We start from the raw sequence: 57,671 nt of genomic DNA on the forward strand, positions 1-57,671 counted from the left end.
CAGCAAGTGGCGGACCTGATCTTCTGGTGCGCGCTTGGCGTCGTATTGGGCGGGCGTGTTGGCTATGTCATATTTTATAACTTTGAACAGTTTCTGGATGATCCCATCTGGTTGTTTGAAGTCTGGACCGGCGGCATGTCATTCCACGGTGGACTGATTGGCGTGATTATCGCCATGTGGGCTTACGGTCGTTCACTGGGACTGTCTTTCTTTCAAGTGGCGGATTTTGTAGCGCCGCTGGTGCCAATCGGCTTGGGCGCAGGGCGCCTGGGCAACTTTATTGGCGGCGAACTCTGGGGCAGGGCGTCTGATGTTCCCTGGGCCATGGTGTTTCCGCGCGACCCGACGCATCTGGCGCGCCATCCCTCGCAGCTCTATCAATTCGCCCTGGAAGGCGTCGCCCTGTTTTTGATTCTATGGTTCTATTCCGCCAAACCCCGCCCGCGCATGACCGTCTCCGGCTTGTTCCTGCTGTGCTACGGCTGCTTCCGCTTCCTGGTGGAGTTCGTGCGTGAGCCAGATGCTCAGCTGGGTTACCTTGCATGGGGCTGGCTGACCATGGGTCAGGTATTATCAACCCCGATGATTGTGATTGGGGTGGCTTTCATTATTTATGGCCGCACCGTTTATGGGGCGGAAGCAAAAGCGGCGCGGAGTTAGTAGACGTCATATGAAACAGTATCTCGACATGATGCGCCATGTGCGCGAGCAAGGGGCCGTAAAAACTGACCGCACTGGCACCGGCACCCGTAGCGTATTCGGTTATCAGATGCGCTTCGATTTGCAGCAGGGGTTTCCCCTGGTGACCACCAAGAAGCTGCATTTGCGTTCGATCATTTATGAATTGCTGTGGTTTCTGAACGGCGACACTAATGTCAAGTACCTGAAAGACAATGGCGTCAGCATCTGGGACGAGTGGGCGGATGAAAGCGGCGACTTAGGGCCTGTTTATGGCTATCAGTGGCGCAGCTGGCCGGCGCCGAATGGTGAGCATATCGATCAGATTTCCAATGTGCTGGCGCAGATCAAAAACAATCCGGACTCCCGTCGTCATATGGTGGTGGCGTATAACCCTGCGTTTGTGGACCAAATGGCGCTGCCTCCCTGTCACGCCATGTTCCAGTTCTATGTGGCGGAAGGGCGTTTGTCCTGTCAGTTGTACCAGCGTAGCGCCGATATTTTCCTGGGCGTGCCTTTCAATATCGCCAGCTATGCATTGTTGACGCATATGTTTGCGCAGCAGTGCGACCTTGAGGTGGGAGATTTCATCTGGACCGGCGGCGATGTTCACCTGTACAACAATCATCTAAATCAGGCGGATGAGCAGTTAAACCGCGAACCGCGTCCGCTGCCGCAATTGCAGATTCGTCGCAAGCCGGCGTCGCTGTTTGAATATGAATTTGAAGACTTTGAGATTACGGGATACGACCCGCACCCTCATATTAAAGCGCCGGTAGCAGTGTAAGGAGCGAAGATATGAGCGCAGTTTTATCAATCGTTGTCGCCCGCGCCGAGAATGGCGCTATTGGCGTGGAAAATACGCTGCCCTGGCGTTTATCCAATGACCTGCAGTATTTCAAGCGGGTCACCATGGGTAAGCCCATTATTATGGGGCGCAAGACCTTTGATTCGATCGGGCGCCCCTTGCCGGGCCGAACCAATATCGTGGTGACGCGCAATAAAGACTGGCGTCATGATGGCGTCAGCGTGGCGCATTCTCTGGAAGAGGCCGTATCTCTGGCGGGGCGGGAGCCCGTGGAGGAAGTCATGCTGATTGGCGGCGCCGAATTGTACCGGCAGGGACTGGCGGCGGCTCAGCGTGTTTACTTGACGGAGGTGAAGACCTCCGTGCAGGGCGATGCGTTCTTTCCAGAGCTTGATCCCGCTGACTGGCGTGAAACTTCTCGCGAGTCGCACCCGTCGGATGAGAAAAATCAATATCCCCATGACTTTGTCGTCTTTGAGCGGTCATAACGCCTCAGTCTCCATGCTCCCCATCGATCACATTATCCCTGAGCTTCTAACCACTCTGGAAGCTCACTCCACGGTACTGTTGCAGGCCCCGCCAGGGGCCGGTAAGACCACTCGGGTTCCTTTGGCCCTATTGGATTCGCCCTGGCGCGACGACCGCAAAATTCTGATGCTGGAGCCGCGCCGGTTAGCGGCGCGCTCCGCCGCTCGCTTTATGGCGAAGCAACTGGGAGAGCCGGTTGGACGCCGAGTCGGTTATCGTACTCGACAGGACACCAAAGTTTCCGCCGATACGCGTATCGAAGTGGTGACCGAAGGCATTTTGACCCGCCTGATTCAATCTGATCCCGCCCTGGAAGACTATGCAGCGGTGCTGTTCGACGAATTTCACGAACGTTCTCTGCAGGCGGACCTGGGCTTGGCTTTGGTGCGTGAGAGCCAACAGGCTCTGCGGGAAGATTTGCGGGTGCTGGTTATGTCCGCGACCCTGGATACCGCGCCACTGGCCAAGCTGCTGGGAAATGCGCCAGTGCTGACCAGCGAAGGGCGCGCCTATCCCGTGGAGGTGCGCTATCGCCCCTTGCAGCGGGAGCAGCGACCGGTAGAGAAAACGGTTGCGGTGGTGCGAGAGGCGCTGGCGGAAGAAAGCGGCTCGTTGCTGGTGTTTTTGCCCGGTGTAGGCGAGATTCGACGGGTCCATGACGCCTTGGCGGAGCACTTGCCAAACGGGGTGCGTTTAGCGCCTTTGTACGGCAACCTCAAAGCGGAAGAGCAGGATCAGGCGATTCTGCCTTGCGTGGAGGGCGAACGAAAAGTGGTTCTCGCCACGGCTATTGCGGAAACCAGTTTGACCATTGAGGGCGTGCGCGTGGTGATTGACGCGGGCCTGCAGCGTCGCGCGATCTTTGACGCCAATAGCGGCATGACCCGCCTCACGACGGGCAGAGTGTCAAAAGCGTCGGCGAAGCAGCGCAAAGGCCGCGCCGGCAGGTTGGAGCCCGGCGTATGCTATCGCCTTTGGTCGGAGACGGAGCAGCAGGGATTGAGCCCTTTTACCCCGGCGGAAATACTGGAAGCGGATTTGGCTCCCTTGGTGCTGGAGCTGGCTCAATGGGGCGCGCGTCAGCCGCAGGACTTAGTTTGGCTGGACCCACCGCCGATGGCGCATTGGCGACAGGCGGTCGATACGTTGCGCTGGTTGGATGCGCTGGATGAGGCTGGCGCAATTACCTCTCACGGGGAAAGTCTGCGTGAGTTCGGCGTCCACCCCCGTTTGGCGCATATGGTGGTGATGGGGAGAGCGATCGGCGCGCCGGTGCTTGCGGCGGAAGTCGCTGCGCTCCTGGGCGAGCGGGATCTGCTGGGACGGGATGCCGGCGCAGATCTGCAGCAGCGTGTGCGAGCCCTGCGCGGTGAATACAAAGGCGCCGGGCTGGATCGCCGACGCCTGGAAAGCGTACGTCAGGATGCGCGCAAGCTTATAGACGGCAAAACCTCTGACGAGCTTGGGATGGATGCGGTCGGCCGGCTACTCGCGTTGGCCTACCCAGACCGCATCGCCCGACGGCGCACTGGCTCAAGTCCCCGTTACCAGCTCAGTAATGGACGCGGCGCGGCGCTGGCGGAAGAAGACTCGCTGGGGCGAGAGACTTGGCTGGTGGCGGCCGACCTTGATGGTCAGGCGCGGGAGTCCCGAATATACCTGGCGGCGGCCTTGAGTCCTGGCGATTTTGAGCTGGATTTGAGCGCCCATATCGTCACTGAAGACCAAGCGGATTGGGATGAGCAGCGAGGCACGGTGGTGGCGCGTCGAGTCAGACGGCTGGGCGCATTGATTCTGGAAGAGCGGCCCGTTGCGGTGAGTCCGGAGCTGGTCCGGGAGGCGCTGTTGACCGCTGTACGGCGCAAAGGCCTGGACAGCCTGCCATGGAGCGATGCCGCGCGGCAATGGCGCGCCCGCGTGACTTTAATGCGCAGGCAACAACCTGACGCATGGCCGGAGTTGAGTGATGACGCCTTATTGGCGGACCTGGAAAACTGGCTCGGTCCTTTCCTCAATGGCGTCTCCAACTGGGCGGGACTGCAAAAACTGGACTTGCTGTCGGCGCTGAAAACATTGATTGACTACACCGCACAGCAGGCTCTCGACGCTCAGGCGCCGGTGGCATTGACGATTCCAACCGGGCAAAAAGTGACGCTGGATTATCTGGCGGAGAGCGGCCCAGTGCTGGCGGCTAAACTACAGGCGCTGTTCGGTTGGACGGAAACGCCGCGAGTGGCCGGGGGGCGAGTACCTGTAGTGATTCACTTGTTATCCCCTTCGCAAAGACCGCTGGCGGTGACCAGTGATCTAGCCAGTTTCTGGCGCAATAGCTATCCGGAGGTGCGCAAAGACATGCGCGGCCGTTACCCCAAACATCCCTGGCCGGAAGACCCTCTGACGGCGGAAGCCAAGCAGGGAACCAAGAAGCAACAGTTCTGACAGGGTGAACAACGAAGGAAGCGTTGGTGAGGGGGAGGCAGAGTTGCTTTAGACGCGGGTCAATGTGAAGCCCGTGCGGAGACTGGCTCCGCACGGGTGGGGCGATATCAGATCTGAACTTCTACAGATTACTTCAGTAGCTCTTTATCACGCACGGCGCCTTTATCGGCGGATGTCGCCAACAGCGCGTAGGCTTTCAATGCCGTTGTTACTTTACGCGGACGCGGTTGCGCAGGCTTCCAGGCGTCGGCGCCTTTGGCTTCCATCGCCTGACGGCGCTCATTGAGCTGCTCTGGCGTCAGACTGACGTTGATGCCGCGGTTGGGAATATCAATGATGATTTCATCGCCTTCCTCAATCAGTCCAATAGCGCCGCCCGCCGCAGCTTCAGGAGAGCAGTGGCCGATGGACAGACCGGAGGTGCCGCCGGAGAAACGTCCATCGGTGAGCAGGGCGCAGGCTTTGCCAAGTCCTTTCGACTTCAGGTAGCTGGTCGGATACAGCATTTCCTGCATGCCCGGACCGCCTTTAGGGCCTTCGTAGCGAATGATCACCACGTCGCCTTCTTTTACCTGATCGTTCAGAATGCCTTTTACGGCGTCATCCTGGCTCTCGAAGATTCTGGCTTTGCCTTTGAACAGCAGAATGCTCTCATCGACGCCCGCGGTTTTTACGATACAGCCGTCTTCGGCGATGTTGCCGTACAGCACCGCAAGACCGCCTTGTTGACTAAACGCGTGCTCTGCGCTGCGGATACAGCCGTTTTCGCGATCCAGATCCAGCGATGACCAGCGCGTGGACTGGCTAAAGGCCTGCTGGGTCGGGATGCCCGCCGGACCGGCTTTGAAGAACTTGTGCAGTTCCGGATCGTTGTTGCGCATGACATCCCATTTGTCCAGGGCGTCTTTCATCGTGTCGCTGTGCACTGTGGGAAGGTCGGTATGCAGCAGTCCCGCGCGATCCAGCTCACCCAGAATCGCCATGATGCCGCCGGCGCGATGCACGTCTTCGATATGATACTTAGGCGTGTTGGGGGCGACCTTACAGAACTGGCCGACTTTCCGCGACAGTTGGTCGATGTGGGTCATGCTGAAATCCACTTCGGCTTCCTGAGCCGCCGCCAGCAGATGCAGAATGGTATTGGTGGAGCCGCCCATGGCGATGTCCAGGGTCATAGCGTTTTCAAAAGCCTTGAAGCTGGCGATGGAGCGCGGCAATACAGAAGTGTCTTCGTCTTGATAGTAACGCTTGGTCAAGTCGACGATGCGGCGCGCCGCGTTCAGGAACAGTTGTTCACGATCAGAGTGAGTCGCCAGCGTGGTGCCGTTGCCAGGCAGGGACAGGCCGATGGCTTCAGTCAGACAGTTCATGGAGTTCGCCGTGAACATCCCGGAACAGGAGCCGCAAGTCGGGCAGGCGGAGCGTTCGTACTCTTCGGTCAGTTCGTCGGAGGCGCTGGAGTCCGCCGCGATGACCATGGCGTCCACCAGGTCCAGCTTGTGCTCGGAAAGCTTGGTTTTACCCGCTTCCATCGGTCCGCCGGAAACGAAAATAGTGGGGATGTTCAGGCGCAACGCCGCCATCAGCATTCCCGGAGTGATCTTGTCGCAGTTGGAGATGCACACCAGCGCGTCAGCGCAATGGGCGTTGGCCATGTATTCCACAGAGTCGGCGATGATTTCCCGGGAGGGCAGGCTATACAGCATGCCGTCATGCCCCATGGCGATGCCATCGTCCACCGCAATGGTGTTGAATTCTTTTGCGACGCCGCCGGCGGCTTCAATTTCCCTGCACACCAGCTGGCCCAGGTCTTTCAAATGAACATGCCCGGGGACGAACTGGGTAAAAGAGTTCACAACGGCGATAATGGGTTTGGAAAAGTCTTCGGTCTTCATACCGGTGGCGCGCCAAAGAGCGCGAGCCCCAGCCATATTACGGCCTTTGGTAGTGGTACTGGAGCGGTATTCGGGCATGGTTATACTCCGTGGTTATTTAAAACAGCTAACGAAAAGCACTCATCGGCTACAGGATAGCAAACTTGCCTGACCCCATAAATTCTTTTGCCGATACAGGTCGCCCCAACTTGGATATAGGTCTAGACTTGCTACTGTAGAGTGTGAGCCAACCGGAATGCGCCTCCCATGTCATCAGAATCCCTTGATCAGGCAAGCTCTGACTTGTCGCGACTGAAGCACTTTTCTTTACTGGCCAAGCTGTCTGACCCGCAGTTGGTGGTTTTGTCCTCCCGAGCGGATTATCGGCGCTACTCCAAAGGCGCCAAGATTCTCGACTTGGGAAGTCAGGACAGCTATGACTATTTTCTGCTGGAAGGCGAAGTCGCGTTGACGGCGGAAGATGGACGTACGGCGTTGATCGCTGCTGCGTCGCAGGCGGCGCGTCAACCCATCGCGCATTTGCAGCCTCGCCGCTATGAAGTCAAAGCGAAGTCGCCCTGTGTGATGCTGGTGGTGGACCAGCCGACCCTGACCCGCATGCTGAAGGACGCGCCTTTGGACTACCAGATTGGCGAAGGCGTGTCGCAGGTGGACCGCACGGAGCATCCCGCCTATTCGTTGATCACCTCGTTTTACCAGGATTTAAATGCGCATCGGCTGACCTTGCCCAGTTTGCCTGATATGGCGATGCGTATTCGTCATGTCACAGAGCAGCCCAACTTTCACCTCAACGATATCTCCAAAGTGATCGTGCGCGATCCTGTACTGACGGCGAAATTGATTCGCTCCGCCAACAGCCCCTTATATAGAGGCTTCAAGGAAATCGAGTGCTGTGAGGACGCGGTGGTGCGCCTGGGGTTGGACACCACGCGGCAACTGATCACGATCTTCACGTTGCGGGAAATCTTCCGCAGCAAGAACGCCATGCTGCAAAAACGCATGACCAAGCTCTGGCGACACTCCTCCGATGTGGGGGCGATCTCATTTGTGCTGGCGCGCATGACGCCGGGCATCAAGCCGGAGCAGGCGTTGCTGGCGGGCATTCTCCATGACATCGGCGTGGTGCCGGTGATCATGTATGCGGAAGAACATCCGGCGCTGCGGACTCACGAGGACATGCTGGAGAGCCTGATTATGGAGCTTCGGCAGGAAATCGGTTGCGCTTTGCTGGAGAGCTGGGAGTTTCCTGACGCCTTCGTAGCGGCGGCGCGCCATGCCGAAGACTACATGTACGATTCCGGCCAGGAGACGCCCACCTATGCGGATCTGGTGATTGTGGCGCAGATCCATTCATATATTGGCAAACCGGAGCATGGCGTCATACCGCCCTTGGATCAGGTTCCCGCCTTCCATAAATTGGCCCTGGGTGAATTATCGCCGCAGCGTAGCCTGCAGGTGCTGCAAATGGCGGAAGAAGAAATCAACAGCGTGCGGCGTCTGTTGACGGACTAAACGTCCGGCGTTTCTTGCGGGTCCGGATCTTCCGCCGCATCGGAACGACCATTGTTTTTGATGTTAACTTCCTCCGCTAACACGGTGATATGGCGCTCCATCCGCTCCATCTTCATTTCCAGATCGTTCAGCTTGTTCAGAATTTCCAGATCGCGGCGTACTTGATCTTTTTCGTCCTGAGAAACGAAGAAGGCGGAAAATCCCGCTGTCAGTAATGAAAACAACGCCATGCCGAGAAGAATCAAAAAGGAGGCGAACAGTCTGCCGATAGTGCTGGTCGGCACAATATCGCCATAGCCGACCGTCGTCACCGTCACCCAGGCCCACCAGACCCCGTCCCAGGGCGTTTCAATGGCCGGGTCCAGTCCTGCGATGATAAACCCCGCCATAACAATCACGATAAAGCCGATAAACAGCGTGTTGCCCAGATTGTGACGGGATAGAAGGCGTCGCGCGGTGCCGGAAATTTGCAGCAACAGACTGAACATAACCAGCAACCGCAGGGTGCGTAACGCGCCGGCCAGCGGCGAGAACCACCAAATCAGCGGGCAGCCGAACAGAATGATGATCAGGTTGACCCAATTGTTGCGCAGGTAATAGGTTTTTTTGTCCACCAGGGCGGTGAGCAGGAGCGTCTCCACGATAAAGAACAGCCAGATCAGCCAGTCTGTGATCAGCAGGGCGTCGCCGGATAACTCATCGTTGGCCTGTAAATACCACTCGATAATGATCCAGATCGCCAGCAGCATCATTGGCCACTCCAAAATCTGCCCCCAGAATCGGGCGCGTGAATTCTCTGTGGCGGATACGCCGGCCAGGCCGGTGACGATAGGGAGGCGATCGGATAAAGACATGTTGGGCTTGGTTTAACTCTGCTTGGTGCGTTGTTTTCATGATTATGAAACAAATATAGCTAGCGTGGCGATGCAAGTCAGGGCCTTTTGTTTCAGTAACTTGCCATTTCACATAGGCGGTCTAATATCTGAGATTAGGCCGCTTTGACGCGTAAGGAGCGACGCAAGGCGAACAGACAGGCGCTGTTCCCCGGCTTAACGGGGTGGATGCTGCGATAATGACGAAAGAGTTCCCTATATTTCCGCTGAATTCCGTGTTGTGCCCAAAGGGGCGATTGCCGCTGCAGATTTTCGAACAACGTTATCTGTCCATGATCAGCCGTTGTCTGAAGTCCCACGAAGGGTTTGTCATTGTGCTGATCAAAGACGGCAAGGAGGCGAGCGGAGACTGTACTTTCTTTGACGTTGGCTCCTACGCAAGGGTTGTCGATTTCCAGCAGCTGCCTAACGGCTTCTTGGGAATCACCGCGGAAGGCGAGTGCAAGGTGAGCATCTCCCACGCACATAGGCAAAGCGACGGACTGTATGTGGCGAAGGTCGAAGCGTTAGGTCTGGAGACGCCGACGGAAATCCCTGAACAATACTCCGAGCTGGCGGACCTTTTGGGAGACCTCCTGCGCCATCCAGTGATACAGGCGCTGGGCATGAGCGTGGACTTTCAAGACGCCCGTGATGTGGGGTGGCGCCTGGTGGAGCTGTTGCCGCTGGCGATGGAGGATAAACAGTATCTGTTGACCCTTGACGATCCCATCTATCGGCTTGAGCAGATTCGCTACCTTATTCATGCCCTGGCGGAGTAGCCCAGGGTATCTTTTGTCTCTGCTTTATTTATGCTTTATCTCTGCATTTGAATACTGACAGCTTCCGGCATGGTCCAGCCAAGATAGGCGCACGCCGCCAGGACAAATCCGAATAACAACCCATAACGCCAGCCGCCCCGCCACATGGGGGTTCTGTCGAAATGACTCTGCGCCACCCGGGCGAAACCACAGACCGTCAGCCCCAGTAAGGCGCCGCCGACAACATCCGAAAACCAATGCACGCCCAGGTACAGACGGCTGAACGCCACCAGCAAGGCGGCCATCGCGCCGGAAATATAGATCGGCCAGCGTCGTGGTGGACTGAACTCCCGCGCCAGCATTGATGTCGCTAATCCGTAGACCAGTACTGCGCCGCTGGTATGGCCGCTTGGGTAGGCGAAAGACGCCGGCGCCAGTAGCGCCTCCGGCCGCGCGATCTGCAGCCAGTGTTTCAGCCCGGTGGTGGCGGCGTGAGTGACCAAACCTGCGCCGACGCAACACAGCATCAGGCGCAGGTTTTTCTGCAACAGTAATAAGAGGCCGAAGAATCCAAAGGCGATATATAAAAATGTGGGGTCGCCCAGTAGCGTCATGCCTATGAAGAGATAATCCAGAATAGGAGTGTGCAGGCGCTGCATATTCTCTGCGACCCAGGCGTTCAAGTGCGACACCGCGTCAGTGTTCATCACCAGCAAAGTCCACAGTATGAAAAGCAACAACGCGCAGGAACCCAGTAAAAAGGAGCTGATGGGATATTCTTTGACGCCGTCGCGAAGGCTGTAACTATTGGCCCATAAACGGCCGACTCCTGGACGCTTGGCGCCGAAACGGAGCAGGGAGCGGTAAAGTTTACCGCTGGGGCGCAGTTGATAATGAAACTGAGTGAACAAGCTGGCCAGGCTCACCAGGATGAGAACGACGACTGTTAATACCGGGTAGAAATGTGGAGGCAGTGGCGCGCGCGTATCGATAGCGGCCCCGACCAGAAAACCGGGTACGACATAAAAGGGCGCCCAGGCCAGAGCGGACAGCAGATTAAAGGTGAAAAAGCGGCGCGCGCTCATATTGAGCATCCCCGCCACCAGGGGAATGACGGGGCGGACAGGGCCTATGAAGCGCCCGATAATGACGCTTTTGCCGCCATGGCGTTGAAAGAAGCTTTCCCCCTGAGTCAGCAGGTCAGGGTATTTCGACAAAGGCCACAGCCCGCGAACGCGGACATCCAGGTATTTGCCCAAATAGAAACTCAAGCCATCGCCAAGGACTGCGCCGAGGAAAGCCGCCATGATTGTCCATTGCAACGCGAGCGCGCCGCCGCCGCAAATCGCCGCCAGTCCAAACAGCAATACGACGCCAGGAATAATAATGCCGGCGATAGCCAGGGACTCCAGAAACGCCACCAGGAATACGGCGATGGCTAACCAGTCAGGATGTTGTTGCACCCAAATAAGAAGAGAGTTCGGAGACACAGTGTTTCCTTTGCGACTGAATCTATTGGCGCATCATCCTGTGTAAGACTTTTCAGGAAAGCGCCTTTCGGCGGGCTATTTTAAGCCGCAGACGGCCGTTTTTCTAACTTTCCGCCCTGAAAGACTGGTAATGTTTGGCTTCAATGCAAGCGTATCCTGCAGGCGAGAATAAAAGGCGGCGATTTAATTACCAAGCGGCGGCAGGAGCCTGAGCGGCCCCTGTTATTTGGACTTGCTCAGCACCACGCGGTTATGGCCGGACTGCTGGGCCTGTTTCAAAGCGGTCAGCGCACGGTCCGTAAGCGCCTGATCATCCGTTTCTCCGGATTTACGCGTCAGGCAGCCTACGCTGACAGTGAGACTGTCGATGATTGGCCAGGTGCGCTCCTCCACGCTGCGGCGTAAACGCTCCGCAATCACCAGCAGCCCTTCTTCCGGCGTCATCGGCAGCATGATAAAAAAGCGGCCGTTATCGACGTAATAGATGCTGTCGCCAGCCCGGGTCATTTGCAGAAGCTGGGCGCCGAACTGAGAAAGCAGCTCGTTAATGAAATTCTGTCCTTGCACTTCCCGTTGCTGATCAAAAAAGTCGACCTCCAACACCACCAGAGACAAAGGGTGGGAGGTGGCTTCCGAGCGGGAAATTTCCTGTTTGAGCGAAAACTCCAAGTGCTTTTGGTTATAGGCGCCGGTGAGCGGGTCCTTGATGGAGGCATGCACCAGAAAGCGGGATTTATGGTGATACAAATAGGCGTAAACGCCGGCCAAGCCGACTAACAGGGCATAACTGGTGGCGAAACGCAGCGTGCTGTAAAAAGAGTCGCTGTAGGATAGAGCGACGCTGCTGATAAGCAGGGTGACAATGTTGAAGGTGAAGGCGGGGCGCAAGGGGAGAAGCAGAAAGCTGAACAGTCCGATGCCATAAAGCCAATGCACGATCGCTTTTTGGCCGCCGCTTAACTGCAGCGCGACCACTACAAGCATGACCGTCAACACTGCGAGATGGCCGCCGTAGGCGTTCAGGTCGCTGCGTCGCGCCCAGGCGTAAATAGCGCCGAACAGCATTGCCGGCGCCAGCAGAATGCTCATGTAAAACAGGTCGTATAAGCCGTAGCGCACATTTTGCACGGACATGAACAGCAGCAGGAATAACGTCGCCAGATATAAGGCGATACGCGTACGGGTGCGTAGATAGGACTCAGCCAGCAAGTGTCGCCCCTCCTTCGGATTCCATTTCCAGGAATTCAGTCTGTTGATTCGCGCCTTTGTTACGGGCGAATGTGAGCGCGCGGCGGGCGTTGGCGATCAGGGTTTCCGGAGTATCGCCCACATTCAGCGTCGCCAGCCCCAGGCTAACGGTGACCGTGATCTCGCGCGTGCTCAGCGCCTGCTTGGCTTTCACTCTCAGTTGTGACGCCTTCTTCGCCGCCTCTCTGGAATTGCAGTGAGGCAGCAGAATAATGAAGTCCACGTTTTCATAGCGGTAATAGCTGTCGAACAGACGTAGATTCTCGTGCAACATGCGCCCCAGCCTGTGCAGGATGTGGTCTTTATCGTCTGCGGAAGCGTGTTCCAGGGAGTTGCTGTCGATGCTCAACGCGAGAATGGACAAGTCGGTGCCCTCCCGCTCGCTGCGCTGGATTTCCTTGTCGAGATCCTGAGTCAGATATTCGCGAGTGGAGGCGAGGGTAAGGTTATCGGTACGGCGTAGTGGTTTGAGCTGCTGCTCTTTGATCTCACGCAGATACACAAAAGCCAGAGACATCGCCAGGCTTAATAGATAGATGAAGAAGATCTGCACTTTTTCCGGCCCTTGATAATAGCCGATAAGCGCGAGCGCCAGCGCGATGGAGTAAGCGGAAGTGACGATGGTCGCCACTTGAATCCGATAAATCAGAAAGGCGATCAACGGCACGATGTAGCACCATTGTTCGGCGGTGCCCGGGTAGCGCACCATAGCCGCCAGGGTGATGAGCACCAGAAATACCACTATCACATGGGACAACCATAACGGAGCTGGCTGCTCTCCATGGCGTTGATTGAGCTTGCCGTTGGCCAGCAGCAGGCCAGCGAATACGCCGGAGACGCCAGCCATCAACCACTCTGCGAAAAGTGCGGCGCCCAGCGCCAGAAGTGCGGCGACTACCGCCGCGAGAGAATAAGCTTTACTGCGCAGTTGGTTGTTCAGCTCAACGGGCGTCATGTTGTTTTATATTATGCATCGAGGATTTGAGTATAAGTTGTCAGTATTATTCAGCATTTGCTGATGTATAATAGCCAGTTTACATCATGTTTCGGAAATACCAAGCAGAGGTCTTAGACTGCATGGATATAAATGCCTACATGCACGAAGTGGGGAGCGAAGCCCGCTCGGCGTCCCGTTTGATTGCTAAAGCAGACACCGGCGTCAAGAACAAAGCGTTGATCGCTACTGCGGAAGCTATCGACGCCGCGCGAGAAGAACTGATGGCCGCTAACGGCAAGGATCTGGAATCCGGTCGGGCGAATGGCCTGGATGCAGCATTGCTGGATCGTCTGGAGCTGACGCCAGCCCGTATCGACGCCATGATCGAAGGTTTGCATCAGGTTGCTGCGCTGCCGGACCCGGTAGGCGAAATCACTGGCCTTAACTATCGCCCGAGCGGAATTCAGGTTGGCAAAATGCGCGTGCCGTTGGGCGTAGTGGGCATCATCTATGAGTCTCGCCCCAATGTGACCGTTGAAGCGGCCAGCCTGTGCTTGAAATCAGGCAACGCCACTATTCTGCGTGGGGGCTCCGAAGCTATTCATTCCAATCAGGCGATCGCCGCTTGTATCGAGAAAGGTCTGAAAGCCGCAGGCTTGCCGGCGTCGGTGGTGCAGGTGATCAAGACGACGGATCGGGCCGCTGTGGGCGAACTGATTACCATGCCAGACTATGTCGACGTTATCGTACCTCGTGGCGGCAAGGGATTGATCGAACGCATCAGTCGCGAAGCGCGGGTGCCCGTCATCAAGCATCTGGATGGCGTCTGCCATGTTTTTATTGACCGCGATGCGGATCTGAATAAAGCCCTGACTATTGCGGTTAACTCGAAAACCCAGCGTTATGGCACGTGTAATACCATGGAGACGCTATTGGTGGACGCGCCTGTCGCCGCAACCATTTTGCCGCAGTTGGCGCAAGCCTACGCCGAGAAAGGCGTTGAGTTGCGTGGCTGCGAGCGGACCCGGGAAATCCTGCCACAAGCGTTGAGCGCGGTAGAGGCGGACTGGTCTGAGGAATATCTGGCGCCGATACTGGCCATCAAAGTAGTGGAAGATCTGGACGACGCGATTGCTCATATCAATCACTATGGCTCGCAACATACTGATGCGATTGTGACGGAGAGCTACAGCAAAGGCCGTCGTTTTCTGACGGAGGTGGATTCCAGCTCCGTGATGATCAACGCTTCCACGCGATTCGCAGACGGTTTCGAGTATGGCCTGGGTGCGGAAATCGGCATTTCCACCGATAAAATTCACGCGCGCGGTCCCGTCGGTTTGGAAGGACTGACCTCACAAAAATACGTGGTGCTCGGGGATGGCCATATTCGGCAGTAACGGGCGCGAGGAAAGACTTCCTACCTGATCATGCAGGAACATTCTCCCATAGTGCTGCTTGGCGGCACTTTTGACCCTATACACTTCGGTCACTTGCGTACGGCGCTGGAATTACAGCAGCACTTCGGCGAGATGGCGGAAGTGCGCCTGATTCCCTGTGGCGACCCTCGTCATCGCGCCGCGCCCAAGGCCTCTGGCGAGCATCGTCTGGCGATGCTGCGACTGGCGTTAGAAGGTGAGCCAGGCCTGCGCATTGACGAAGTTGAGGTGCGCAGAACCGGCGCCAGCTATACGGTGGATACGCTGTTGGAGCTGCGTCAGGAGGTCGGTAATCAGCGGCCATTGATATTCGTTATGGGGACAGACGCCTTTGAGTCGCTGCCAAAATGGCGAAGATGGCTGGAAATTATTCAATTAGCCCATATAATGGTGGTTAACAGACCGGGTTGGTCATTTTGTGAGCAAGGTGAGTTGGGAGATTTTTTGCGTCAGCACTCCGCAGAGAGCAATAACGACCTGATACGCCAGCCTGCCGGAAAGGTTGGATTCATTACGCTTACCCAAATGGGAATTTCCAGTTCCAAGGTGCGTGAGCTAATCGGCTTGCGCCTATCCCCCCGTTTCTTACTACCGGATTCGGTGTGGCGATATATTCGCCAGCATCGTCTATATGGCGCTGTGAATGCCTAGGGCGCTTTTCCTTAATTATTGCAACGCGACAGTTATTGGAAACCGCTTGCGGGCGGCGGGCGCCGCATTATTTAAATATTCTTTAACCCCCCCTCTATGAGGCGTTATGGAGACTGAAAATCTGAAAGAGATAGTCATTAAGGCACTGGAAGATATCAAAGCAAAAGATATCTCAGTGCTGGATGTAAAAGACCGCACTAGCGTAACGGACTACATGGTCATCGCCAGCGGAACCTCGAATCGTCACGTTAAATCCATCGCGGATAACGTCATTGCTGAAGTCAAAGCCAACGGCGGCCGTCCGCTGGGCTCTGAAGGCGGCGCGGCGTCTGATTGGATCCTCGTGGATCTGGGCGATATCGTGGTCCATGTCATGCTGCCGTCGTCCCGGGAGTTTTATGATCTGGAGCGCTTCTGGCGCGATTCGCCAGTGGCGGAATCCATGTCGCATCACGTGTAATTCCGGCGATAAAGTATTTATTGACGATTAAAGAATTACAGTGCGGATAAAGCTAATCGCAGTGGGCGGTAAAATGCCTGGCTGGGTTGAGCAGGGTTATAACGAGTACGTTAAACGTATGCCTCGTGACATGCCCTTGCAGCTCATTGAAATCCCCATGCCCAGGCGTCAAAAGAACGCGGACCCGCAAAAGCTCAAGATCCAGGAAGGAGAGAGCATTTTGCATTCGCTGGGCTCCAGCGATCATGTCGTCGCATTGGAAGTCGAAGGCAAGCCCTGGTCCACCCCTCAATTGTCGCAACAAATGGAGCGCTGGCGTATGTCCGGGCAGGATGTCGTTTTGCTGGTGGGGGGGCCGGACGGGTTGAGCGATGCGTGCCGAGCGAGAGCGAATCAGCAATGGTCGCTGTCGCCGCTGACGCTGCCGCATCCGTTGGTTCGAGTGCTGCTCGCAGAGCAACTTTATCGAGCCTGGACCATATTGCAAGGACATCCTTACCACCGGGAGTAATCGCTATACTGGCGTCTAGCCTGATCGAGGGTGACAGCGGGCGGGTCGTATTGACGGCCCCGACCCTTGAGCTTGATTCTGGACTGAAGACTGAGCTGAGTCGCCTTTCAATTATGGGAAGCTTAGGAAAAGGGAAAATAAAAGGTAAGTATGGGAAAAATGGAAAGATAGTAAGTACCGTCCTCGGATAGATAGGACTAAGATAATAGCGCCTGCGTCCGCGATCAGAATAATATCTACCGGCGGAGCCTGACATAACCAGCAACTGACGGTATTGACCACATAGAACCATGGCTTCTCGAGAGCTAAAAGACCACTTCCGCGAGCAACGTATTTTTTTCCATCGGGCCATTTGGGCTGCTCTGGGAGTGATCGCCCTGAGTATCGCGCTGTTCGCCCGCTATTACTACCTGCAAATCAGTCAACACGAAGTCTATAAGACCCTCTCCGACCGTAACCGCATGCAATTGCAGTCCATCACGCCCACTCGTGGCCTGATCTATGATCGCAACGGCGTTTTGCTGGCGGATAACCAGCCCACATTTTCCCTCACGTTGGTGAAAGAGCGGACCAAAGATGTGGACGCCACCATCGCGGAACTGCAGGACATTCTTGAGATTACGGACGACGATGTGGAGTCGTTCCGAAAACGCATGGGGCAGCGCAGACGGCCTTATGAGTCAGTGACGCTGAAATCGCGTTTGACTGAGGAGGAAATTGCTCGCATCGCCGTGAACCGACACCTCCTCGCGGGCGTTGAAGTCGAGGCGGAGTTGATCCGCTATTATCCGTTGGGCGACACCCTGGCCCATGTGCTGGGATATGTCGGTCGCATCAGTGAGCGGGAACTGAAACAGGTTGATCCCGCCAATTACAGCGGCACCCAGTATTACGGCAAGCTTGGAGTGGAGCGCCATTATGAGAGCCTGCTGCATGGCTCTGTTGGCTATCAGACGGTAGAGACTGACGCGCGAGGGCGCGTGCTGAGAGTCCTGGACCGTGTTGCGCCAACCCCGGGCGCGGATATTTCAATTTATCTGGATGTCAATTTACAGCGCGCCGCCATTGAAGCACTGGATGGTCGACGGGGCGCGGTCGTGGCGATAGAGCCTTCCACCGGCGGGATTCTCGCGCTGGTCAGTACGCCCAGTTTTGATCCCAACCTGTTTGTTACCGGCATCGACTCCGCGACCTACAAAGCGCTGCAGGACTCGCCGGACATTCCTCTTTTTAACCGCGCGCTGCGTGGCCAGTATCCGCCTGGCTCCACCATCAAGCCATTTCTTGGTTTGGCGGGACTGGATACGGAAACCATCAACGTCAATTCCCGGGTATGGGACCCAGGCTGGTATCAACTTAAAAACGATGACCGCAAGTATCGCGACTGGAAGCGCTCCGGTCATGGTTGGGTGGACCTCAACGCGTCCATTGAGCAGTCTTGCGACGTTTTCTTCTATGACATGGCCTTCAAAATGGGGGTCGATAATATGTATGCCTACATGGCGCAGTTCGGTTTCGGCGAGCAGATGGTTTACGACATCGACGAAGCTCAGGATGGCATCTTGCCCTCGCGGGAGTGGAAGCGTGCGGCGCGGCGGCTTCCCTGGTTTCCTGGCGATTCGTTGAATATGGGAATTGGCCAGGGCTTTATGCTTTCCACGCCCATGCAGCTGGCCACGGCGACGGCGGTTCTGGCTAATCGAGGCAAGTGGGTGCGTCCCCGTTTGATCAAGACCATCAATGAAAGTGAAGTGGCGGATATTGAGTCGCCTCCTGACGTTACGCTCAAGCAGGAGTGGTATTGGAACTATGTGATCAAGGCGATGGAAGGCGTCATGCATGGGCGTCATGGCACAGCCCGTTCCAGCGGTAAGGACTCCTCCTACAAAATGGCGGGGAAAACCGGGACGGCGCAGGTGATCGGCATCAAACAGAACGCCGTGTACGACGCGGAAGCCATCGCTGAACGCCATCGCGACCATGCGCTTTTCGTTGGGTTTGCGCCAGTGGACAACCCCAAAATTGCGGTGGCGGTATTGGTCGAAAATGGCGGCGGCGGTAGCGGCGCCGCTGCGCCTGTGGCGCGCAAGATGTTTGACGCTTACCTGGTTGGGCCCAAGCTGGAGCCGGGGCAGATGCAGGCGGCTTCGCCCTGAACTAGATTTGTATTGATGCGCGGGCGGGTCCCGTTGCGACTATTACTATAAACATTCATCCCGGCTAAAGTCGGGTGACGCAGATCGATACTTGGGATATGAAAAGCAGCGATTTCGTAAGGCAGTTACCCGGCGGTGAGGCGCATTTCAGTCGACCTCGCACGCTTGCCAGCATTCTTCACATTGACGTTCCGCTATTCACTTTGCTGCTGACGCTCGTGCTTGGCGGTTTGTTCGTGCTGTATAGCGGCAGTGAAAAAAGCATGTCTGATGTGGCCAGGCAAGGCATTCACTTTGCTGTCGCCTCTTCTTTGATGCTGATTCTGGCTCGATTTGATCCACAAGTATTTCGCCGCTGGGCTCCTTGGGTATTTTTTCTTGGACTGGCCGGTTTGGTGGCGGTATTGGTGTTCGGCAGCGACGCCAAAGGCGCGCAGCGCTGGCTGAAAATTCCTGGCGTCAACGTACGGGTGCAGCCATCGGAATTTATGAAGCTGGCGGTGCCGATGATGGTGGCCTGGTACCTCTCGGATCGTATTTTACCCCCATCTTTCAAACATATTATCGGGGCGCTGATCATCATTTTTGTCCCCGCCGCCCTGATCGCCAAGCAGCCTGATCTGGGAACGGCGATCCTGATCGCCGCGTCAGGAGTTTTCGTGCTGTTATTCGCAGGACTTGGACTGCGTTGGATTCTCGGCTGTCTGGCGGGCGTTGCGGCGCTGGCGCCGGCGATGTGGTTTTTCGTTATGCATGATTACCAAAAGCAGCGGGTGCTGACATTCCTTGATCCCGAGTCGGACCCTTTACGCACAGGCTGGAATATCATTCAGTCCAAAACGGCGATTGGCTCCGGCGGCTTTGGCGGTAAAGGCTGGCTGGAAGGCACTCAGTCCCATCTGGACTTCCTGCCGGAGAGCCACACGGACTTTATTATCGCCGTACTGGCGGAGGAGTTCGGCTATATCGGCGTGGCCTGTATTCTTACGCTGTATATGATGATTATCGGTCGCGGGCTGTATATCGCGGCTAACGGTCAGGATACGTTTTCCCGTCTGCTGGCGGGATCGCTGATCATGACGTTCTTCGTTTATGTTTTCGTCAATATGGGCATGGTGAGCGGCATACTTCCGGTCGTTGGCGTGCCCTTGCCATTGGTCAGTTACGGCGGTACGTCCGTGCTTACCCTGATGGCGTCGTTCGGCATACTGATGTCGATTCATACTCATAAGAAAATGCTGTCCAGATAAACTCACGAGGCAGTCCTGCTGTAAGGTGGGGCCTCCTCCGAGACGAAGGGGATCTATGCAATCCTGGAACATTCCTCAAAGAATAAAAAAGTCCGCGCTGGCGATGCTTGTACTCAGCGCGTTGAGCGCAGGCGTGGCGAATGCGGCGGAAGAAAACGTCGCCTACAAGACTCACCCGGAAGCCAAAAAATTTATCGCCACCATGGCGACCAAGCATGGCTTTGATAAGGCGCAGCTGCAGCAGATTTTCTCGGGCGCTGAGAAAAAACAGGACATTATCGACGCGATGAAGCGGCCGGCGGAGAAAGTGCTGGAATGGAAGGACTATCGCCGGATATTTCTCACCGACCAGCGCGTTGCCGGCGGTAAGGAGTTTATGAAGGAGAACAAGGACGCGTTGCTTCGGGCTGAAGCGCAATATGGCGTCCCGGCGCAGGTCATCACGGCGATTATTGGCGTGGAAACTCTGTACGGTCGCCATAAGGGGCGCTACCGGGTTATTGACGCCTTATCTACGCTGGCGTTTGATTACCCGCCGCGTAGCAAGTTTTTCCGCAGCGAACTGGAGCAATACCTGTTGCTTGGTCGAGAGCAGGGCTTTGATGTCATGAGCCTGACCGGCTCTTATGCGGGCGCAATGGGGTATGGGCAGTTCATACCTAGCAGTTACCGCAGCTATGCCGTTGATTTTAATGACGATAAGATTGCTGATATTCTGACTGACAAAACGGATGCGATTGGCAGCGTGGCCAATTACCTGGCGCGACATGGCTGGCGTCAGGGCGAGGGCGTGGCGATGCAGGTCGAGATGCAAAAAGCGCCGCCTGCCTCGTTATTGCCGAAGAAACAGAAGCCGGCGCAAAGCGTCGGTAAATTGAAAAAGGCGGGTGTGCCCGTCCCTGAGTCATTGGATGATAAAACTCGCGCCAGACTGATGGCGTTGGAGGCGGAATCCGGCAAGGAATATTGGCTGGGACTACAGAATTTTTATGTGATAACCCGCTATAACCACAGCGATTTATACGCCATGGCGGTGTTCCAACTCAGTGAGGCGATAAGAAACGATGATTCGAGCAATACGGACGGGCCAGCGGACGCGACTGGGGCTTAACGCCCTGACGTTGCTGATGGTCCTGTTGGCGGCGGGGTGCTCCACGACGCCTTCCTCCCGCTATCATATTCAGAACGATCGGGGACCGGACGGCGATGTGGACCTGAGCCACCTGAAAGAGCCGACTCCCCGCAAAGAGCCGCGTAGCCGTGGCGGTAACAAAAGCCCTTATTCTGTTTGGGGTAAAACCTACTACGTGATGAACACCAGCGACGGCTATGTGGAAGAAGGCGTGGCTTCCTGGTATGGAACCAAGTTTCACGGCTATAAGACGTCTAACGGCGAAACATACAACATGTATGACTACACCGCCGCCCATAAAAGCCTGCCTTTGCCTACTTATGTGCGGGTGACCAATCTGGAGAATGGCCGCAGCGTGATCGTGCGGGTGAATGATCGCGGCCCGTTCCACGGCGGCAGATTGATTGATTTATCCTACGCGGCGGCGAAAAAGTTGGGTTATGACAAGAAGGGCACCGCCCGCGTAAGAGTGGAAGTGGTGACGGAAGCCACGACGCCCGCCCAGGTGGCGCACGCGGCGACTTCCAAGCCCGTTGTGACGTCGGCTCCGACACCAACACCAACACCAACACCAACACCTTCGGGTGCTGCGCAAGGATATTTTTTACAGGTTGGAGCGTTCAGCACGGAACTGGGGGCGATTAAAGTGCGCAACCACATCAGCTCACTGCTGGATGCGCCAGTCTTCGTCAGCAAACCGGAAACAGATTCGATCTACCGGGTGAGAGTTGGGCCTTTCGTGAAAGAGGAAGAAGCCGCTCGTTTTCTGGACATTCTGCAGCGCGCAGCCTATCCGGAAACCATGCTGATCAAGCGGGCGCTGAACAATCCCAGCATTTGAACGCCGGGTTACGGGTTACTGCAAGTTAATGCGACAGAGTTTCAGTTCGGGGTGAATTAACCCCGGCTTTCCGTTACTATTCAGCAGCAAAACCGCGACCTAATCACACACAAATCCAAGTAAAAGCCAGAGAACCAATCATGTCATTACCAAGGATGCGAGTTTATATTGCATTTTTCCTGTGCTGGGCCGTCAGCGCAGCCTGGGCGGACCAAGCTTCCCTGATTCCTTCGGCGCCGCAAATCGCAGCCTCTTCATACATCCTGATGGACGCTGAAAGCGGCGCCATTATCGTCGAGAAAAATTCTGAAGAACGCCTTCCTCCCGCCAGCTTGACCAAGATGATGACGTCTTACGTGCTGGATTACGAAGTTAATCAGGGCAACGTCAACTTCAATGACGAAGCGCCGATCAGCGTGAAAGCCTGGAAGACCGGCGGCTCTAAAATGTTCGTGCGTGAAGGCACCAGCGTTCGTCTGGGCGATCTGATCAAGGGCATTATCATTCAGTCCGGCAACGACGCCAGCGTCGCTGTTGCTGAGTTTCTCGCCGGTAGTGAAGACGCGTTTGCTTCCATGATGAACCAGCACGCGCAGCGTCTGGGCATGAACAACACCAATTTTGAAAACGCCACGGGCCTGCCTTCGGAGAACCATTACTCCTCCGCGCATGACTTGGCGAAATTAGCGAAAGCGATTATCAACGACTTTCCTAACCAGTATCCGATCTATTCTGAAAAATACTTTACTTACAACAACATCCGTCAGCCGAATCGAAACTTGCTGCTGTGGCGCGACAAGTCCGTGGATGGTCTGAAAACCGGTCATACGGAAGAAGCGGGATACTGCCTGGTGTCTTCCGCCGTGCGCGACGGCATGCGTCTGATCAGTGTGGTGATGGGCACCAAGAGCGAAGAAGCCCGCGCTCGCGAGACGCTGAAGCTGCTGAACTATGGTTTCCGTTATTTTGAAACTCATAAGCTGTACTCCGCCGGACAAAAACTGGTGGACAGCGACATCTGGGCCGGCTCCGCCGATACGGTTCCGCTTGGCCTGAGCAAGGAAATTGTGGTGACTATTCCACGCGGCAAGAAAGACGCGCTGGAAGCCACGGTCGATATCGACAAAGTCATCAAGGCGCCAATCGAAGTGGGCGCGGAGCTGGGTAAGCTAACTGTTAAGCTGAACGGCGAGTTGCTTCTGGAAAAGCCGGTGGTGGCCCTGGAAGCGGTTGAGGAAGCTGGCTTCTTCAAGCGTATCTGGCATGCTATCGTGCTGTTCTTTATGGGATTATTTGAATAAGCGCAAACGCCGGGACAAGGGCGAGCCAAAACGCCCTGTAAAAGCGTATAATAAGCAGACCTCTGGCCGCGTGGCGACCAGAGGTTTTGTTCATTTTTAACCCAGGCGGTTTGTCTTGGTTGCTGTTAAAGGTGCTCTCATGACCGATAGCCAAAAAGAGGCTCCCAAAATTGAATTTCCCTGCGACTATCCGTTGAAAGTCATCGGTGTGGCGGGGCCTGATTTTCAGGAAACCGTGGCGACAATTGTACGCGCCCATGCGCCTGAGTTTGACGCGTCTTCGATTGACGTGCTCGATAGCCGTAACGGTAAATATCTTTCCTTGCGTTTCAGTATTCAGGCTCAGAGCGAAGAGCATATTCGTCGTCTGTTTCTGGACCTGAAAGCGCACAGCGCTGTGCAAATGGTGCTGTAAGTCGTGACGCAGCAGGACTCTGTTGAGATGGAAGCTGTGGCGCTGACGCAAACGCTGATCGTGCGACGTTTTAGTCTGATGCCTTATGAGCCGGTGTGGCGGGCGATGCAGGACTTTACGCAACAGCGTGACGCTGAGACCACTGATGAAGTCTGGTTGTTGCAGCACGAATCTGTTTTCACCCAGGGACAGGCTGGCGAAGCTGAGCATGTGTTGTTTCCCGGCGATATTCCAGTCGTGCAGGTGGATCGCGGCGGTCAGGTGACCTATCACGGTCCCGGCCAACTAATGGTGTATTTACTTTTAGATCTGCGGCGTCTCAAAATGGGCGCCCGAGATCTGGTGACAATGATCGAAAACACGCTGGTGGATACGCTGGCGGGATACGGTATCGAAGCCCATGCCCGCAAAGATGCGCCTGGCGTGTATGTGGGCGACGCTAAAATAGCGTCCCTGGGGTTGAGAATTCGGCGCGGTTCCTCATTCCATGGTCTGGCCTTGAATGTGGATATGGATCTGGAGCCCTTTTTGCGCATTAATCCCTGCGGCTATCAGGGGTTGCGAATGACGCAGATAAAAGAATTCGTACCGGATGTGAGCTGGGCATCAGTCGCCGATGCGTGGCTGAGCCAATTTGTCCGCGCAGCGGGCTTCCAATCAGTTGTAGAGCAGAGAGGGTTACCCGGAGATGAGTGAAACCAACGTACAAGGTTCTCTGGCTGAGACGCCGAAAGCGGCGGTCAAGCGGGTGGAGCAGGGCGTTAAGCTGCGCGGTTACGACAAAGTATCCCGCAATCCCGTCAAGATTATCGCTACTGACGCTGTGCCCAGAAAACCGGACTGGATTCGGGTGCGCCTGTCCTCTTCCCCCAGTGTGGAAGCCATCAAGCAAAAGCTGCGTAAGCTGAACCTGCATTCTGTCTGCGAAGAGGCGTCCTGCCCTAACCTGAGCGAGTGCTTCAGCCATGGCACAGCAACCTTCATGATCATGGGCGACATCTGTACGCGCCGTTGTCCTTTCTGCGACGTGGCCCATGGCCGTCCTAACGCGCTTGACGAAAACGAGCCGACGCATCTGGCGCAAGCCATTGCTGAAATGAATCTTAAGTACGTGGTCATCACTTCGGTGGACCGCGACGATCTGCGCGACGGCGGCGCAGGGCACTTCGCCAAGTGCATTAGCGAATCCCGCAAATACAGCCCAAATCTGAAAATCGAAGTGCTGGTGCCTGACTTCCGTGGTCGCATGGACGTGGCGCTGGATATTCTGCGCGAGTCTCCGCCTGACGTTTTCAACCATAACCTGGAGACGGTGCCCCGCTTGTACAAGCAGGCGCGTCCAGGCGCTGATTACGCCTGGTCTCTGCTGTTGTTGAAACGTTTTAAAGAAGCGGCGCCGGACGTGCCGACCAAATCCGGCCTGATGCTGGGTATTGGCGAAGAAATTGAAGAAGTTAAGCAGGTCATGAGAGATCTGCGCGCGCACAATACCGATATGCTGACCCTGGGCCAGTATCTGGCTCCTTCCAAAGATCACCTGCCGGTCGTGCGTTTCGTGCATCCTGATGAGTTCAAGGAACTGGCGGATTACGGTTACGAAATCGGCTTTAAGCAGGTGGCGAGCGGCCCGTTGGTGAGATCTTCCTATCACGCGGACAAGCAGGCCGCCGGCGAGAGCATCTCCTGACGCGGAACTTTTAAAGGGAATATTGAATGCGGCATGAGTGATAAACCAAACGCCAAGAACAATGCCCGGGAGGTTGACCGTATCAAGACAGGAAGCTTTGAACGACGCCTCAGCCTGACGCGGGCGGGTTTGGTCGCGGGATCGCGGTTGGCGGGCAATATGGCCGCCAATCTGTTCAAGTCCCGTGAAAAACGTGAGGAAAGCCGTCGCGAAGCGCTGTCCCGTCAGGCTCAGTATCTGGTGGAGGAGCTGGGACAGCTCAAAGGCAGCGTTGTTAAAATCGGCCAGGTGATGGCGTTGTATGGGGAACACTTCCTGCCTGTAGAAGTGACCGAGGCCCTGCATACTCTGGAAGACCGCACTACCGCTCTGGGATGGAGCAAGATTCATCAAGTCCTGTTACAGGAGCTGGGCGCGGATAAACTCAAGGAGCTGGATATCCAGCATGAGCCCATCGGCGCCGCCTCGCTGGGGCAGGTGCATCGGGCGCGGCGCAAGTCCGACGGCCGAGAGCTATGTTTGAAGATTCAATACCCCGGTGTTGCGGAAGCGGTGGATTCGGATCTGGATTCCGTCGCCCGCTTGTTGAAAGTCGCCCGCATGGTCTCCTTCGGCCCTGACTTTGACGAGTGGCTGGAAGAAGTCCGCGTCATGATGCACCGGGAAGTGAATTACAGTCTTGAGTTGGAAACCACCCGCCGCTTCGGCGAGATGCTCAAAGATGACGACCGCTTTGTGGTTCCCGAGGTTTTCCCCGAATACTCCACGTCCCACGTCATGGCCACTTCCTATGAGCCGGGTCTGGGCGTCACTCATGCGCAGGTGCAGGAATTGTCCCTGGCGCGGCGCAATCATCTGGCGCAGGCGGCTTTGGAATTATTTTTCCGCGAGCTGTTTGTCTGGGGAGAGTTGCAGACCGATCCGAACTTTGGCAACTACCGCATTCGTCTCGGCGCCAACCCTGGCGAGCCGGACCGCATAGTGCTGTTGGATTTCGGCGCTGTGCAGAAATACCCCGATTCTTTTATCCGTCCCGTGTGCGACATGATCCGAGCCTCCTATGAGCGGGATCTTGAACGGGTGATCGAGGGCGCGGTGAAACTGCGTTTCATGCGTCGTGATTGGCCAGTCAGCGTGCTGGATGAATTCGGTAAAGTCTGCATGGCGGTGCTGGAGCCGCTGGCGGCGGAGGCGGAGGACGTACCTGAGTTCGCCCTGAACGCGGACAACGAATACTGCTGGCGACGCAGCGATCTGCCGACCCGTATCGCCAAACGCGCCGCCAAATCGGCGATTAATCGTTATTTCCAGATTCCGCCGAAGGAATTTGTCTTCCTCAATCGCAAGTTGGTGGGAGTTTACACCTTCGTCTCTGTGCTGGATGCGGAGTTCAACGGCAGCGCCATTCTCGAACGCTATCTCTATCCGCATACCGCCGCGCAAGGGGTATGAACCTCAACTCTATTCAGTTCAGAGCCAGGGCGTAAAAAAGGCCCCCGCGTCGTCCACCCTGAAAATAGAACGCGGGAGCCGGGAAGCGCTTTACGCCGTCAGGCGCAAATGTTTAATGAAGTATGAGTTAGCGGTGCTGACGAAGCCTTTGGAGCACAGCAAATCCGGGTGCACGATGGGAATGGATTGGCCGTCGTGGACAAAGCCGGAGATCAGCGCCTCCCGCCACAACGGGCGCTCGTTGGCGTCAAATGCTTCAAACTGGCCGTCGGTGATCTCCACTTTTACCGGCGCATTACGGGTTTCCAGCGCGATATAGCCATTTTCCTGGTTGGCGGCGGCGCGCAGCACCACTACATTGACGTGCTCGTTGCTATTGCCGGGACGCAGACGAAACACCGGCACCACATGCCCCATCCACTCCACCACATGCGAGCAGCTCGGCGCGGAAGTAGGCAAATCCTGCACTTCCACATCCTGCAGATATTCGCAAAGCGTATCGGCGACAAAGGCGATGCTTTGGCGCTCGCCGGCGTCAGCTAACCAAACGAACATTTTGAAACTGGAATTGGGGGAGTTCATAGCGTAATGCCTTCTCAAAGTATTCGATCAGTTGATGGGCGCTGGTGTAGCACTCCCAGCCGGTATTGTGGCGCAGGACGCCTTCGATCGGACTGGAGCCGACCATGAAGTCCGGCAGGCGACGCGGCCGGTGGTTGGCGCGCAGCTTATAAATAGCGCGGCAGGACAGCGCCAATGCCGGTTCGGTCCCGCTTTCGGGGCTGCATATCAACGCGGCGCGGGAATCGCCGCCCTGCAGCCCGGGCTGGGGAATGAACCCTTCGCGAAATCCGTAGACGGGATACAGCTCACCGTTAAAACGGATGCATGGAATGTGTTCTATATCCAGCACTTCTTCCTTTCCCGCCAGATAGAGAATGTCGCTGGCGGGCAGGTACAAGGTCCTGCCCGCGACGACCAATGAGTAATACGCGGTTAAGCTCGACTTTTCTCCAATCATGTCAGCAACTCCCTGATGGTATCCATTAGCTCGTTGTCGTTGTAGGGTTTCGTGGCGTAAGCCGTCACCCCGGCCTTGTGGGCCAGACTACGATGTTTTTCGTGGCTGCGTGAGGTCAGCATAACCACAGGCATGTTGGCCCAGTCCTGCTGCTGACGCAGGTGTCGGGTCAACTCCAGTCCGTCCATGCGCGGCATTTCCATATCCACCAACAGCAGGTTGGGGGTGATGTGCCGCAGTTTCTCGACTGCGTCGAGGCCATCGCTGGCGGTGACGACTTCAAATCCACAGTCCTGCAGCAGCTGCTTCAGGGTGCTGCGGACGCTGAGGGAGTCGTCCACCACTAGTATTTTCGGGGAATCCACCTGGCTCTCGGTGATGATATGAGCGGTTTGATAAGCCTGTTTGGATTGATTCTGCTGCAACAGATCCGACAGGTTCAGCACCGGCACCAGCGAGCCGTCGCCCAGGATGGTCAGGCCGAAGACGCCGCGCAGACCGGGAATCAGTTTGCCCGGCGTTCGCACGACCAGTTGCTCGCCGGTGAGCAGCATGTCCACGGCGATAGCCACGGTGCGCTCGTTGAGCTCGGCGATCACCACCGGCTTGCCGGCGCCCTGCGGCGCAGGCTGTCCGTACAGACGTTGCGCCAGATCGATATAAGGGTAAAGCTGGCCGTCATATTCCAGATAGGGCTTGCCGGCCACTTCTTCCAGTTCACCAGTGTGAGTCGGCAGAATTTGCTTCAGCACGGCAGTGGGCAGCGCGAAGCGTTGCGCGCCCACCAGCACCAGCAACATGTACTGGGTGATTTCTTTCACCGGCACCCGGATCAGCAGACGGCAGCCGCCTTCGCTATCGAAGCTGAAGCGAACTGTGCCGCCGAGCAGTTCAACCTGGCTGCGTACGGCGTCCATGCCAATGCCGCGGCCGGACAACTGAGTGGCTTTGTCTTTGGTGCTGAAGCCCGGAAGCCAGACCAACTGCGCCAGAGACTGATTGTCCGGGCGTCCGCCATCGGCGGGCAACAGGCCACGTTGCTTGGCCTTTTCATAGATGCTGTCGAAATTGAGACCGCGACCGTCGTCGCTCAGGCTGATTTCCAGGAAACGTCCGTCTTGGCGATAGTTCAGATTGATTGAACCCTGTCCGGATTTTCCGGCGTTGAGACGGCTTTGTTCGTCTTCGATGCCGTGGTCGACGGCGTTGCGCAGCAGGTGCATCAGTGGGTCGGCCAGTTTCTCCACCAACTCCCGGTCCACCTGAATGTCTTCGCCGACAATGGTCAGGTCGGCCAGTTTGCCGGCGGCGCGACAGGCTTGACGCACGCAGCGCTGCAGACGGCCGCTCAGTACTTGCGCGGCGACCCGTTGGCGCGACAGCAATTGGTGCTGCAAGGTATCGATATGACGGTGTTGCTGGCGCATCAACGCATCCATCATCGCCAATTGGTCCTGCAGCTTCTGGTTCAACTCGCGTACGTCAGCGATCGCTTCGAACAGCTGGTGGGAGCAGCGATGCATGTCATCGTAGCGGTCCATTTCCAGCGGGTCGAGATCCTGCGCATGTTCGCTGTCCGGGCGCAGTTTGCGCGCCATGCTGCGGCTGTCGATCAGGCCTTCCAGCTCCAGACGGGTTTCGTTCAAGCGGGTGTCGTGGCCTTTCAGATCAAAGCCGGTGAGCTGCACGCGCTTGTACAGTTCCTGCGCCTGTACGGTGTTGATGCTCATCTCTTCCGCCAACTGCAGCAACTGCTCCAGACCGGCGTTGTCCTGAGGCGCGGCAAACTGTTGCTGAGCGGGAGCGGCGGAGGCTTCTTCCTGTGCGGGGGCAGCCGGCGCGCGTTCCACAGCGTTGTCGCGGGAGGGCAGCGCCACCACTTTGTCGTCCGCCGGGGTGGCGTCGACGTCAGTGTCTGCATGATGCTCCTGCATCGCCGCCCAGGCGGCTTCGGCTTTCTCTGGGGAGCGCCAGTGCACCAGCGCGTTGAGCAGGGGAAGGGCGTCTTCCGGCGGTTGATCGCGCCCCAGCAGGTGGTCGATCATGCTGCTGACGCAATCCGCGGCGCTGAGCAGCATGTCTTTCATCTCTGTGCTCCACTCCGCCTTGCCGTCCGCCAGGGCTTCAAAGATCTCCTCCATGGCGTGGCTGATATTGGCGACGCCCTTGATGCCGATCAGGTTGGCGGCGCCTTTCAAGGTATGGCTGGCGCGTTGGGCCTGCTGCAGGAAGGCTTTCTTGTCAGACAAATCGCCATGCAGGGAGGACAGTGCATGGAACAGGGCATGAGTATGGTTGGGCGAATCCAGCAAAAACGCCTGGAATACCTCCTGATTGGCGCCGTCAGACGGAACCAGGGAAATATCGTCAGGCGTTAACACGGCGTCTTCCACGGCTTCGTCCATAAACTCGTCGTCGCTGAGCTGGAAGTCCACCAGATTTTCCAGAATCGCTTGCTGCGTTTCTTCGTCCAGACGTTCGCCCCAGGTAGCGTCGTCGATAAACTGCATCAGACACAGGCAGCTTTCTTCTGACGCGCCGCTTTGCAGATATTCATGCAGCAGGGCGGGCCACTGCTCCAGTAAATCCGCCAGTTCCGGGTCCACCTGATCGATGGATTGCAGGCGAATCGCCACCATATCGAAAAGCAGTTGCAGGCCGGACAGTCCAAGATAGGCGCAGGTTTCGCCCAGGGTTTGCAGCAGCTCGCAATAACAATGGCGGGCTTTGATGGAATCCCGCATTTTTTCCGCCTGCTTGGCGAATTCCGGCAGCAGGGCGACAGTTTCTTCCCACAGCGAGGCCAGGATTTCCTGGTGAGATTCGGGAAGATCCGCGGGGGGAGTGAAGTCGGAGAGGTCGAATGTTATTTCCGGTTCCTCTTCCGTGACTTCCGCCACATCCATCGCTGGCAAGGTGACGCCGAGTTCGGTCGCAATGTCGACGAAATCTTCTTCATAGACTTCCGCGACCAACTCGTCGGCGTTGTCCGTTTCGGTTTCCGTGACTTCCATCGAGGGGATGGCCTCGGCGGAGGCGGTTGTGTCCGCTACGGCGCCCTCTGGTTGCGATGCGCTATAGTCATTCCAACTTTCGGGGCCGGCGGCGTTTTGCTGCGCTTGCAGTGATAATTGTTCTTCCGCCAGGGGTTCCAGTCTGTGCAGCCAATCGATGATGGACCAGACCTTTTTCGCCTCAACCGGGAAATTCGGCATGGTCTCATTGCTTCGTGGATCTTTGGGGCCGTCGCTGGCGATGTTCGCATACAGGCGTTGCAGGCGCGCCTGCAATTCCGGCATGGCCGCCATCTCCAAAGCGTCATTGACGTTTTCCAGAGCGGCGAAGACTAATTCCGCATCGACGGTCCGTTGCGTCGCCGCCACATCCTCCAGTTCCGCAGTAAAGGTGCGAATGAGTTCGACGGTGGGTGAAACAGGGTCTTGCTTGTGCATAGACGGAATCCATCCTGGTTAGTGGTTGCGGGCGCTTCGGGGGAAGCGCGCCAAACATCAGGTTTAAACAGCAACCTTTTCCCGGCGGCCGGCGCATCTTGCGATAACGCCAGCCGCAATCCTCATGCCTCTTAGCTGGCCTGCTTGAGGCGTCCCGGCTCTTCTTTCGCTGGAGCGCCTGCGCTGGGAATCATCAGCTTGCTTGGCGCAGAGGCGCTGGTTTCCAGCGACTCTGTGGACAGCTCCGGTATCCGGATATTGGTGGATACGGAAGCTGGCAAGGTGAACAATTCCACCGTTTGTTGCAGTACGCCAGAAGCAGTACGCAGTCTTTCTGTGTGCAAGGACTGGCGTTTCAGCTCCATGTCGGTGACGCGGGTGCTGGCTTCGATTTCGCCGGTCTGTTGACACACACTCTGGGTTTCTTTGGCCTGGGCCAGAGAGTTCTGCGCGATCTTCTCTACCGCTGTTACCAGCTCGCGAGTAGTCTTCTGCGTTTCCTGCATCTGAGAACCGGCTTGGGTGGCGCGTTTGGAACCGTTGACCACCTGAGTGATACTGTTGTTCATGGTGTCCACCGCATCCGCCGTTTCGGTCTGGATGTTGCGAATCAAGCTGCTGATCTGAGAAGTGGCGTTACGTGAGCTTTCCGCCAGACGCTGCACCTCGTCCGCAACCACCGCAAATCCGCGACCGGCTTCACCTGCCGCCGCCGCCTGCATACTGGCGTTCAAGGCCAGTACGTGAGTACGTTCCGCGATGCTGTTGATGATGTCGATGATGCCGCTGATCTCCAAAGAACGTTCTGACAGACGCTTGATGCGTTTTTCTGTTTCGCTGATGGAGTCGCGAATCTCGTCCATACTCTCGACGGTATTTCCTACCGCTTCATAGGCTTTGTCAGTGGAAGAAGAAGCGCTTTGCGCGATCTGGTTACAGGACTGACACCACTTGGCGATTTGCGCCATGTGTTTGGCTACGCCATCCAGTTTCTGGATAGTTTGCTCGATCAGTTTCCGCTCTTGATCGGCGACGCCGACAACCTTGCGGGTCTGCTCATCCACCATGACGCTGGAGGCGCTGACCAGGTTACTGACGTAACGGATTTTGCCCAAGGCTTCGGAAGTTTCCTTGGTAACCAGGTTCAAGGCGTCCGCAACCGGCCCAGTGATGTCTTCGCGTACGATCAGTTTGGTGGTGAGGTCGCGATCGCTGAGTTTGGAGGTGCCTTCCAGCAGCTCGATAACCGAGTTGTTGAGGACTTCGTTCTCTCTTTCGATGCGAATCAACGTGGCCACTTTCTCGTTCAGCAGCTGGTCGAGGGCCTGGCCCAGAGTCACCAGCTCGTCGGTGCCGGTGAGGGCGGTACGGGCTTCGGAGTCGCCTTGCTTGACCTTGTCCACAGTTTCCGCGATGACGTTGACCGGGCGCAGGATGGAGCGACGAATGTACTGCGACAGACCGATAGCGCCGCCCAGGCTCAACAGGATGATGGCGGAGCCGGCGATCAGAGCGATGTTCAATACGCCTTCGGAGGTTTCAAATGCGACCTGCGCTTGTTGGGTCAATTGGTCCGCATAAGCGGTGGAAGCGTCGTTGAAGGGACCGATAAACTCAGACAGGTCGTTCAACAGGAACAGTTCCAAGTCGGCGCGGGACTGGTTGCCGCCCATGGCTTTGAACTGATCGAAGGCGGAGAATACGCCAGCGACGGTTCTCTGCATGTCGGTGAAACCGGACTGTTGATCGCCGCCCTGTGAGGTAGTGGAGGCGCTCAAAGCTTGCCAGTCCGATTCAAACTGCTTGCGGGCCAGCGCCAGTTTGGCGTCGGCGTCCGCCCAGGTGACCACACCGGTGTTCAGACTGTTGATGGTCTCCACCATGCCTTCCTGCAGGGTGTTGATCAAGTGCGTCAGTCGTGATGTTTCGTTGACCTGGTTATGCAATTTCTCGGATGAGTTTCTTGCATACGTCAGGGCGAAGAAGGCCAGAGATCCGATGACCACCAGCGTTAACGCCATAACCAGCGTTTGCGACAGCAGTCGTTGTCCGACGCTGAGTTTGCTGAGAGAAAAAGTACGGTTCAATTTCATGATAATGCTCCTGCTTATCGAGCCTGTATAACCCGTTGCTTCATGCCATTCAGAACAATCTGGCCAATTGCGAGCCTTCTATGGGGAGGTAGGACTTGTTGTTGAAGTAGGTCATCGTCACCAAGTCCGACCCCTGATTGTCGCCGCGGAAGTCGAGGGCGACGCCGCCGATGTTGAATTCCGCGTTGCGAGTGGCGCGCACAAAGCTTTCCCGGGTCAGGTCGCCTTTAATGCTTTGCATGATGGCCACGAACATCTTGCCGACGATGTAGCCTTCCAGGCTCACCACGTTCAGGCGTTCGCCCAGGGCGGATCTGGCTTCTTTGACGATCGGCAGATCGGATTCCAGATCAGGCACTACCTGGGTCAGGATGACTTTGTCGGTTACCCCGAAGCGATCCAGGGTGTCGCGCAGGTTTTCCGCACCGGTGAAGGAAACGGCGCTGATCAACCAGTCCTCGCCACGTTGTTTGGAGTAGGCGGCGAAGCGGCCGATGGCGTTGTAAGTGCCTACAGTAACCACCAGACGGCAGCGGCTGTTGCTGGCTTTTTCCCAGTCTTTCAGAGACTCGAAGCCGGCGCGGGAAGTCAGAGTGTTGCGTTGATAGACGCCGACAGGGCCGATGCCGTTGCGTTCAGGGGAGTCGCCTGACTTGGCCAGGATAGTGTCCAGCTTTTCCACGATGTCGCGGGAGCGAACATTGTTTTGCAGGGCCAGCTTGATGCCTTCCACCCCCGCCATACCGTAGGCGTCGTTCTGTACGTAAGCGCAGATTTCGGACGCTTGCAGACCGGCGCGGAAACCTTGTTCGATGACCTTGGCGGTTTCCTGCACATAGCTGGCGCGGAAGTTGATAACGTCGCCGATGCCGGGACGCAGCAGACCTGCGCCGGTGAAGAAGCCGACGGCGGGCACTTTGTTATCGGCCAGGATCGGCAGCGCCACCTGTGCGGTTGGGGTGCCGACATTGCCGATCATGGCGAACACGCCGTCCCTGATCAGACGGTTGGTCTGCTCAACGGTAAGGTCCGGGGTGTATGAATCGTTGAGGGTGACGTACTCAAGGCGTCTGCCCTTGATGTTGACGCCTTCGAATGCTGCGAGCACGCCGTCGCGCATGTTAAGGCCCAGACCGCGGGACTGACCTTCCAGGTCCAGTACGCCGCCGACGACAATGCGATCTCCATAGACGCCGGGTGATTGTGCGGCGACAAGTTGGCTCAGGGCCAGACCGAATAAGAGTGAGATGGTCTTTCTCATGTTATCCTCCCATGGGACTCCTTTTAATAACGCTTCCGAAGTGGGTTTTTGGGCGTAGCCAACCCTCTCCGGTCCTGACTTTCCCGGAAATTCCGTTTAAGCAACCAGGGTTCAGCCTGCGCCTTGAGGGGCGGATGTTTACTGCTATCGCTGACAGGCTTGTCTATCGGGGTAAGGCTTAACTCGTGCTCAGCATATCGGTCAGCCTCCTTTTGAATGTTTCCAGATTCCATTCACACCAAATGCCGTTCTGTCTGTAGACCGCATTGACGCAGGCCATCAGAGCGTTGGAAAGGGGCGGGGGCTGAGTCATGCGCTCATCCGCCGTCATCATCAGTTTGTTGGGAAAACGACGCACTTTTATGGCGAAGGATTCCTGCCCCTGATCGAAATACAACAGGTAAGAGGGGCTGGCCCGCTGCACGACTTTACGTTGCGGCGCGGCGGCTTCCGCGTCTTCGCGCAGGCCGAAAAATATCTCCAGGTCGACAACCGGCGTGACCTGGCTGCGGACATTCACGAAACCGCTCAACCACTTGGGAGCGTAGGGGACCGGGCAGATTTCCGGGGACTCCAGCAGCTCCTTGTAGCAGTCCTCGCGAATCAGCAGACCCAGGTTGCCCTGATCAGCCGTTTCCGCGTCGGCTTCCTTGACGGCCAGCCGCAGGGCGAACCATGCGGTGGCCTGATTTTCGCGGACTTCCTCCCGGGTTTCCGCGTTAATTTGCCGGAGCAGGGCGAATGCTTCGGAAGGCCGCAGTATTCGCTTGCTCTCTACCGGGATTGACACGCTGTTCATTGCGTCTCACCTCGTCCCTGAATCGGCTTCAGGCGTAGCTGTGGAGTTGACTGATGATTTCTTCATTTTTGTAAGGCTTGGACACCAACGCCTTGGCGCCTTGCTTGGCCGCCCAGATGTGGTCCACTTTCTGGTTCTTGCTGGAGACGAATACCACAGGGATTTTAGACAGCTCAGGGTCCTGGGCGATTTCCCGACAGGTGCTGAATCCATCCATGTCTCCCATGATGATGTCCATCAGAATCAGGCTGGGCTTTTCTTTGCGCGCCTTGCTGATGGCTTCTTCGCCGGAACGGGCGGTCACCGTTTGATAGGCGGCGCCGGAGACGATCTGCTCCAAATGTTTCAGATCGGTTTCGCTGTCATCGACGATAAGTACTTTCTTGTTCATAGGTTATCTCCCTAGAGCTGCTAATTGTGGAAATATGAGCGTTTCCGTTTTGGTTGCGCCGAGATAGCGGCGTACGACTTCCGCCAGTTCCCGGTCCTCCGGGGGCTTGGTAATATAACCGTCGCACCCGGACATTTTTGCTTTGACGCGGTTTAACGTGGATGATTTGCTGGTCAGCATCACCACTTTGGTTTTCACTTGTTGCTTGATTGAGCGGCAAGCCTGATAACCATCCATGCCAGGCATCATCACATCCATGAACACCAGGTCGTAGCGGCAGTCGCGCACTTTCAGCAGCGCTTCCTCACCGCTTTCCGCCACATCCACACCAGCTTCGAAATCCAGGATTTCGTGCAACTTCTGTTTCATGAAGGTGCGCACCGGCAAGTTGTCGTCGACAACGAGAATGTTCTTTACGTGGGTCTTCGCTTCTTGTTGATCCGACTGGGTGGCCTGCTGCAATGCTTCGCGCAGGCGACGAAAAATCAGGGGACGGGTCAGATGAATCGCGCCGTCGTCCACAGGCTGTTTGCTGCGGCTGATGACGATGGTCTTTTCGAAATGGGTGGCGGCCTTCATACGTTGCCAAAGGCTGCGGCTTTCTGGTTTATCCACATCCACCAGTAGAATCTGACCTTCCATGGTGCCGGCCTCGCTGGCCAGCTGGAAGTTTCCGAACCAGGTTTCGTCCAGATGAGACAGGTTCCGAAGCAGGACCAAGTCTTTCTCCATTAGCCCCACATGCGAAATAATAATCTTGTCCATGAAACCCTCTCCTCGACCTTGCGGTCTTTCCTTTGGGTCTGATTACGAAACGACTAAGTGAACTGCTCCGATGTGATTAAAAACTAATCACTATTGGCTGGATTATTGGAATGAATGTTAAATTTGTCAAAAACATGCTCGTAAACAATAGTAATGAACGTCGACAAATTGACGTTTCAATTCGCGGTTCCCTTTGCGGGATGTAATTGGAGAGGGAAAATTGTTACGAATGGTGAAAGCGTGCCCATATTCACATATGCAGCTAAGCTTCTGATTTTGCTTGAATCGAGAAGGCAAAGGAAAACGGCGGGTGAGAAATCGCCCAAATTCGCCGTACATTGCGGTGAAAAAGTTTGCAAAATTAAATACAGGATTTCGCCCGAAAATGAGGTTTGGGAGAGGGTTTTTAAGCGTTGGCCGGGAACAGGCGAGCGACGCCGGCAAGCGAAAATAAACTTGGAAAAAGCCTTATCCCGAGGAGAAAAAAGAAGGGAGAGAGCGCATGAAAAAGGGGACCCAAGGTCCCCTTATCGGTTTATCAACCTCAGCGCGAATTAGTGGATCGCGCTCTTGGCCAGTTTGCCGATGTCAGTGTGGTGCAGCAGCTTGGAGAAGCCTTCCGTCGCGCTGGCGGGACCGAACGCCATCACCGGCACTGGCGTGCTGGTGTGAGTGCCGGTAGCCCAGACGACGTTCTGGCTTTCGGACATGGCGCGACCCAGCAGGTCGTGACGCACTTCCTGGCCGTACACGTAGAACGACTTGAAGTCATTCACTTTCGGGAACATCTTGGCGCTCAGGTAGTCGTGGCCGTCAACCTGATAGTAGTTAGGCTCTTGCTCCAGAACCGCCTTGGCCTGCTCCAGTGTGATAGGGAAGGCGCTGTTGGCGTTAACCAGCTTCATCAGGGCTTCTGGAGACGGCTTGCCGCCATCGAACTGTGCGAACAGGTCAGGGAAGCTCATTTTTTGCTGGTACAGTTTGCTCAGGGTCTCGAAAGAGCCGAAGTTGAAGTTAGGCGCGTAAGCCGCTTCTTTGAACGCTTCGCCAGTCAGCTTCTCGCCTTCCGGGATGTTGGAGCGCGAGTAGCTGAAACCAAAGCCGCCGGTTTCATGGTCGGCGGTGATGATGACCAGCGTGTCCTGACGGTTCTTCACCCACTCATAAACGTAATTGATGGTTTCGTCGAACTTGAGCATCTCATGCAGCATGGTGCCGGCGTCATTGTCGTGGCCCGCCCAGTCGATCTGGCCGCCTTCGATCATCAGGAAGAATCCCTTTTCGTTGCGGGACAGAATGTCCAGGGCCTTCATGGTCATTTCTTTCAATGACGGCTCAGTGCGCTTGGGATCGTCTTTGGTATGAGTGTAACGGATGCCGTTCATCATGCCGGAGTAGTTGAACAGGCCCAGCAGCTTGTCGCCTTTGGCGGCGTCCAGCTGATGACGGTTGAACGCCAACTGGTAACCCTTGTTCTCCGCTTCCGCCAGCAGGTTTTTGTCGTCCTTACGCTTGGACTTCAACTGCACGGCGCCTTCGGTTTTCTTCTCCAACTGCTGATACAGCTCGCCTTTGTCGTTCACGGACTTGGGCAGCCAGTGACGCAGACCGCCGGACAGCATGACGTCCACCTCGTCGGCCAGCATGTCTTCCGCGATCTGGTTCTCCATGGAGCGATGCGCGCGGTGAGCGGCGAAAGACGCAGGCGTGGCGTGAGTCAGACGGGTGTCGGAAACCAGACCAGTGGATTTGCCCATACGCTTGGCTTTTTCCAGTACGGTTTCAACGTGGTTGCCCACTTTGTCCACGCCGATGACTTCGGATGGCGCAGGTTCGCCAGTCGCCAGCTGTGTGGCGGAACAGGCGGAGTCGACAACCAGGTTATAAGCAGGGGTATGGCGGGAAAGACCAATCACGCCGGCGTCCATAAACTTCTGCATGCCGGTGAGTTGACCGTGGTAAATGGAATCCGGCGCATTGATGGCGTATTCGTGCAACAAGCCGATCTGCTGCGGCCCCATGCCGTCGCCGATCATCATGATCACGTTTTTAACTTCGGTTTCCTTGGCGGTGGTTTTCTTGTCCATGGTGGACTGACATCCCGCCATCAAGGCCGAAATTGCTGCTGCGCTGGCCAATAATTTCCAAGAATGTATTCTTCTTAGCATAGACTTCCTTATTGCATAGTCGATTGATGTGATAATGGAGCTTGCGCCCCTTTAGTCAGGCGTTTTTGTTGTTATCGCCCAATTCTTATGATCCGGTCACAGCATACACGCATCGGGATGACATTATCCCTGTCGATCCTGATGCGTGTTGATCGGGTTTAATTATTTCAGGTACTTGGCCGTCAGTGCGCTCATGTATTCAGGGTCATCCCGCAGACGCGAAATCTCTTTCCAGATGGCGGTTTGTTCTGCGGTGGTGAGCGGTGAGCCTTTGGCGAAAGTAAGATGGTAGGATTTACTGCTGAGGGGGTTGAGGTCGGATTTCAGTTTGGTTTTGTATTCCGCCTGCCGCATCAGATGCTGATAGACCTCCGGGGTGGTGATCACCGATCCGCTTCCCAGTTTTGCCAGCTTTTCGATGTTGCGCAGCTCCCCGGTCTGGCTTTCGTATATGCGCCGGTTGGACTCCCGCAGCGTGCTGACGATGGAGTAACCGCGGGCGACGCGCACCGGTTCCGGCAGCGTATTGAGATCGCCCTTGTATTCGTATTTTGTGTCGCTGGACACCACGACAATATATTCCACTTGCGCCACCCGCGAGGCGGAGCGTTGCTCGGTGGCGGCGTCGGCGGGATAGTTCATGTATCCCGCGCGCTCTTTTTTGTAGGAGGCGGTGACGACGCCGTGCACCAGGTTGCCGCGGGCGGAATCCAGACACTCTTGCCACAGCATGGGTTTGAACTCGACTTTATAGCCCAGGCTTTCGGCGGCTTTTTTCACGATGTCCACATGCATGCCTGCGGCTTCGCCTTGTTCGTCAACGTAGGTGAACGGGTACCAGTAGTTGTTGTCGCTACAGAAGACGATATCTGTTTGCGCGGCGGCGAGGTTGGAAAGGAAGAGAGTAGTAAGAAAAAGCGCCAGCGCTCTGAAGGCATTGTATGTCGACATATGTTTTCCTTATGGGAAAGTGAATACAGATTGTGTCTTAGCAGGCTCTGTTTTGAGATCTGATTATTATTCTGCACATACGCTGATTTTATTATTTATTTCGACATGTTAGCTGATGTAGGTCTAATGGCAAGGGCTTGTTGGGGATAAGTTACACAGTGTTACCTTGAATGAAATGCGCGGGGTGGACGTTAGATTTTCGCGGCAGGGTCGACAGGACGCTTCCGGGTTAGGGCGTCGCGGGTAAGACGCTTGCTGGCGGGAATTTTGAAAAGCGTTGCTAAAGTCGCGAGAATAAGAGGCTTGTCTGACATTCTATTTCGGGACTTCGCGTTATATGAAACTCACCGCCATTCATCATGCCGCTATTATTTGTTCGGACTATGCGGCGTCGAAACGTTTTTATACGGAAGTGCTGGGGCTGAAAATCCTGGCTGAGAATTTCCGCGCGCAACGAAATTCATACAAATTGGACCTGCAACTGCCGGACGGCTCTCAGGTCGAGTTGTTCTCCTTTCCTGAGGCTCCGCCTCGTCCCAGTTATCCTGAAGCGCGCGGACTGCGACATCTGGCTTTTGTCACGCCCTCGGTGGAGGACGCCAAGGCGTATCTGGAATCTCAAGGCGTGGCGGTGGAGGAGATCCGAGTGGACGAGTACACCGGCAAGCGCTTCACTTTCTTCGCCGATCCGGATGATCTGCCGCTGGAATTATATGAAGCCTGAGCGTGTGATCTGGGCATGGATGCAAAGCGGGGAAGTCAGGTCCGCGACAGGCTAAAACAGATTAAAAAAGGGAGCGCTAAGGCTCCCAAACGCAGAGGAGCAAGGGTCGTTGCTTTTGCTTCTCCTCAACCGAGGTGAGGGTTTCTCCCCAAACCGAATGTCTTTTCCAAAAATAGCTATGCCCGTTCTGATGGGCTGCGCTACAACAGCTTTTGCAGTTCCGGAATACAGGAGCCGCAGTTAGTGCCCGCATTCAGGCATTGGCCAATGGCCTCCACCGTTTGCAGCCCTTGGTCTCGAATGGCCTGACGCAGGGTATTTTCTCCCACGCCGAAGCAGGCGCAGATAGTGCGACCGGCATGGGCGGCGTCGGAGCGCGGAACGCCGGCGAGCAGGCCAAGGCGGTCGTTGTGGGTCAGCGCTTCCAGATCGAACAGACTCGCCAGCCAGGAACGTTCAGGCAAATCCGGCGTTGGACCGATAAACAGGCACGCCGTCAAACGGTCGCCGGCAAAACAGGCGCTGCGATACTTGCCCGACGCGCTGTCCTGATACTCCAGCCATTCGCCTTCACTCTGATCTGACGGACTCAGCAGGGCGCGCGCCCACTGGCTCCAGTCCGCAACGGACGCAACCCCGGCGATCTCATAGCGATAGAAGCGGGCCCCGCGGATTTTGGTCCAGTAGGGCGCGCCCTCCAGGTTCAATTCTTCCCGGGAGAAAATAAAACCGTGCCAGGCCGCCTCAAAGCGTTCCAGCGTCACTGGCGTGTGCTTACTCTCGGGTTGACCGGAGTGAGGGTCGGTCACCGGATTAACCAAGGCGCCGACCCGTCCCGCCGCACTGAATTGCGCCGTCCAATGCATGGGAACGAATAGCTGTCCGGGCTGTTGTTCATCCGTCAGATCGGCTCTGGCGATCAGAGCGCCATAGTGAGAGCGGAGTCTGACCAGATCGTTTTGCGCGACCCCAAGTCGCTGCGCGTCGTGCGGATGTATGGCGCAATAAGGTTCGCAAAGGTGTGCATTCAGTTGCGGCGCCAGAGCGGTGCGGGTCATGGTGTGCCATTGATCGCGAATGCGGCCGGTGTTGAGTGCGAAGGGCATGCGCTCATCCCGTTTTCCCTGCGGCGGTTGCGGTGTAATCGGCAGCAGCAGCGCCTTGTGATTAAGATTTAAATAACCGCCGTCCTCAAACAATCTGGCGGCGCCTTGGGGCGTGGCGGCGTTAACCGGCCACTGTATCGGCTCCAGCGCGTCGTAAGCGGCGTCGGTCAGAGTTTCCAGAGCGGATATATCGAAAACGCGCTCTGTTTGTTCTGGCGTATTTTCGAACCCGGACAAGGCCGCGTGCTCAATGAAAATATCCCGGCTGTTGCGATAATTGAAGGCGGCGCCGAAGCCCATGCGTTGCGCCACCGCGCTGACAATCCACCAGTCCGCTTTGGCCTCGCCGGGAGCGGGCAGGAAGGCGCGCTGACGGGAGATGCGCCGCTCGGAATTGGTGACGGTCCCGTCTTTCTCGCCCCATCCGAGAGCCGGCAACAGAATGTTGGCGTACTCCGTGGTGTCAGTGCGGCGTATGCAGTCGGACACGATCACTTTGTCGCAGCGGGAAAGGGCCTGGGCGACTTTGTCCGCATCCGGCATGCTGACCACAGGATTGGTGCCCATGATCCAGATGGCTTTAATGCGGCCATCCGCCACGGCGTCGAACAGGTCCACCGCTTTCAGACCGGGTTGACTGGCCATGCGCGCGGCGTTCCAGAAGCGGCCCACCCGCTCGACATTGTCCGGGGTAAAATCCATATGCGCGGCGAGCTGATTGGCCAGTCCGCCCACTTCGCGGCCACCCATGGCGTTGGGCTGACCGGTGAGAGAAAACGGCCCCATACCGGGTTTGCCGATACGGCCAGTGGCCAGGTGACAGTTGATGATGGCGTTGACCTTGTCGCTGCCGCTGCTGGACTGATTGACGCCCTGGGAATAGGCCGTCACGGTTTTTGGCGTTCTGCGGAACCAGTCGTAAAACGCCGCGACTTCGCCTTCTTTCAGGCCGCAATGTCGCGCCACGGCGACAATGTCTGCGGTGTCTTCAGCGCGGGCGGCCTTGATCGCGCGGCCGAATCCCTCGGTATGTTGCTCAAGATATTCGTAATCAAGCGCGCCCAGGCGCGCCAGATAGGCCAGTAAGCCGTTGAACAGCCAGGCGTCAGTTCCCGGCTGCAGCGGCAGATGCAGGTCGGCGATGTCGCAGGTGGCGGTGCGACGGGGGTCGATCACCACCACTTTCATCTGTGGTCGCTGCTGCTTGGCGGCTTTGATGCGTTGATACACAACAGGATGACACCAGGCGGTATTGGAGCCGGTCAGGATAATCAGGTCGGCCAGCTCCAGGTCTTCGTAGCATCCTGGTACGATATCCGCGCCGAAAGCGCGTTTGTGTCCAGCCACGGAGGAGGACATGCACAGGCGTGAATTGGTGTCCACGTTGGCGGAACCAAGGAAGCCTTTCATCAGCTTGTTGGCGACGTAATAGTCCTCCGTCAGCAATTGGCCGGAGAGATAGAACGCGACGGACTCAGGGCCATGTTCACGCAGGGTGGCGCTGAGGGTGGTAGCGACAAGGTCCAGCGCGGCGTCCCAGGATACGGTTTCGCCATTGACCTCGGGATGCAGCAGGCGGCCCTGCAAAGTCAGCGTGTCCGCCAGGGCGGCGCCTTTCGAACACAAACGACCGAAGTTGGCGGGATGGGTGGGATCGCCGGCAATGCGGGTCTGCCGCGTCGCCGCATCGAGCACTTGCGCCTGAATGCCGCAGCCCACGCCGCAGTAGGCGCAGGTAGTGTTTAGAGTGCGATTAGAAGTCATAAACTCGGGCCTGATGCAAAAAGGGTGAAACGGCGAAACCGCGGCGGGGAGTGCGGTTCCGCCGTTTCAATGGGAAAAGAGTCCCCAAACTCACCATTTTCAATCGCTCTCTTCCGTGGCGGTGAGGGCCACGAATATTTGCCGGCCTTCCATGCGCACCTGGAATGTGCGCGTACAGCCGGTGTCATAACCTTGGGCTTCGCCGTCCTGCAGGCTGATCACCCAGTTGTGCAGCGGGCAGGTGACGTTGTCGCCGTGTACGATTCCCTGGGACAGCGCGCCGCCCTTGTGCGGGCATTTGTCGCGCAGGGCGAACACTTTGTCGTCCTTGGTGCGAAACACCGCCAGGTCGCCGAAACGGGACTGCACTACGCGGGCGCCAAGACGCGGTATTTCTTCAAGACTGCCTACCTCGATCCACTGTGTCATAGTTGATATCTCTTCTGTCTTACGTCTCTGTGGTACTCAGATTCAGGTATCTGTGCGGTTTCAGTTCAATTGCGTGAGAGGTATGAATTCCTGTTTTTCTACGCCTTGAGCCGCCCGTTCCGCCCAGGGGTCGATCTGCGCCAGTGTCTGCGACGCCAGGAAGCGGGTGTGAAACGCTTTGCGCTGTTCCGGGTTGTCCACCAGCTCGGTCTTGATATAGCTGAGACCGACGCGCTCCACCCAGGGCGCGGTGCGCTCGTTGTGGTGACCCTGTTCGCGGTACATCTGCATGAAGGCGCCGGCGTACTCCATGACGTCGTCCATGGTGGATACTTTGACCAGGAAGTCGGATACGCGCACTTTCATGCCGCCGTTGCCGCCTACGTAAAGTTCCCAGCCGGAGTCCACCGCTACGACGCCGAAGTCCTTGATCGTCGCTTCGGCGCAATTGCGCGGGCAGCCGGATACCGCCATTTTCACTTTGGCTGGCGTCCAGGAGCCCCAGGTCATCTTCTCCAATTTGACGCCCATACCGGTGGAGTCCTGGGTGCCGAAGCGGCAGAACTCCGAGCCGACGCAGGTCTTCACGGTGCGCAAGGCTTTGCCGTAGGCGTGACCGGACACCATGCCGGCGTCGTTCAGGTCCTTCCAGATGTGGGGCAGGTCTTCTTTCTTGACCCCGAGCAGGTCGATACGCTGGCCGCCGGTGACTTTCACGCAGGGCACTTGGTATTTGTCCGCCGCATCAGCGATGGCGCGCAGTTCGTTGGGCGTAGTGAGGCCGCCCCACATGCGCGGTACGACGCTGTAAGTATTGTCTTTCTGAATATTGGCGTGCACCCGCTCGTTGATGAAGCGGGAGCGTGGATCATCCACTTTCTGGTCCGGCCAGGCGCAAACCAGATAATAGTTGATGGCCGGGCGGCAGACATGACAGCCGTCCGGCTTGTCCCATTCCATGAAAGCGGCGACTTCATGAAAGGTTTTCAGGCTGTTATCGAGGATGGTTTTGCGGACAGTGTCATGGCCGTAGCCAGTGCATTTACAAAGTGGCTTTTCGCTGGGCGCGGTGCTGTAGTCGCCGCCCACGGTGGCCGCCAGAACCTGTTCCACCAGTCCGGTGCAGGAGCCGCAGGAGGCGGAGGCCTTGGTGGCGGCGCGTACGTCGTCCAGGGTGTAGAGTTTGTTGTCGGTGATGGCTTTGACGATGTCGCCTTTGCAGACGCCGTTGCAACCGCAGATTTCTGTGTCGTCAGGCAATTCCGCGACGGCGTTGATGCCCTGGCGGCCGGAATCGCCCACCAAGTGTTGGCCGAACAGCAAGGTGTCGCGGAAGTCGCTGATGTTGGTTTTGTCGCGCATCAGTTGGAAGTACCAGGAGCCGTCTCCAGTGTCGCCGAACATGACGGAGCCGATGATTTTGTCCTCTCGGATCACCACCTTTTTATAGACGCCGCGCTTGGGGTCCTGAAACACGATGTTTTCGCTGTCGTTGTCCCCCAGGAAATTACCGGCGGAAAACACATCAATGCCAGTGACTTTGAGTTTGGTGGAGACTTCTTTCTGCTTGTAGATGCCAATGCCGTAGCCCGCCAGATGGTTGGCGCAGACTTTGGCCTGATCCCAAATGGGGGCGACTAAGCCGAATAATTCCCCCCGGTGTTGGACGCACTCGCCAATGGCGTAGATGCTGGGGTCGAAGGTCTGCATGGTGTCATTGACCACCACTCCGCGCTCACAATACAAACCGCAGGATTGCGCCAGCTCGGTGTTGGGACGAATGCCGACCGCCATCACTACGATATCCGCAGGCAGCGTCTCGCCGGTGTCGAACTTGATCGCTTTGACGCCGCCATGTTCATCGCCTTCCAGGCAAGACGTGTTGGCGGACATGCGGAATTTCATGCCGCGCTCTTCCAGGGCCGCCTGTAGAAAGCGGGCGGAAGGACCATCCAGCTGGCGATTCATCAGAATTTCCAGGTTATGCACGACCGTGACGTCCATGCCGTGTTTCAACAATCCGTTGGCGGCTTCCAGACCAAGCAGGCCGCCGCCGATCACAATAGCGTGCTGTTTGGATTTGGCGGCGGACAGCATGGTGTCCACATCGGAAATATCCCGGAAGGTGATGACGCCTTTCAGGTCTTTGCCTGGCACAGGAATAATGAAGGGATTGGAGCCGGTGGACAGCAGCAGCCTGTCATAGGGCGCTTTCGTCCCGTCCGCCGCATACACGACCTTGTTGCGGCGATCCACTTTCAACGCCCGTTTTTCCCAGCCGGCGTACAAGGTGATCTGGTGGGTTTTGTACCATTCCATGTCGTTGATCATGATGTCTTCGAGCGTCTTTTCTCCGGACAACAACGGCGACAACATGATGCGGTTGTAATTGCCGTGAGGCTCTGATCCGAACACGGTGATGTCGTATTTATCCGGCGCTATTTTTAGCAACTCCTCGACCGTCCGCATTCCAGCCATTCCATTTCCGACGACGACTAATTTTTCTTTCATGGACCTTCTCCAGCTCACTGAATCCGCTACAGGCTAATTGACTCTGGTAGAGCATGAATGGCGCCAATCGGCCAAGTTGGATTTTTAAGTGGCTGTAAATAAAAGAGTAATTTTCGGTTTTGGAGGTTTTATAGGACGTTGTGCATTTTGATGGTGCGGAATTTAGAGTGAGTTTTGATCTAAAAAAGTGCGCAAATTTTAGTTGGCGCCCAACAAGAGTGATTAATTTGGTGCGACTTTGGTTTTTTGTGTTGCGCCTATTTGGTGCGTTTTTATGGCGGGTAAAACGCCTAACGCCCTGTCTGATAAATTTAATTATCTGATATACATAGGTATTTACGTTTTTCCCCTGTTGCGAGCGAAATATCCAGGCAGGCTGAAAGGAGGTTGGACAGGCTCGATTTGTCGGTTGGCACAGCTTTTGTAGTTCCTGTGAGTGCTTTTCTATAAGAACTCAACTGCCAATAAGACAGGAAGATTTATGTCATCCGATAAACTCAATATTCTGGATCTGTCCCAAGGGGGCGTCCGAACCTTGCATTACACCTGGTTCGCGTTTTTCCTCACGTTCGTCATGTGGTTTTCCCACGCGCCGATGAAGCCCTTCATTGTGGAAGCCTTCAATATGTCCAATGAGCAGTGGAAGGCGCTGCTGATTTTGAACGTGGCGCTGACCATTCCTGCGCGTATCGTTATCGGCATGTTGGTGGATAAGTTCGGCCCGCGTGCGGTGTACAGTCTGTTGCTGATGATTTCCGCTTTCCTGTGTTGGGGATTTGCGTTTTCCACGACCTTTGAGCAGCTTGCTCTGTTCCGCTTTCTGTGTGGATTCATTGGCGCTGGTTTTGTCATTGGCATTCGTCTGGTCGGAGAGTGGTTTCCCGCTAAAACCGTCGGCGTGGCGGAAGGCGTTTATGGCGGCTGGGGTAACTTCGGCTCCACCGCGGCGGCCTGGACGTTGCCTTCAATCGCCGCCTATATCTATGGCGGCGATGAAGGATGGCGTTATGCGATCGCCACCACGGGCGTCGTCGCTTTCTTCTATGGACTGCTGTTTTATCGCAAAGTCCGCAACACCCCGAAGGGCTCCACCTATTTCAAACCCAAAAAGAGCGGCGGGCTGGAAGTCAGCTCCTGGAAAGACTTCTGGTTTTATATCGCTATGAACCTGCCCATGTATATCGCTTTGGCGGTGCTGACCTGGAAGCTGTCTCCCGCCGGTCTGGGACTGCTATCCGACTCCACGGCGCTGATCTTGTGGGCGGGCCTGGGGGCGCTGTTCATCGTGCAGTTCTGGCAGATCTACAACGTCAATCATGAGCGTCTGAAGCAGGGCGTGCCGGAAATGCAGCGCTACAAGTTCAAGCAGGTGGCGGTGTTGGACTGGGCGTATTTCGTGACTTTTGGATCAGAGTTGGCGGTGGTGTCGATGTTGCCCGCTTTCTTTATGGAGACCTTTGGTTTGTCTCCGGTTCAGGCTGGCTTGCTGGGCGGGGCCTTCGCGTTGATGAATCTGGTGGCGCGGCCCGGCGGAGGTCTGTTGTCGGATCGCTTTGGCCGTAAAAAAACCTTGTCCATTCTGATTGCGGGCTTGGCGGTGGGGTATCTGTTGCTGAGTCAGATTTCCTCAACCTGGATGATCGCCGCGGCGGTGGCTTCGGTGATGTTCTGTTCCTTCTTCGTGCAGGCGGGGGAAGGCGCCGTGTTCGCCATGGTGCCGCTGGTGCAGCGTCGTATGACCGGACAAATCGCGGGCATGGCGGGCGCCTACGGCAATGTGGGCGGCGTGACTTTCCTGACGGTGTATTCATTCGTCGACGCATCCACATTCTTTATGGTCATCGCAGGAGCGGCGGCGGTTTGTTTTCTCGCCGTGCAGTTTCTGGATGAACCAGAAGGTCATATGGTCGAAGTAGGCGAAGACGGCAGCGTGCAGCTGATTGAAGTGAACTGATTGACATGGGCGTATCGCTGCGGCGTACTACCTTTAACTTTCGCAGCAGGATTAGTGGCGCATGATATTCGCCAGCGATTTGTCGCTATCTGTTGATCAACACAGCATGGCGGGGGTGAAACCCCGCAATGAAGACTGCATTGGCGTGCGTATTCCTGATCGGGAAACGTTGCAACTGAAAGGAGCTGTGGCGGTCATCGCCGATGGCGTCAGCGCGGCGGAAGCGGGCAAGGAAGCCAGCGAAGCCTGCGTCACCAATTTCCTGAGCGATTACTTCTGCACCCCGGATTCCTGGTCGGTGAAAAACGCCGCGCAGAAAGTGCTGCAGGCGTTGAATCGTTGGCTTTATGGACAAAGCCTGCGCACGCTGAATGACGACAAAGGATACGTGTGCACGTTGTCCATTCTGGTATTGAAGTCGACGCAGGCGCATATCTTTCATGTGGGCGACAGCCGGATTTATCTCTATCGGCAGGGCGAGCTGGAGCAGATTACAACGGATCATACCGCCCGCGTCGATGCAGAGCGCACTTATCTGGCCCGGGCGATGGGTTTTTCCCCCAATCTGGACATCGATTACCGCGTGATGGACGTGCAGGCCGGAGATGTGTTTTTGTTGAGCACGGATGGTCTGCATGATTTTATCTCGCACAATCAATTGCGGGAGCGGCTGCGAGGCGCAGCGCAAACGACGTTTCAGGGACTTGCGGCGGACCTTTTACAGACAGCGCTGCAGGCGGGCAGTGACGATAACCTGAGTTGTCAGATACTCCGGGTGGACAGCCTCGGCTTGCGCGATGCGGACGCCTGCTGTCGCGAGCTCAGTCGCCTGCCGTTTCCCCCGCCGTTGGAAGTGGGACAGAGTCTGGACGGCTATCGCGTCGAGCGCATTCTGCACGAAACCGCGCGCAGTCAGGTCTATCAGGTTACTGATATAGAAACCGGTACGCGCGCGGTAATGAAAACCCCGTCACTTAATTTTGTGGACGATCCCGCCTATATCGAACGTTTCACCATGGAGGAATGGATTGCCCGGCGCGTTCAGAATCCCCATGTGGCGGGCCTGATTCCCTGCAAACGAGCGCGCAGCTGTTTGTATTATTTGACGGAGTTCGTGCCGGGCGCGCCCTTGTCACGATGGATTCGCGACAACTCCCGCCCGGATATTCATCGGGTGACGCGTATTTTGGAACAGATAGTCAAAGGCGTGCGGGCGTTGCATCGCAAAGAGACTTTGCACCAGGATATCAAGCCGGACAATCTCCTGATTACTAATGAGGATCACGTCACGCTGGTGGATTTTGGTTCCTGTCGTATTCCGGGTGTGGAGGAAATGTATCTGCCCATTGCCCGGGAAAGGGCGCTGGGCACCGCCAGCTATAGCGCGCCGGAATACGTGTTGGGGACGAAAGCCACAACGCGATCCGAGCTGTTTTCCGTGGCGGTAATCGGGTATGAAATGTTGACCGGGCATTTGCCGTACGGCGAAGCCTATGAAAAGGCCGCGTCGCCGACCGCGTTGGCCAAATTAAAATATACCCCCGCCTATCATCACAACCCGATGGTTCCGGTGTGGATGGACGGGGCCTTGAAGAAAGCCCTGCAACTGGACCCGCGTCGTCGCTACGACAGCTTTTCCGAATGGTTGCAGGACATGACTCATCCCAACTCCCGGCTCATGCCGGATAACGCACTGCCTATCATTGAGCGCAATCCTTTGGCCTTCTGGCGCACGCTGAGCGGGATTCTACTGCTTACACAGCTGGCCACTTTACTGTGGTTGCTGCATCTGTGGCGATAGCGCTCAGGAACCCGCCGGAGCGGGAATTTCCGCCGCCACTTTCTCTCCGATCAGTTGATGGGTTTTACCGGAAGGGTGAATGCTGTCGAAGTAATAGAAACTGTCGAACTGCTCTTCGCTACAGATGTCGCTGAACTCCAGGTCTTCCGTCACGTAACAGCCGTCGGTGGTGTTGGTGAAGCCGTAGTCGGCGGCGTTGTTAAGGATATCCAGAGCAATCTGATAAGAGTTGATCATGGTGACTTTCGCATCGCCCATATTCAATGCAGACAGTTTTAGCTCCACCTGGCTGTTGAAATAATTCGTCAGGTCGCTGACCAGTTGTGAGCGGCCTTCCTGTCCGGGCTCCGCTGACTCTTTCAACACTTTGGGCGTTTTGCCCACATCCGGGACCGTCAGCACGACGATGTTTTTTCCGCCTTTGTCGATCACTTCCTGAACGTTGGCGGCGACTTTGTCTGCGGCGAGATTCAGGGCGTTGGTGTTGTTGGGAGAGGTCTCTCCGCGCTGTTCAAGAATATCGTTGCCGCCGATAAAGAACAGGTACAGCGCTTTCGGGGACGCTTCTTCGGAGTGATATTCCATGTAGGTGTCCACCTGGAAATCCAGGTCGATATTCTGATCTGCGTCCGCCTGTCCACCGGCTACGGCGTAGTTGGTGCCGTCAGTGATTTCGCCCAGATACAGAGATGGCTCCACCTCCAGGTTCAGGGACTCCGCCACGTAATCCACAATCAACTTACCGTTGGAAATCCGATTGTTGTAAAAGGGGTAAGGCAGGTCTGTCTCCAGAGAGAGGTAGCCGCCGATATTCCCGGTATCAGACAGACTATCTCCAAATACATAGAGCGCGCTGTAGGGGCGGGACTCAGAGGTCTCCTTCTCTTCATCATCGCTCAGTTGACAGCCCGAGAGGGCTATTGCGCACGCCAACGGCGCCAAAAAAGTTTGTTTCCAGGTTCCTTTCACCATGTTCATTATGCTCATCCTATTTCTACAGTTAGCTCTCTTTATTCCTGCGGCCGCCAAAACCGGGCCTTCAGCGTCCGTCCGTCTCAACTCCAACGCTCCGCGTGAACTTGAGTCGTTACCCCCTTATCGCAGGAACCATGCCTGAAATGAGAAATAACCCACTGATTGACTGTAATCCCCCGAAATCATTGGGCTGAGAGGAAATTGATGATGAAGAACAAGAACTTGTTTTACTGAACGCTATTCAGTTTTTTGTAAAAACGGCTACTGGAATTTGTAAAATTAGGTGTGGAAGATGCCTAAATAATTCCTTCATCCAAGTTTTGATGAATAGGTGTTAGGCTGATTACCTGCATGCTGTGTTAATAACCAAAGACAAATAAGCATCTAGCGGCATGAGTTTGGTAACTCTGCGGACGATAAGGAGTGCTTTAAGTAATGGATGAAGAATTTAAGAAAGAGATGGGTAACAAATCTTCCTTGGAGAAAATTCACGGAACCTGCCCAAGTAGTGAGGATAACGCAGATTTAGCTCCAAAAGATTGCGATCATGATTGGGAAGCTATTTCGCAACCGTCAGTTGCAGAAGCTACTGAGGCTAATAAGAAGTTAATAGATAAGCTTGGTAATAAGGCGAGTAGGTCTGGACAAAAAAGAGGCTATGCGTTCGAGAACAGAGCTATAGAAGACAACCTTCCAAAGATGAATCTTGTAAGTGCAGGTGCTGAGTATAAATGTAAAAAGTGTGGTCAAGATCAGGAGGTAGATGTTGTTGGAGATAGGCAAATAGGTGAGGCTAAGAGTACAAATGCTAATCAGTACAAGAATAAAGGTAAACAAAGGAAGCGGTTAAGAGATATTCAGTCCAAGCTGTTCGACCCTTCTTTGCCTCCGAGAGCCAAGATTGATGGACAAAATGAAGATCACCAGGAACTAAAAAAAAGGTACGAAAATTCTGGGTTTGAAGTGGAGGTGGTTAACTAATGGATACTAAGCTAACAGCGTGCTTCCTTGTACCGAATATCAAACTAGTTGAGCTAAGCCGTGAAACGAATCGACTCCTTTATACATTAGGGTTTTCAAAGACGCCAGGGATTTACTCTGTCACATTAGATGAAGATAGAAATGTAATTGATGAGCACGGGGATGAAGTGTTTCTTGACGGAGAGTCACTAACTGAGTTCTTGAAAAAACACCACGGTTATTCTCAGGAGTTTATATGGAATGAGCGGACTCAGTATTGTGTTTTTTTTGAGTGGGAGTCGGTCGGCTATGTCTATATAGACTTTGACATAGTTTCGGTAAAAAAATACATGGATAGTAGAAACATAAAAGCTTTTGGCGACATGCTTTCGTATTTGTGTAGCGCATTGAAAGCTTTTGGCGTGATAGCTGATTTCGATTTACCGTTTAGTTTAAGAGATGAAGACAGTCTCATCGAAGACTTTTTAAGAAATCCGGATAATGATTATCAGCCATGTTCTATCGGAATATTTTGCTGGCCCCTTTTTGAGCATCAGCTCAAATGGCTAAGAATAGTTGAAGGGGAATGGAGTATTCACAAAGTCGAGGCGCCCTATGTTCTGTACTTGAGTTGCGATTTGGAGCAAACCCTTCGGCTTTTCGGAGGACGTTAATATTGAAAGTAAAGCAGCGCTTAGGTTTGTCTGGCAAGCGCTGCTATACATGGGCTATCAACTCTCCCCAGGAACGTTAATTACCCCTTCGAGATAGAGTCGCGCTTGGCCGACCAGCAGCACATTCGGGCCGCGGTAGTGGCACATGACTTCGCCGCCGCGTTGGGAGATCTGGCGGGCGGTCAGCTCCACTTTGCCCAGTTTTTCTGACCAGTAAGGCGTCAGTGTGCAATGGGCGGAGCCGGTGACGGGGTCTTCCGGCACCCCGACTTTGGGGGCGAAGAAGCGGGAGACGAAGTCGACCTTGTCGCCTTTGGCGGTGACGATGACGCCCAGGGAGTCGACAAGTTTCAGCATGCGCATGTCAGGATAGACGGCGCGTACGGCGGCTTCGTTTTCCAGTACGACCATATAGTCCCTGGACTTAAGCACCTCCAGCGGTTTTACGCCGCCAAGCGCTTCCAGCAGGGCCTGCTCTGGTTCAACTACTTCGCCTTTGCGGCTGGGGAACAACATGGCGTAGCCGCCATGCTTGTGAGGAGACACCTCCAGTGTGCCGCTGCGGGTATGGAACTGAATGCGAGGTCCCTTGAACCCCTTCAATTCGTAAAGAACAAATGCGGTGGCCAGTGTAGCGTGGCCGCATAAATCCACTTCCGCTTCCGGCGTGAACCAGCGCAGGTCGAAGCCGTTGGTGCGGGGTACGTAGAACGCCGTTTCCGATAAGTTATTCTCGGCGGCGATTTTGCAGAGCGTATCGTCCGGCAGCCAGTCGTCCAGGCTGCAAACCCCGGCGGGGTTTCCGGAAAATACGTTGGAAGTGAATGCGTCAACCTGAAAGTACTGATGCTTACTCATAAAGTGATCTCAAACCAGTGTTGTGTCTTGATGCGGGTAAAACCCAGACCCTCGTAAAACTGGTGAGCCTGCTCCCGATGAATTCGCGACCCTAATCGAATTTTAAATACTCCCTGTTGTTTTGCCCACTCCTTTACGGATTCGATCAGCTTTCCGCCGACGCCTTGTCCTCGCGCGCGTTCATCAACCACCAGGCTGACGATCTCAACATAGCCGCCCGCCACCAGAGTGCGCTTGAGGTTGCTCTGAATGAAGCCGAGGAGTTCATCGCCGCTGACGGCGACCATAAAATGCGCGTGGGAATCGTGGATTAAAGTAGAGAGAGTACGATCAAGCTGAGTCAGGGTAAGGGAGTACCCCAACTGCTCGATCAGGGGTAGAAGAGCGGAGGCGTCAGCCGCCTCCGCTCTGCGCAACGTCAATGTTTGCAAGCTTTGTCCTTAGTGTTGCAGGATCTGGCTGAGGAACAGTTTGGTCCGCTCGTTCTGTGGATTGTTGAAGAACTCGTGCGGCTCATTTTCTTCAATGATCTGACCTGCGTCCATGAAGATAACCCGGTTGGCCACGGTTTTGGCGAAGCCCATTTCGTGGGTGACGCAGATCATGGTCATGCCGGATTCCGCCAGTTCGATCATGGTGTCCAACACCTCTTTGATCATCTCTGGGTCGAGCGCCGAAGTAGGTTCGTCGAACAGCATGATTTCAGGGTTCATACACAGACTGCGGGCGATCGCCACACGCTGCTGCTGACCACCTGACAACTGTCCTGGATACTTATGCGCCTGGTGCGGGATTTTGACCTTTTCCAGATACTTCATCGCTGTCGCTTCAGCTTCTTTCTGCGGCACTTTACGCACCCAGATTGGAGCCAGCGTACAGTTCTGCAGCACTGTCAGGTGAGGGAACAGGTTAAAGTGCTGGAACACCATGCCTACTTCCCGACGCACGCTGTCGATGTTTTTAAGGTCGTTGGTCAGAGGGATATCTTTTACGATGATATCCCCTTGCTGATGCTCTTCCAGACGGTTGATGCAGCGGATCATAGTGGACTTGCCCGATCCGGAGGGGCCGCACACAACGATACGCTCGCCCTTGTACACTTCCAGATTAATGTCTTTCAGTACATGGAACTTGCCGTACCATTTGTTGACGCCGCGCAGGTGGATCATGCTCTTGCGGGAATCTGCGCTGTTAGTATTCGTATTCATGTCGTACTCCAGAAAACTTGCCTATCGGTGACTGGTATTCAGTTTACGCTCCAGCGCCTGGCTGTAGCGGGACATTCCGAAGCAGAACACCCAGAATAAGAAAGCCACGAAAATATAACCTTCAACGGAGAAGCCCAGCCATTTGGGATCGTGCAATGCTGACTGCACGATGGCGAGCAAGTCGAACAGGCCGATAATCAATACCAGACTGGTGTCTTTGAACAGAGCGATAAAGGTGTTGACGATACCGGGAATCATCAGCTTCAGCGCTTGTGGAAGAATGATAAAGAACATCATTTTCCAGTAGCTCAGGCCCAGGGAGTGAGCCGCCTCATACTGACCTTTCGGAATCGCCTGCAAACCGCCGCGTACGACTTCCGCCATGTACGCGCTCTGGAACATGATGACGCCGATCATGGCGCGCAACAATTTGTCGGTTTCGGTGCCTTCGCTCATGAACAGCGGCAGCATAACCGACGCCATGAACAACACGGTGATCAAGGGAACGCCGCGCCAGAACTCGATATAGACCACGCTGATGCTCTTCACGATGGGCATTTCTGAGCGGCGTCCCAGCGCCAGCGCGATGCCTATCGGTAAGGAGACCACGATGCCGACGGTGGCGATAACCAGCGTCAGAGTCAGGCCGCCCCATTTATGGGTTTCCACCACTTCCAGACCAAACGCGCCGCCATACAGCAGGAAGTACGCAATGATCGGGAAGATGACCAGCATAAACAGCGCAATCCACCCTTTCTTGGGCGTCTTGTCGATGATTAACGCCGCGATGCCGATGATGGCGATCGCGAACATCAGATTGATGCGCCAGACTTCATCAGACGGGTAGAAGCCGTAGATGAACTGAGGCAATCGGACGGATATGAATACCCAACAGGCGCCGCCTGAGGTGCAGTCTTCCCGAGAGGTTCCAATAACGTCTGAATTAATGATCCCCCAGGACACAAACCAGGAGAGCGCTGAATAAATCAGATAACAGGCGATAATGGTCAGAATGCTGTTCGTTGGACTGCTGAACAGATTGGTTCTGAGCCAGCCGACGACTCCCACCGTATTGGATGGAGGGGGCAAGTCGGGCAATGGAACAAATTTATTGCTCATGTCGATTACCTCTCAACCAATGCAATACGGCTGTTGTACCAGTTCATCAGAGCGGAGGTGCTCAAGCTGAGGAACAGATAGACGGCCATTGTCATAAATATAATCTCAATCGCCTGACCTGTCTGGTTCAGGGTTGTGCCCATGAACACGGATACCAGATCGGGATAACCGATAGCGGTAGCCAGCGAGGAGTTTTTGGTCAGGTTGAGGTATTGGTTGGTCATCGGAGGAATAATGACCCGCATCGCCTGAGGCACGATAACCAGACGCAGACGCTGTCCATTCGACAGGCCCAGTGCGTTGGCCGCTTCGCTTTGCCCTCTGGGAATCGCTTCAATGCCCGAACGTACAACCTCAGCGATAAACGCCGCGGTGTAAACGGTCAGAGCGATCAACAGAGCGATCAACTCAGGAATGATGGTCAAACCGCCTTTGAAGTTGAAGCCCGCCAGCGCAGGGTAATCCCAGTGCATGGGAGAGCCGGCGATGAAGAACACGATCAGGGGAAGACCGACCAGCACGCCCAGTGATGGCAGGAATAACGGGAATGTCTTTCCTGTGTCACGCTGTCTTTTATGCTCGAACTTCACCAGACCGATAACGATCGCTATGGCGATGACGATTGCGGCAGCGACAACGCCGAAGCCGTCTTCATAAACCGGTTTGGGCAGGTAAAGCCCGCGGATATTAAAGAATACGGATTCGCCCAGTTGCATACTGTTGCGAGGGCTCGGAAGACCTTGCAGTACAGCGAAATACCAGAAGAAAATCTGCAACAGCAGAGGGATGTTACGGAAAGTCTCAATATAGGTGGTGGCCAGTTTTGAGATTAACCAGTTATGCGACAGACGCCCGATACCAATAAAGAAGCCGAGAAGAGTCGCCATGATAATACCGAGTACGGCGACCAAAACAGTATTCAACAGACCTACGAAAAAGGTGCGGCCGAACGAGTTTGTTTCGTTGTAATCGATAAGAGATTGAAGTATTCCGAATCCGGCTTGGTCGCCAAGAAAGGCGAAACCGGTAGTTATTCCGCGCTGTTCCATATTGGTTAGCGCGTTATTAATTATGTACAGGAAAAAAGCGACTACGGCGCCCACAGCAAGTACTTGGAAAAATACAGAGCGTACTGCAGGATCGTTCCAGATTTTTGTTTTCGCTTTATCCTGTCCTTTGCTTTGAATATCCACTCAATGTTCTCCAGAAGATCGGCAAGGAGTTATTAAATTGGGTGTTTAGAACAGGATAGGGCGCACGGATGTGCGCCCAGACACTAAGGCTTTTATTAGCGGATAGGTGGAGCGTATTGCAGACCGCCTTTGGTCCACAGTGCGTTCAGACCGCGCTCAATGCCCAGCGGAGAGGATTTACCAACGTTGCGTTCGAACATTTCGCCGTAGTTACCGACTTGCTTAACGATGTTGAAAGCCCATGCATCGTCCAGACCCAGGTTTTTGCCCTGGCCGGCTTCAGTGCCCAACAGACGCTGTACGTTCGGGTTGGTGCTGGATTTCATTTTGTCTGCATTATCGGAAGACACGCCCAGTTCTTCAGCGGTAATCGCTGCGAACAGAGACCACTTCACGATGTTGAACCACTGGTCGTCGCCTTGACGAACCACCGGGCCCAAAGGTTCTTTAGAGATAACTTCCGGCAGAACCATGGCTTTGTCAGGGTTGGAAAGCTGAATGCGCAGGGCGTACAGCTGAGACTGGTCAGAAGTCAGAACGTCGCAACGTCCGGCTTCGAAGCCTTTTACAGTTTGGTCGGAAGTATCGAATACCACTGGCTGGTATTTCATGCCGAACTCACGGAAGTAGTCGGCCAGGTTCAATTCGGTAGTGGTTCCCGCCTGGATACACACGGCTGCGCCGTCCAGTTCTTTCGCGCTCTTCACGCCCAGATCTTTACTTACCAGGAAGCCTTGACCGTCGTAGTAGTTGACGCCAGCGAAGTTAAGGCCCAGTGAGCCGTCGCGAGTCAGTGTCCAGGTAGTGTTACGGGAGAGGAGGTCGATTTCGCCGGATTGCAGAGCTGTGAAGCGCTCTTTGGCGGTAAGTGGGATGTATTTAACTTTTGAAGCGTCGCCTAGCGTCGCAGCTGCAACTGCGCGGCACAGATCAACGTCGAGGCCCATCCAGTTGCCTTTGTCATCCGGGTTGGAGAAGCCGGGAAGACCAGTGCTCACGCCACACTGAACAAACCCTTTTTTCTTTACAGCGTC

At 55.6% G+C, this 57,671-nt stretch carries 49 protein-coding genes (2 of these 49 cut by a window edge); 24 read left to right on the plus strand and 25 right to left on the minus strand.

Going from position 1 to position 57,671, the window contains the following annotated elements:
- The 4 genes in view from lgt to hrpB are tightly spaced (at most 11 nt apart) and all read left to right on the plus strand, a layout consistent with a single transcriptional unit that may run on beyond the window.
- Positions 1-660: the 3' portion of a prolipoprotein diacylglyceryl transferase gene (gene lgt / locus ACQYWX_RS04680; RefSeq protein ID WP_216736760.1), read on the plus strand. Its footprint begins 162 nt before the window's first position; the window shows 660 of its 822 coding nt (coding positions 163-822); its start codon lies beyond the left edge, outside the window; the stop codon is at positions 658-660.
- Between the two features lie 10 nt (positions 661-670).
- Positions 671-1,465, plus strand: a complete 795-nt coding sequence (gene thyA, locus ACQYWX_RS04685) for a thymidylate synthase (RefSeq protein WP_216736761.1) — start codon at positions 671-673, stop codon at positions 1,463-1,465.
- Positions 1,466-1,476: 11 nt separating this feature from the next.
- Complete coding sequence (locus tag ACQYWX_RS04690; RefSeq protein ID WP_216736762.1) at positions 1,477-1,974, plus strand: dihydrofolate reductase; 498 nt, start codon at positions 1,477-1,479, stop codon at positions 1,972-1,974.
- Positions 1,925-4,453 carry an ATP-dependent helicase HrpB gene (gene hrpB / locus ACQYWX_RS04695; protein ID WP_431688043.1) on the plus strand — a complete coding sequence of 843 codons (2,529 nt, stop codon included), beginning with the start codon at positions 1,925-1,927 and terminating at the stop codon, positions 4,451-4,453. Before ACQYWX_RS04690 ends, hrpB begins: the two co-directional genes overlap by 50 nt.
- Before the next feature lie 128 nt (positions 4,454-4,581).
- Here hrpB and ilvD read toward each other — a convergent pair whose 3' ends face one another.
- Positions 4,582-6,426, minus strand: a complete 1,845-nt coding sequence (gene ilvD, locus ACQYWX_RS04700) for a dihydroxy-acid dehydratase (protein ID WP_279506839.1) — start codon at positions 6,424-6,426, stop codon at positions 4,582-4,584.
- 168 nt (positions 6,427-6,594) lie between these two features.
- Between ilvD and ACQYWX_RS04705 the strand changes: the two genes are divergently transcribed.
- Positions 6,595-7,860, plus strand: a complete 1,266-nt coding sequence (locus ACQYWX_RS04705) for an HDOD domain-containing protein (RefSeq protein WP_431688044.1) — start codon at positions 6,595-6,597, stop codon at positions 7,858-7,860.
- Here ACQYWX_RS04705 and ACQYWX_RS04710 read toward each other — a convergent pair.
- Positions 7,857-8,714, minus strand: coding sequence for a potassium channel family protein (locus ACQYWX_RS04710; protein ID WP_431688045.1), 858 nt, complete (start codon positions 8,712-8,714; stop codon positions 7,857-7,859). The genes ACQYWX_RS04705 and ACQYWX_RS04710 overlap by 4 nt on opposite strands.
- A gap of 218 nt (positions 8,715-8,932) precedes the next feature.
- Between ACQYWX_RS04710 and ACQYWX_RS04715 the strand changes: the two genes are divergently transcribed.
- Positions 8,933-9,514: an LON peptidase substrate-binding domain-containing protein gene (locus ACQYWX_RS04715; protein WP_431688047.1), complete on the plus strand. Its 582-nt coding sequence runs from the start codon at positions 8,933-8,935 to the stop codon at positions 9,512-9,514.
- A gap of 35 nt (positions 9,515-9,549) precedes the next feature.
- Here the strand turns inward: ACQYWX_RS04715 and ACQYWX_RS04720 are convergent, their stop codons facing one another.
- The 3 genes from ACQYWX_RS04720 to ACQYWX_RS04730 form a co-directional block, all read right to left on the minus strand.
- Complete coding sequence (locus ACQYWX_RS04720) at positions 9,550-10,983, minus strand: bifunctional DedA family/phosphatase PAP2 family protein (protein ID WP_431688048.1); 1,434 nt, start codon at positions 10,981-10,983, stop codon at positions 9,550-9,552.
- A 222-nt stretch (positions 10,984-11,205) separates the two neighbouring features.
- Positions 11,206-12,192 carry a GGDEF domain-containing protein gene (locus ACQYWX_RS04725; protein WP_216736768.1) on the minus strand — a complete coding sequence of 329 codons (987 nt, stop codon included), beginning with the start codon at positions 12,190-12,192 and terminating at the stop codon, positions 11,206-11,208.
- Positions 12,182-13,186 (minus strand): GGDEF domain-containing protein, encoded by a 1,005-nt coding sequence (locus ACQYWX_RS04730; protein WP_216736769.1) that lies wholly within the window; start codon positions 13,184-13,186, stop codon positions 12,182-12,184. Before ACQYWX_RS04730 ends, ACQYWX_RS04725 begins: the two co-directional genes overlap by 11 nt.
- A 122-nt stretch (positions 13,187-13,308) precedes the next feature.
- On the opposite strand from ACQYWX_RS04730, the gene ACQYWX_RS04735 reads away from it, so the two are divergent.
- From ACQYWX_RS04735 to ACQYWX_RS04795, 13 genes are all read left to right on the plus strand, one after another.
- Positions 13,309-14,565 carry a glutamate-5-semialdehyde dehydrogenase gene (locus ACQYWX_RS04735; protein WP_216736770.1) on the plus strand — a complete coding sequence of 419 codons (1,257 nt, stop codon included), beginning with the start codon at positions 13,309-13,311 and terminating at the stop codon, positions 14,563-14,565.
- A gap of 30 nt (positions 14,566-14,595) precedes the next feature.
- Positions 14,596-15,255 (plus strand): nicotinate-nucleotide adenylyltransferase, encoded by a 660-nt coding sequence (nadD, locus tag ACQYWX_RS04740; RefSeq protein ID WP_431688049.1) that lies wholly within the window; start codon positions 14,596-14,598, stop codon positions 15,253-15,255.
- Positions 15,256-15,361: 106 nt separating this feature from the next.
- The gene (rsfS, locus tag ACQYWX_RS04745) at positions 15,362-15,715 is read left to right on the plus strand and encodes a ribosome silencing factor (protein ID WP_011399554.1); all 354 of its coding nucleotides are present in this window, start codon (positions 15,362-15,364) and stop codon (positions 15,713-15,715) included.
- Positions 15,716-15,755: 40 nt separating this feature from the next.
- Complete coding sequence (rlmH, locus tag ACQYWX_RS04750; RefSeq protein ID WP_431688050.1) at positions 15,756-16,226, plus strand: 23S rRNA (pseudouridine(1915)-N(3))-methyltransferase RlmH; 471 nt, start codon at positions 15,756-15,758, stop codon at positions 16,224-16,226.
- A gap of 290 nt (positions 16,227-16,516) precedes the next feature.
- On the plus strand, positions 16,517-18,382 hold the full coding sequence (gene mrdA, locus ACQYWX_RS04755; protein ID WP_431688051.1) for a penicillin-binding protein 2: 1,866 nt from the start codon (positions 16,517-16,519) through the stop codon (positions 18,380-18,382).
- Between the two features lie 98 nt (positions 18,383-18,480).
- Entirely contained in the window at positions 18,481-19,632 is a 1,152-nt protein-coding gene (rodA, locus tag ACQYWX_RS04760; protein WP_431688052.1) for a rod shape-determining protein RodA, read from the plus strand.
- Positions 19,633-19,687: 55 nt separating this feature from the next.
- Positions 19,688-20,743, plus strand: coding sequence for a lytic murein transglycosylase B (gene mltB / locus ACQYWX_RS04765; RefSeq protein ID WP_216736775.1), 1,056 nt, complete (start codon positions 19,688-19,690; stop codon positions 20,741-20,743).
- Positions 20,697-21,605: a septal ring lytic transglycosylase RlpA family protein gene (locus tag ACQYWX_RS04770; RefSeq protein ID WP_431688053.1), complete on the plus strand. Its 909-nt coding sequence runs from the start codon at positions 20,697-20,699 to the stop codon at positions 21,603-21,605. The genes mltB and ACQYWX_RS04770 overlap by 47 nt, the downstream gene beginning before the upstream one ends.
- 140 nt (positions 21,606-21,745) lie before the next feature.
- A complete protein-coding gene (locus ACQYWX_RS04775; RefSeq protein ID WP_216736777.1) occupies positions 21,746-22,906 on the plus strand; it encodes a D-alanyl-D-alanine carboxypeptidase family protein in 1,161 nt (386 codons plus the stop codon).
- A gap of 139 nt (positions 22,907-23,045) precedes the next feature.
- Positions 23,046-23,321 carry an HP0495 family protein gene (locus ACQYWX_RS04780; protein WP_127968676.1) on the plus strand — a complete coding sequence of 92 codons (276 nt, stop codon included), beginning with the start codon at positions 23,046-23,048 and terminating at the stop codon, positions 23,319-23,321.
- A gap of 27 nt (positions 23,322-23,348) precedes the next feature.
- Positions 23,349-24,017: a lipoyl(octanoyl) transferase LipB gene (gene lipB / locus ACQYWX_RS04785; RefSeq protein ID WP_431689499.1), complete on the plus strand. Its 669-nt coding sequence runs from the start codon at positions 23,349-23,351 to the stop codon at positions 24,015-24,017.
- A complete protein-coding gene (gene lipA, locus ACQYWX_RS04790) occupies positions 24,010-25,008 on the plus strand; it encodes a lipoyl synthase (protein ID WP_216736778.1) in 999 nt (332 codons plus the stop codon). The genes lipB and lipA overlap by 8 nt, the downstream gene beginning before the upstream one ends.
- Positions 25,009-25,041: 33 nt before the next feature.
- Positions 25,042-26,460 (plus strand): ABC1 kinase family protein, encoded by a 1,419-nt coding sequence (locus tag ACQYWX_RS04795; protein WP_431688054.1) that lies wholly within the window; start codon positions 25,042-25,044, stop codon positions 26,458-26,460.
- A 90-nt stretch (positions 26,461-26,550) separates the two neighbouring features.
- On the opposite strand, the gene ACQYWX_RS04800 is transcribed toward ACQYWX_RS04795, so the two are convergent.
- The 10 genes from ACQYWX_RS04800 to ACQYWX_RS04845 form a co-directional block, all read right to left on the minus strand.
- Complete coding sequence (locus ACQYWX_RS04800) at positions 26,551-27,042, minus strand: hypothetical protein (protein ID WP_431688055.1); 492 nt, start codon at positions 27,040-27,042, stop codon at positions 26,551-26,553.
- Complete coding sequence (locus tag ACQYWX_RS04805; protein ID WP_216736781.1) at positions 26,996-27,481, minus strand: hypothetical protein; 486 nt, start codon at positions 27,479-27,481, stop codon at positions 26,996-26,998. The genes ACQYWX_RS04800 and ACQYWX_RS04805 overlap by 47 nt, the downstream gene beginning before the upstream one ends.
- Positions 27,478-30,933, minus strand: a complete 3,456-nt coding sequence (locus tag ACQYWX_RS04810) for a hybrid sensor histidine kinase/response regulator (RefSeq protein WP_431688056.1) — start codon at positions 30,931-30,933, stop codon at positions 27,478-27,480. The genes ACQYWX_RS04805 and ACQYWX_RS04810 overlap by 4 nt, the downstream gene beginning before the upstream one ends.
- A gap of 131 nt (positions 30,934-31,064) precedes the next feature.
- Positions 31,065-33,026: a methyl-accepting chemotaxis protein gene (locus ACQYWX_RS04815; RefSeq protein WP_431688057.1), complete on the minus strand. Its 1,962-nt coding sequence runs from the start codon at positions 33,024-33,026 to the stop codon at positions 31,065-31,067.
- A 49-nt stretch (positions 33,027-33,075) separates the two neighbouring features.
- Positions 33,076-34,287: an ABC transporter substrate-binding protein gene (locus ACQYWX_RS04820; protein ID WP_216736785.1), complete on the minus strand. Its 1,212-nt coding sequence runs from the start codon at positions 34,285-34,287 to the stop codon at positions 33,076-33,078.
- A gap of 178 nt (positions 34,288-34,465) precedes the next feature.
- Complete coding sequence (locus ACQYWX_RS04825) at positions 34,466-35,086, minus strand: chemotaxis protein CheW (protein ID WP_216736786.1); 621 nt, start codon at positions 35,084-35,086, stop codon at positions 34,466-34,468.
- 28 nt (positions 35,087-35,114) lie between these two features.
- Positions 35,115-35,477, minus strand: coding sequence for a response regulator (locus tag ACQYWX_RS04830; protein ID WP_216736787.1), 363 nt, complete (start codon positions 35,475-35,477; stop codon positions 35,115-35,117).
- A gap of 3 nt (positions 35,478-35,480) precedes the next feature.
- On the minus strand, positions 35,481-36,242 hold the full coding sequence (locus ACQYWX_RS04835; protein WP_216736788.1) for a response regulator: 762 nt from the start codon (positions 36,240-36,242) through the stop codon (positions 35,481-35,483).
- A gap of 554 nt (positions 36,243-36,796) precedes the next feature.
- Positions 36,797-38,410, minus strand: a complete 1,614-nt coding sequence (locus ACQYWX_RS04840) for an alkaline phosphatase (RefSeq protein ID WP_431688058.1) — start codon at positions 38,408-38,410, stop codon at positions 36,797-36,799.
- A 162-nt stretch (positions 38,411-38,572) separates the two neighbouring features.
- Positions 38,573-39,361: a substrate-binding periplasmic protein gene (locus tag ACQYWX_RS04845; protein WP_216736790.1), complete on the minus strand. Its 789-nt coding sequence runs from the start codon at positions 39,359-39,361 to the stop codon at positions 38,573-38,575.
- A gap of 337 nt (positions 39,362-39,698) precedes the next feature.
- On the opposite strand from ACQYWX_RS04845, the gene gloA2 reads away from it, so the two are divergent.
- Positions 39,699-40,085, plus strand: coding sequence for an SMU1112c/YaeR family gloxylase I-like metalloprotein (gene gloA2, locus ACQYWX_RS04850; RefSeq protein WP_127968689.1), 387 nt, complete (start codon positions 39,699-39,701; stop codon positions 40,083-40,085).
- 200 nt (positions 40,086-40,285) lie between these two features.
- Here the strand turns inward: gloA2 and ACQYWX_RS04855 are convergent, their stop codons facing one another.
- The 3 genes from ACQYWX_RS04855 to nirB form a co-directional block, all read right to left on the minus strand.
- On the minus strand, positions 40,286-42,955 hold the full coding sequence (locus tag ACQYWX_RS04855; RefSeq protein ID WP_431688059.1) for a molybdopterin-dependent oxidoreductase: 2,670 nt from the start codon (positions 42,953-42,955) through the stop codon (positions 40,286-40,288).
- A 99-nt stretch (positions 42,956-43,054) separates the two neighbouring features.
- Entirely contained in the window at positions 43,055-43,384 is a 330-nt protein-coding gene (nirD, locus tag ACQYWX_RS04860; protein ID WP_431688060.1) for a nitrite reductase small subunit NirD, read from the minus strand.
- Positions 43,385-43,444: 60 nt separating this feature from the next.
- Positions 43,445-45,895 carry a nitrite reductase large subunit NirB gene (gene nirB / locus ACQYWX_RS04865; protein WP_431688061.1) on the minus strand — a complete coding sequence of 817 codons (2,451 nt, stop codon included), beginning with the start codon at positions 45,893-45,895 and terminating at the stop codon, positions 43,445-43,447.
- Between the two features lie 481 nt (positions 45,896-46,376).
- Between nirB and ACQYWX_RS04870 the strand changes: the two genes are divergently transcribed.
- Entirely contained in the window at positions 46,377-47,849 is a 1,473-nt protein-coding gene (locus ACQYWX_RS04870) for a NarK family nitrate/nitrite MFS transporter (protein ID WP_216736793.1), read from the plus strand.
- A gap of 61 nt (positions 47,850-47,910) precedes the next feature.
- Positions 47,911-49,650, plus strand: coding sequence for a bifunctional protein-serine/threonine kinase/phosphatase (locus tag ACQYWX_RS04875; protein WP_216736794.1), 1,740 nt, complete (start codon positions 47,911-47,913; stop codon positions 49,648-49,650).
- Between the two features lie 3 nt (positions 49,651-49,653).
- Here ACQYWX_RS04875 and ACQYWX_RS04880 read toward each other — a convergent pair whose 3' ends face one another.
- Positions 49,654-50,628 (minus strand): SGNH/GDSL hydrolase family protein, encoded by a 975-nt coding sequence (locus tag ACQYWX_RS04880; protein WP_431688062.1) that lies wholly within the window; start codon positions 50,626-50,628, stop codon positions 49,654-49,656.
- Between the two features lie 432 nt (positions 50,629-51,060).
- Between ACQYWX_RS04880 and ACQYWX_RS04885 the strand changes: the two genes are divergently transcribed.
- Positions 51,061-51,606, plus strand: coding sequence for a hypothetical protein (locus tag ACQYWX_RS04885; RefSeq protein WP_431688063.1), 546 nt, complete (start codon positions 51,061-51,063; stop codon positions 51,604-51,606).
- Complete coding sequence (locus tag ACQYWX_RS04890) at positions 51,606-52,259, plus strand: hypothetical protein (protein ID WP_431688064.1); 654 nt, start codon at positions 51,606-51,608, stop codon at positions 52,257-52,259. The genes ACQYWX_RS04885 and ACQYWX_RS04890 overlap by 1 nt, the downstream gene beginning before the upstream one ends.
- Before the next feature lie 57 nt (positions 52,260-52,316).
- Here the strand turns inward: ACQYWX_RS04890 and ACQYWX_RS04895 are convergent, their stop codons facing one another.
- The 6 genes from ACQYWX_RS04895 to ACQYWX_RS04920 all read right to left on the minus strand — a co-directional run.
- Complete coding sequence (locus tag ACQYWX_RS04895; RefSeq protein ID WP_216736796.1) at positions 52,317-53,117, minus strand: PhzF family phenazine biosynthesis protein; 801 nt, start codon at positions 53,115-53,117, stop codon at positions 52,317-52,319.
- Positions 53,114-53,548: an N-acetyltransferase family protein gene (locus tag ACQYWX_RS04900; RefSeq protein ID WP_431688065.1), complete on the minus strand. Its 435-nt coding sequence runs from the start codon at positions 53,546-53,548 to the stop codon at positions 53,114-53,116. The genes ACQYWX_RS04895 and ACQYWX_RS04900 overlap by 4 nt, the downstream gene beginning before the upstream one ends.
- Positions 53,549-53,557: 9 nt before the next feature.
- On the minus strand, positions 53,558-54,325 hold the full coding sequence (locus ACQYWX_RS04905; RefSeq protein WP_279506883.1) for an amino acid ABC transporter ATP-binding protein: 768 nt from the start codon (positions 54,323-54,325) through the stop codon (positions 53,558-53,560).
- Positions 54,326-54,346: 21 nt separating this feature from the next.
- On the minus strand, positions 54,347-55,444 hold the full coding sequence (locus ACQYWX_RS04910; RefSeq protein WP_216736798.1) for an amino acid ABC transporter permease: 1,098 nt from the start codon (positions 55,442-55,444) through the stop codon (positions 54,347-54,349).
- A gap of 5 nt (positions 55,445-55,449) precedes the next feature.
- Positions 55,450-56,637: an amino acid ABC transporter permease gene (locus ACQYWX_RS04915; RefSeq protein ID WP_431688066.1), complete on the minus strand. Its 1,188-nt coding sequence runs from the start codon at positions 56,635-56,637 to the stop codon at positions 55,450-55,452.
- A 95-nt stretch (positions 56,638-56,732) separates the two neighbouring features.
- A protein-coding gene (locus ACQYWX_RS04920; protein ID WP_370454958.1) for an amino acid ABC transporter substrate-binding protein crosses the window boundary here: on the minus strand, positions 56,733-57,671 show its 3' portion. It continues 18 nt past the right edge of the window; the window shows 939 of its 957 coding nt (coding positions 19-957); its start codon lies beyond the right edge, outside the window — the gene reads right to left on this strand; its stop codon occupies positions 56,733-56,735.

The organism is Hahella sp. NBU794, assembly GCF_050749805.1.
Lineage (GTDB): Bacteria > Pseudomonadota > Gammaproteobacteria > Pseudomonadales > Oleiphilaceae > Hahella.

What these genes read in the sequence shown, in the direction of transcription:
- ACQYWX_RS04890 (WP_431688064.1), top strand. Translation starts at nt 51,606, where the DNA reads ATGGATACTAAGCTAACAGCGTGCTTCCTTGTACCGAATATCAAACTA.
- ACQYWX_RS04905 (WP_279506883.1), bottom strand. Translation starts at nt 54,325, where the DNA reads ATGAATACGAATACTAACAGCGCAGATTCCCGCAAGAGCATGATCCAC.
- rsfS (WP_011399554.1), top strand. Translation starts at nt 15,362, where the DNA reads ATGGAGACTGAAAATCTGAAAGAGATAGTCATTAAGGCACTGGAAGAT.
- nirB (WP_431688061.1), bottom strand. Translation starts at nt 45,895, where the DNA reads ATGAAAGAAAAATTAGTCGTCGTCGGAAATGGAATGGCTGGAATGCGG.
- nadD (WP_431688049.1), top strand. Translation starts at nt 14,596, where the DNA reads ATGCAGGAACATTCTCCCATAGTGCTGCTTGGCGGCACTTTTGACCCT.
- ACQYWX_RS04805 (WP_216736781.1), bottom strand. Translation starts at nt 27,481, where the DNA reads ATGATTGGAGAAAAGTCGAGCTTAACCGCGTATTACTCATTGGTCGTC.
- ACQYWX_RS04855 (WP_431688059.1), bottom strand. Translation starts at nt 42,955, where the DNA reads ATGACTTCTAATCGCACTCTAAACACTACCTGCGCCTACTGCGGCGTG.
- nirD (WP_431688060.1), bottom strand. Translation starts at nt 43,384, where the DNA reads ATGACACAGTGGATCGAGGTAGGCAGTCTTGAAGAAATACCGCGTCTT.
- ACQYWX_RS04815 (WP_431688057.1), bottom strand. Translation starts at nt 33,026, where the DNA reads ATGAAATTGAACCGTACTTTTTCTCTCAGCAAACTCAGCGTCGGACAA.
- ACQYWX_RS04910 (WP_216736798.1), bottom strand. Translation starts at nt 55,444, where the DNA reads ATGAGCAATAAATTTGTTCCATTGCCCGACTTGCCCCCTCCATCCAAT.
- ACQYWX_RS04795 (WP_431688054.1), top strand. Translation starts at nt 25,042, where the DNA reads ATGAGTGATAAACCAAACGCCAAGAACAATGCCCGGGAGGTTGACCGT.
- ACQYWX_RS04710 (WP_431688045.1), bottom strand. Translation starts at nt 8,714, where the DNA reads ATGTCTTTATCCGATCGCCTCCCTATCGTCACCGGCCTGGCCGGCGTA.
- ACQYWX_RS04730 (WP_216736769.1), bottom strand. Translation starts at nt 13,186, where the DNA reads ATGACGCCCGTTGAGCTGAACAACCAACTGCGCAGTAAAGCTTATTCT.
- ACQYWX_RS04845 (WP_216736790.1), bottom strand. Translation starts at nt 39,361, where the DNA reads ATGTCGACATACAATGCCTTCAGAGCGCTGGCGCTTTTTCTTACTACT.
- ACQYWX_RS04840 (WP_431688058.1), bottom strand. Translation starts at nt 38,410, where the DNA reads ATGCTAAGAAGAATACATTCTTGGAAATTATTGGCCAGCGCAGCAGCA.
- ACQYWX_RS04820 (WP_216736785.1), bottom strand. Translation starts at nt 34,287, where the DNA reads ATGAGAAAGACCATCTCACTCTTATTCGGTCTGGCCCTGAGCCAACTT.
- mltB (WP_216736775.1), top strand. Translation starts at nt 19,688, where the DNA reads ATGCAATCCTGGAACATTCCTCAAAGAATAAAAAAGTCCGCGCTGGCG.
- ACQYWX_RS04810 (WP_431688056.1), bottom strand. Translation starts at nt 30,933, where the DNA reads ATGCACAAGCAAGACCCTGTTTCACCCACCGTCGAACTCATTCGCACC.
- ACQYWX_RS04705 (WP_431688044.1), top strand. Translation starts at nt 6,595, where the DNA reads ATGTCATCAGAATCCCTTGATCAGGCAAGCTCTGACTTGTCGCGACTG.
- ACQYWX_RS04735 (WP_216736770.1), top strand. Translation starts at nt 13,309, where the DNA reads ATGGATATAAATGCCTACATGCACGAAGTGGGGAGCGAAGCCCGCTCG.
- ACQYWX_RS04880 (WP_431688062.1), bottom strand. Translation starts at nt 50,628, where the DNA reads ATGAACATGGTGAAAGGAACCTGGAAACAAACTTTTTTGGCGCCGTTG.
- rodA (WP_431688052.1), top strand. Translation starts at nt 18,481, where the DNA reads ATGAAAAGCAGCGATTTCGTAAGGCAGTTACCCGGCGGTGAGGCGCAT.
- ACQYWX_RS04875 (WP_216736794.1), top strand. Translation starts at nt 47,911, where the DNA reads ATGATATTCGCCAGCGATTTGTCGCTATCTGTTGATCAACACAGCATG.
- ACQYWX_RS04885 (WP_431688063.1), top strand. Translation starts at nt 51,061, where the DNA reads ATGGATGAAGAATTTAAGAAAGAGATGGGTAACAAATCTTCCTTGGAG.
- ACQYWX_RS04835 (WP_216736788.1), bottom strand. Translation starts at nt 36,242, where the DNA reads ATGGACAAGATTATTATTTCGCATGTGGGGCTAATGGAGAAAGACTTG.
- hrpB (WP_431688043.1), top strand. Translation starts at nt 1,925, where the DNA reads ATGAGAAAAATCAATATCCCCATGACTTTGTCGTCTTTGAGCGGTCAT.
- ACQYWX_RS04770 (WP_431688053.1), top strand. Translation starts at nt 20,697, where the DNA reads ATGATTCGAGCAATACGGACGGGCCAGCGGACGCGACTGGGGCTTAAC.
- ACQYWX_RS04780 (WP_127968676.1), top strand. Translation starts at nt 23,046, where the DNA reads ATGACCGATAGCCAAAAAGAGGCTCCCAAAATTGAATTTCCCTGCGAC.
- lipB (WP_431689499.1), top strand. Translation starts at nt 23,349, where the DNA reads ATGGAAGCTGTGGCGCTGACGCAAACGCTGATCGTGCGACGTTTTAGT.
- ACQYWX_RS04690 (WP_216736762.1), top strand. Translation starts at nt 1,477, where the DNA reads ATGAGCGCAGTTTTATCAATCGTTGTCGCCCGCGCCGAGAATGGCGCT.
- ilvD (WP_279506839.1), bottom strand. Translation starts at nt 6,426, where the DNA reads ATGCCCGAATACCGCTCCAGTACCACTACCAAAGGCCGTAATATGGCT.
- mrdA (WP_431688051.1), top strand. Translation starts at nt 16,517, where the DNA reads ATGGCTTCTCGAGAGCTAAAAGACCACTTCCGCGAGCAACGTATTTTT.
- ACQYWX_RS04715 (WP_431688047.1), top strand. Translation starts at nt 8,933, where the DNA reads ATGACGAAAGAGTTCCCTATATTTCCGCTGAATTCCGTGTTGTGCCCA.
- ACQYWX_RS04830 (WP_216736787.1), bottom strand. Translation starts at nt 35,477, where the DNA reads ATGAACAAGAAAGTACTTATCGTCGATGACAGCGAAACCGATCTGAAA.
- ACQYWX_RS04825 (WP_216736786.1), bottom strand. Translation starts at nt 35,086, where the DNA reads ATGAACAGCGTGTCAATCCCGGTAGAGAGCAAGCGAATACTGCGGCCT.
- ACQYWX_RS04895 (WP_216736796.1), bottom strand. Translation starts at nt 53,117, where the DNA reads ATGAGTAAGCATCAGTACTTTCAGGTTGACGCATTCACTTCCAACGTA.
- lipA (WP_216736778.1), top strand. Translation starts at nt 24,010, where the DNA reads ATGAGTGAAACCAACGTACAAGGTTCTCTGGCTGAGACGCCGAAAGCG.
- ACQYWX_RS04775 (WP_216736777.1), top strand. Translation starts at nt 21,746, where the DNA reads ATGTCATTACCAAGGATGCGAGTTTATATTGCATTTTTCCTGTGCTGG.
- gloA2 (WP_127968689.1), top strand. Translation starts at nt 39,699, where the DNA reads ATGAAACTCACCGCCATTCATCATGCCGCTATTATTTGTTCGGACTAT.
- ACQYWX_RS04800 (WP_431688055.1), bottom strand. Translation starts at nt 27,042, where the DNA reads ATGAACTCCCCCAATTCCAGTTTCAAAATGTTCGTTTGGTTAGCTGAC.
- thyA (WP_216736761.1), top strand. Translation starts at nt 671, where the DNA reads ATGAAACAGTATCTCGACATGATGCGCCATGTGCGCGAGCAAGGGGCC.
- ACQYWX_RS04870 (WP_216736793.1), top strand. Translation starts at nt 46,377, where the DNA reads ATGTCATCCGATAAACTCAATATTCTGGATCTGTCCCAAGGGGGCGTC.